Annotated in this window: 44 protein-coding genes and 1 pseudogene (1 of these 45 running past the window's edge); 25 read left to right on the top strand and 20 right to left on the bottom strand. The window is 60.1% G+C overall.

Annotation, left to right across the window (positions count from 1 at the left end; genetic code table 11):
- On the bottom strand, positions 1–2,243 hold the 5' portion of the coding sequence (locus tag AB1Z34_RS07755) for an ATP-dependent RNA helicase (protein ID WP_367158176.1). The gene continues 175 nt to the left of window position 1, outside the view; 2,243 of the gene's 2,418 nt are visible here — the first part of the coding sequence; its start codon is at positions 2,241–2,243; its stop codon lies off the left edge, out of view.
- 43 nt (positions 2,244–2,286) lie between these two features.
- On the opposite strand from AB1Z34_RS07755, the gene AB1Z34_RS07750 reads away from it, so the two are divergent.
- The 4 genes from AB1Z34_RS07750 (at position 2,287) to AB1Z34_RS07735 (ending at position 5,416) form a co-directional block, all read left to right on the top strand.
- A complete protein-coding gene (locus tag AB1Z34_RS07750; protein ID WP_150961295.1) occupies positions 2,287–3,180 on the top strand; it encodes a cation diffusion facilitator family transporter in 894 nt (297 codons plus the stop codon).
- A gap of 109 nt (positions 3,181–3,289) precedes the next feature.
- Complete coding sequence (locus AB1Z34_RS07745) at positions 3,290–4,237, top strand: alpha/beta fold hydrolase (RefSeq protein ID WP_049189819.1); 948 nt, start codon at positions 3,290–3,292, stop codon at positions 4,235–4,237.
- Between the two features lie 12 nt (positions 4,238–4,249).
- Entirely contained in the window at positions 4,250–4,750 is a 501-nt protein-coding gene (locus tag AB1Z34_RS07740; RefSeq protein ID WP_070767672.1) for a methylated-DNA--[protein]-cysteine S-methyltransferase, read from the top strand.
- 3 nt (positions 4,751–4,753) lie between these two features.
- Positions 4,754–5,416: a nitroreductase family protein gene (locus AB1Z34_RS07735; protein ID WP_367158174.1), complete on the top strand. Its 663-nt coding sequence runs from the start codon at positions 4,754–4,756 to the stop codon at positions 5,414–5,416.
- A gap of 12 nt (positions 5,417–5,428) precedes the next feature.
- On the opposite strand, the gene AB1Z34_RS07730 is transcribed toward AB1Z34_RS07735, so the two are convergent.
- The gene (locus AB1Z34_RS07730) at positions 5,429–7,489 is read right to left on the bottom strand and encodes an FAD-dependent oxidoreductase (RefSeq protein WP_367158173.1); all 2,061 of its coding nucleotides are present in this window, start codon (positions 7,487–7,489) and stop codon (positions 5,429–5,431) included.
- A gap of 183 nt (positions 7,490–7,672) precedes the next feature.
- On the opposite strand from AB1Z34_RS07730, the gene AB1Z34_RS07725 reads away from it, so the two are divergent.
- Entirely contained in the window at positions 7,673–8,434 is a 762-nt protein-coding gene (locus AB1Z34_RS07725; protein ID WP_070566485.1) for an SDR family oxidoreductase, read from the top strand.
- A gap of 24 nt (positions 8,435–8,458) precedes the next feature.
- Entirely contained in the window at positions 8,459–9,190 is a 732-nt protein-coding gene (locus AB1Z34_RS07720) for an SDR family oxidoreductase (protein ID WP_016421787.1), read from the top strand.
- 82 nt (positions 9,191–9,272) lie between these two features.
- On the opposite strand, the gene AB1Z34_RS07715 is transcribed toward AB1Z34_RS07720, so the two are convergent.
- Together AB1Z34_RS07715 and AB1Z34_RS07710 are read right to left on the bottom strand one after the other, a co-directional pair.
- Positions 9,273–10,970: an AMP-binding protein gene (locus AB1Z34_RS07715; RefSeq protein WP_016421788.1), complete on the bottom strand. Its 1,698-nt coding sequence runs from the start codon at positions 10,968–10,970 to the stop codon at positions 9,273–9,275.
- Positions 10,971–11,509: 539 nt separating this feature from the next.
- Positions 11,510–12,367: an HNH endonuclease family protein gene (locus AB1Z34_RS07710; protein ID WP_083295689.1), complete on the bottom strand. Its 858-nt coding sequence runs from the start codon at positions 12,365–12,367 to the stop codon at positions 11,510–11,512.
- A gap of 314 nt (positions 12,368–12,681) precedes the next feature.
- On the opposite strand from AB1Z34_RS07710, the gene gltB reads away from it, so the two are divergent.
- Positions 12,682–17,304 carry a glutamate synthase large subunit gene (gene gltB / locus AB1Z34_RS07705; RefSeq protein ID WP_367158193.1) on the top strand — a complete coding sequence of 1,541 codons (4,623 nt, stop codon included), beginning with the start codon at positions 12,682–12,684 and terminating at the stop codon, positions 17,302–17,304.
- A complete protein-coding gene (locus AB1Z34_RS07700; protein WP_367158172.1) occupies positions 17,297–18,838 on the top strand; it encodes a glutamate synthase subunit beta in 1,542 nt (513 codons plus the stop codon). Before gltB ends, AB1Z34_RS07700 begins: the two co-directional genes overlap by 8 nt.
- An 8-nt stretch (positions 18,839–18,846) precedes the next feature.
- Here the strand turns inward: AB1Z34_RS07700 and AB1Z34_RS07695 are convergent, their stop codons facing one another.
- Entirely contained in the window at positions 18,847–21,414 is a 2,568-nt protein-coding gene (locus AB1Z34_RS07695; RefSeq protein ID WP_367158171.1) for a multicopper oxidase domain-containing protein, read from the bottom strand.
- Positions 21,415–21,546: 132 nt separating this feature from the next.
- A complete protein-coding gene (locus AB1Z34_RS07690) occupies positions 21,547–21,699 on the bottom strand; it encodes a hypothetical protein (RefSeq protein ID WP_161798520.1) in 153 nt (50 codons plus the stop codon).
- Positions 21,700–22,065: 366 nt separating this feature from the next.
- Here AB1Z34_RS07690 and AB1Z34_RS07685 point away from each other — a divergent pair, with 366 nt between their 5' ends.
- Genes AB1Z34_RS07685 through AB1Z34_RS07660 form a run of 6 tightly spaced genes read left to right on the top strand, consistent with a single transcriptional unit; the run spans position 22,066 to position 29,798 of the window.
- A complete protein-coding gene (locus tag AB1Z34_RS07685; RefSeq protein ID WP_367158170.1) occupies positions 22,066–23,943 on the top strand; it encodes a polysaccharide biosynthesis protein in 1,878 nt (625 codons plus the stop codon).
- An 18-nt stretch (positions 23,944–23,961) separates the two neighbouring features.
- A complete protein-coding gene (locus AB1Z34_RS07680; protein ID WP_367158169.1) occupies positions 23,962–25,206 on the top strand; it encodes a lipopolysaccharide biosynthesis protein in 1,245 nt (414 codons plus the stop codon).
- A 3-nt stretch (positions 25,207–25,209) separates the two neighbouring features.
- Entirely contained in the window at positions 25,210–26,400 is a 1,191-nt protein-coding gene (locus AB1Z34_RS07675; protein ID WP_367158168.1) for a glycosyltransferase family 4 protein, read from the top strand.
- Complete coding sequence (locus AB1Z34_RS07670) at positions 26,400–27,578, top strand: DegT/DnrJ/EryC1/StrS family aminotransferase (protein ID WP_367158167.1); 1,179 nt, start codon at positions 26,400–26,402, stop codon at positions 27,576–27,578. Before AB1Z34_RS07675 ends, AB1Z34_RS07670 begins: the two co-directional genes overlap by 1 nt.
- On the top strand, positions 27,575–29,137 hold the full coding sequence (locus AB1Z34_RS07665; protein ID WP_367158166.1) for an O-antigen ligase family protein: 1,563 nt from the start codon (positions 27,575–27,577) through the stop codon (positions 29,135–29,137). The genes AB1Z34_RS07670 and AB1Z34_RS07665 overlap by 4 nt, the downstream gene beginning before the upstream one ends.
- Positions 29,138–29,147: 10 nt before the next feature.
- Positions 29,148–29,798, top strand: coding sequence for a sugar transferase (locus AB1Z34_RS07660; RefSeq protein ID WP_367158165.1), 651 nt, complete (start codon positions 29,148–29,150; stop codon positions 29,796–29,798).
- Here AB1Z34_RS07660 and AB1Z34_RS07655 read toward each other — a convergent pair.
- Positions 29,782–30,477: an acetyltransferase gene (locus tag AB1Z34_RS07655; protein WP_070601362.1), complete on the bottom strand. Its 696-nt coding sequence runs from the start codon at positions 30,475–30,477 to the stop codon at positions 29,782–29,784. The genes AB1Z34_RS07660 and AB1Z34_RS07655 overlap by 17 nt on opposite strands.
- Before the next feature lie 228 nt (positions 30,478–30,705).
- Between AB1Z34_RS07655 and AB1Z34_RS07650 the strand changes: the two genes are divergently transcribed.
- A complete protein-coding gene (locus AB1Z34_RS07650; protein WP_070601361.1) occupies positions 30,706–31,581 on the top strand; it encodes an abortive infection family protein in 876 nt (291 codons plus the stop codon).
- 366 nt (positions 31,582–31,947) lie between these two features.
- Here the strand turns inward: AB1Z34_RS07650 and AB1Z34_RS07645 are convergent, their stop codons facing one another.
- Entirely contained in the window at positions 31,948–32,475 is a 528-nt protein-coding gene (locus tag AB1Z34_RS07645; RefSeq protein WP_049189801.1) for an HPP family protein, read from the bottom strand.
- 163 nt (positions 32,476–32,638) lie between these two features.
- Here AB1Z34_RS07645 and AB1Z34_RS07640 point away from each other — a divergent pair, with 163 nt between their 5' ends.
- On the top strand, positions 32,639–32,932 hold the full coding sequence (locus AB1Z34_RS07640; protein WP_005510922.1) for an RNA-binding S4 domain-containing protein: 294 nt from the start codon (positions 32,639–32,641) through the stop codon (positions 32,930–32,932).
- A 3-nt stretch (positions 32,933–32,935) separates the two neighbouring features.
- The gene (locus AB1Z34_RS07635) at positions 32,936–33,817 is read left to right on the top strand and encodes a VOC family protein (protein ID WP_367158163.1); all 882 of its coding nucleotides are present in this window, start codon (positions 32,936–32,938) and stop codon (positions 33,815–33,817) included.
- A gap of 248 nt (positions 33,818–34,065) precedes the next feature.
- Here the strand turns inward: AB1Z34_RS07635 and AB1Z34_RS07630 are convergent, their stop codons facing one another.
- Positions 34,066–35,250, bottom strand: coding sequence for an isocitrate/isopropylmalate dehydrogenase family protein (locus tag AB1Z34_RS07630; protein WP_367158162.1), 1,185 nt, complete (start codon positions 35,248–35,250; stop codon positions 34,066–34,068).
- Positions 35,251–35,295: 45 nt separating this feature from the next.
- Positions 35,296–35,844, bottom strand: coding sequence for a neocarzinostatin apoprotein domain-containing protein (locus AB1Z34_RS07625; RefSeq protein WP_367158161.1), 549 nt, complete (start codon positions 35,842–35,844; stop codon positions 35,296–35,298).
- Positions 35,845–36,047: 203 nt separating this feature from the next.
- Here AB1Z34_RS07625 and AB1Z34_RS07620 point away from each other — a divergent pair, with 203 nt between their 5' ends.
- The 4 genes from AB1Z34_RS07620 to AB1Z34_RS07605 are packed head-to-tail and all read left to right on the top strand — an operon-like array spanning position 36,048 to position 39,715.
- Positions 36,048–37,121: a hemin ABC transporter substrate-binding protein gene (locus AB1Z34_RS07620; protein ID WP_367158159.1), complete on the top strand. Its 1,074-nt coding sequence runs from the start codon at positions 36,048–36,050 to the stop codon at positions 37,119–37,121.
- Positions 37,122–37,132: 11 nt separating this feature from the next.
- On the top strand, positions 37,133–38,212 hold the full coding sequence (locus AB1Z34_RS07615) for an iron ABC transporter permease (RefSeq protein WP_049172506.1): 1,080 nt from the start codon (positions 37,133–37,135) through the stop codon (positions 38,210–38,212).
- Positions 38,212–39,036 carry a heme ABC transporter ATP-binding protein gene (locus AB1Z34_RS07610; protein ID WP_048732012.1) on the top strand — a complete coding sequence of 275 codons (825 nt, stop codon included), beginning with the start codon at positions 38,212–38,214 and terminating at the stop codon, positions 39,034–39,036. Before AB1Z34_RS07615 ends, AB1Z34_RS07610 begins: the two co-directional genes overlap by 1 nt.
- Positions 39,029–39,715: a heme oxygenase (biliverdin-producing) gene (locus tag AB1Z34_RS07605; protein WP_367158158.1), complete on the top strand. Its 687-nt coding sequence runs from the start codon at positions 39,029–39,031 to the stop codon at positions 39,713–39,715. Before AB1Z34_RS07610 ends, AB1Z34_RS07605 begins: the two co-directional genes overlap by 8 nt.
- A gap of 44 nt (positions 39,716–39,759) precedes the next feature.
- Here the strand turns inward: AB1Z34_RS07605 and AB1Z34_RS07600 are convergent, their stop codons facing one another.
- The 4 genes from AB1Z34_RS07600 to AB1Z34_RS07585 form a co-directional block, all read right to left on the bottom strand.
- Entirely contained in the window at positions 39,760–40,449 is a 690-nt protein-coding gene (locus tag AB1Z34_RS07600; protein ID WP_367158157.1) for a hypothetical protein, read from the bottom strand.
- Between the two features lie 428 nt (positions 40,450–40,877).
- The gene (locus tag AB1Z34_RS07595; protein WP_367158156.1) at positions 40,878–42,641 is read right to left on the bottom strand and encodes a phospho-sugar mutase; all 1,764 of its coding nucleotides are present in this window, start codon (positions 42,639–42,641) and stop codon (positions 40,878–40,880) included.
- Positions 42,642–42,651: 10 nt separating this feature from the next.
- Entirely contained in the window at positions 42,652–43,302 is a 651-nt protein-coding gene (gene deoC / locus AB1Z34_RS07590) for a deoxyribose-phosphate aldolase (protein ID WP_070866447.1), read from the bottom strand.
- Between the two features lie 106 nt (positions 43,303–43,408).
- The gene (locus AB1Z34_RS07585; protein ID WP_367158155.1) at positions 43,409–44,695 is read right to left on the bottom strand and encodes a thymidine phosphorylase; all 1,287 of its coding nucleotides are present in this window, start codon (positions 44,693–44,695) and stop codon (positions 43,409–43,411) included.
- Positions 44,696–44,864: 169 nt separating this feature from the next.
- Between AB1Z34_RS07585 and AB1Z34_RS07580 the strand changes: the two genes are divergently transcribed.
- Both AB1Z34_RS07580 and AB1Z34_RS07575 read left to right on the top strand, forming a co-directional pair.
- Positions 44,865–45,284, top strand: a complete 420-nt coding sequence (locus AB1Z34_RS07580; protein WP_048732021.1) for a cytidine deaminase — start codon at positions 44,865–44,867, stop codon at positions 45,282–45,284.
- 45 nt (positions 45,285–45,329) lie between these two features.
- Positions 45,330–46,547 carry a NupC/NupG family nucleoside CNT transporter gene (locus tag AB1Z34_RS07575; protein ID WP_367158154.1) on the top strand — a complete coding sequence of 406 codons (1,218 nt, stop codon included), beginning with the start codon at positions 45,330–45,332 and terminating at the stop codon, positions 46,545–46,547.
- Positions 46,548–46,582: 35 nt separating this feature from the next.
- Here AB1Z34_RS07575 and AB1Z34_RS07570 read toward each other — a convergent pair whose 3' ends face one another.
- The 3 genes from AB1Z34_RS07570 to AB1Z34_RS07560 form a co-directional block, all read right to left on the bottom strand.
- Positions 46,583–47,776: a YihY/virulence factor BrkB family protein gene (locus AB1Z34_RS07570; RefSeq protein WP_257877185.1), complete on the bottom strand. Its 1,194-nt coding sequence runs from the start codon at positions 47,774–47,776 to the stop codon at positions 46,583–46,585.
- A gap of 154 nt (positions 47,777–47,930) precedes the next feature.
- The gene (locus tag AB1Z34_RS07565) at positions 47,931–48,932 is read right to left on the bottom strand and encodes a sugar-binding transcriptional regulator (protein ID WP_256886960.1); all 1,002 of its coding nucleotides are present in this window, start codon (positions 48,930–48,932) and stop codon (positions 47,931–47,933) included.
- Positions 48,933–49,172: 240 nt separating this feature from the next.
- Positions 49,173–51,206 carry a M13 family metallopeptidase gene (locus AB1Z34_RS07560; RefSeq protein ID WP_367158153.1) on the bottom strand — a complete coding sequence of 678 codons (2,034 nt, stop codon included), beginning with the start codon at positions 51,204–51,206 and terminating at the stop codon, positions 49,173–49,175.
- 106 nt (positions 51,207–51,312) lie between these two features.
- Here AB1Z34_RS07560 and AB1Z34_RS07555 point away from each other — a divergent pair, with 106 nt between their 5' ends.
- Positions 51,313–52,239: a glycoside hydrolase family 25 protein gene (locus AB1Z34_RS07555; RefSeq protein ID WP_070602239.1), complete on the top strand. Its 927-nt coding sequence runs from the start codon at positions 51,313–51,315 to the stop codon at positions 52,237–52,239.
- 26 nt (positions 52,240–52,265) lie between these two features.
- Here AB1Z34_RS07555 and AB1Z34_RS07550 read toward each other — a convergent pair whose 3' ends face one another.
- The 3 genes and pseudogenes from AB1Z34_RS07550 to AB1Z34_RS07540 all read right to left on the bottom strand — a co-directional run bounded on the left by AB1Z34_RS07550 (position 52,266) and on the right by AB1Z34_RS07540 (position 57,150).
- The gene (locus AB1Z34_RS07550) at positions 52,266–53,294 is read right to left on the bottom strand and encodes a TIGR00730 family Rossman fold protein (RefSeq protein WP_367158152.1); all 1,029 of its coding nucleotides are present in this window, start codon (positions 53,292–53,294) and stop codon (positions 52,266–52,268) included.
- A gap of 40 nt (positions 53,295–53,334) precedes the next feature.
- Positions 53,335–54,313 (bottom strand): annotated as a pseudogene (locus AB1Z34_RS07545) (IS481 family transposase).
- The gene (locus tag AB1Z34_RS07540; RefSeq protein ID WP_367158151.1) at positions 54,265–57,150 is read right to left on the bottom strand and encodes a Tn3 family transposase; all 2,886 of its coding nucleotides are present in this window, start codon (positions 57,148–57,150) and stop codon (positions 54,265–54,267) included. The pseudogene AB1Z34_RS07545 and the gene AB1Z34_RS07540 overlap by 49 nt, the downstream one beginning before the upstream one ends.
- A gap of 125 nt (positions 57,151–57,275) precedes the next feature.
- Between AB1Z34_RS07540 and AB1Z34_RS07535 the strand changes: the two genes are divergently transcribed.
- Positions 57,276–57,671 (top strand): recombinase family protein (locus tag AB1Z34_RS07535; RefSeq protein WP_367158150.1); only part of this gene is annotated, 396 nt, incomplete at its 3' end.

The raw sequence follows: 57,671 nt of genomic DNA, 5'->3' as shown, positions 1-57,671 counted from the left end.
ATTGTCACCGGCTTTTCCAATACCTGCGGGGTCTCCGCCAGGCCGAAGCACTCCTGCAACTTCACGGCGAGCACAATCTTTGCCTCAGGGTCCGTGGGGTCCTCCGGGTACTCCAGGCGAATCTTCGAACCGGAGGGGACCTCCAGGCGTTCGGGCACCAGCCGGTCGAAGTCCGTGGCCTCCGGCCAGGGCAGCAGGCGGCGGAGGTGCTCGGCATCTAGCTTGGGAGGGGTCGGGCGGTCCAGCTCGCCGGCAAAGAGGAGCTCGGCCTGGGCCGCTAGCCCTGCGGGGGAGACATCCGGCCATGGATTACCGCGATGAGTGTGGAGAAAGGCCATGCGACGGCGGAGTTGTTCGGTGTCGCGGTCGAGGTTGGGGGCGGCGTCGGCAAGCGCGTCGGCAAGCCAGGCGGAGTTGGCGGCGATGCACTGCTCAGGCGTCGGGGAGACCTGGCGGGAGGACAGCTCGATGGCACCGAGCAGGTCGCGCTCGCGGGCGCGAACGCGGCCCTGTTCGACGCGCGCCGTGGTTTCCGTGTGGGCGAGGTGGCCGGCGGCGAGCATGGCGATTTCCAGGTCAATCGCCTCGCCGTCTCGAATCAGCGCGCGCCCATAGGAGAGCCGCGAGATGTCGGCGGCCGCGATCCACTCGTGGCCGCGCAGGTCAGAACCACGGGCGAGTTCCGCTGCGGTGCCGCCGGTGAAGAGGTATTCGTCGGAGTTCGCACTGCGGCGTCGCCCGATGAAATCCGGCCACGCCAGGGCCGTGACCAGCGCGGGGATGTCCGAGGGCAGCAGGTTGGCGGGGGCCGCAGTATCCAGCTCAATGCGGCGCACCTGCTTGGCCAAGCCGCGGGCGTCGGTGAGTTTCTCCACCGCGCGTGCGACCGCGTCAGCGTGCTGCGGCATCGTGGCCGTGGCGGTCAGCAGCGCGCGTCCCATGCGCGGATGCACCGGCAGGGTAGCCAGGGTGCGGCCGAGTTCCGTGATGTCACCGGCCTCATCAACAGCGCCCAGGCCAGCGAGAATGCGGTTTGCAGCCTCGGCGTGGTGGGGTGGTGGGGCGTCGAGAAGCTTCAGTCCCTGCATCCCCGGCGTGCCCCACGCGGCGGCGTCGAGGAGCGCTTGGGTCAGGTCGGCGACCTCGATTTCCGGCGCGGGCCAGGCGGGAAAGGACGCGAATTCCGACTGGGAGACGCAGCGCACCACGATGCCCGGGCCCTCACGTCCCGCTCGGCCAGCGCGCTGGTTCGCGGAGGACTGCGCACACGAGCTGGTGACCAGGCCGGAGAAGCCACGCGCAATGTCGAGTCGCGGTCCGCGCGCGAGGCAGGCGTCGACAACGGCGCGCACGCCCGGCACAGTCACGGATGATTCCGCAATCGCGGTGGACACAATTACGCGTCTACCATCCGCTTGCCGACGGAACACGCGGTCCTGCTCCTCGGAGCTCTGCTGGCCGTGCAGCGTCAGCACCGCCACCTCCGAGGAATCCGCGATATAACCCGCGCAGCGTTCCACCTCGCGGATGCCGGGGAGGAAAACCAGCACATCACCGGCGGCTTCTTCCGTGAGTGTGCTGGCCTGGGCGGCAACGTGCTGCAGGAAGTCGTCGGTCACACCGCGTGCATCCAGCCGTTGCGGAAAGGGCGCGTAGCGGATGTCCAGCGGGAAGATCTCCGCCTCCGCCGCCACAATGGGGGCCGGGGTGGAGCCGCCGAGCAAGGCCGCGAACTTCGGCGCGTCCACCGTTGCCGACATAGCGGCAATGCGCAGGTCATCGCGGATATCCCGCAAGTCGCGCACCATCGCCAACACCAGGTCGGTGTCCAAGCCGCGCTCGTGCACCTCATCGATGAGCACCGCGCTGGCATCCACGTCGCCGTCGCGCAGCAGTCGGCGCAGCAGCACACCGGGAGTGACAAACTCCACGCGGGTGGCGCGGGAAACTTTTGCGTCGCCACGCACCGAGTAGCCAACTTCCTCACCGAGCTTGGTGCCCGACAGCTGCGCCAACCGCCGCGCCGCCGAGCGCACCGCCACGCGCCGGGGAGCCGTGACCACAATGCGGCCGCCCAGGGTGTTGGCCACCGCCGGTGGAACCAAAGTGGTCTTGCCGGTACCCGGTGGGGCCTGGACTACTACGTCGTGGTCGCGCACGGCGTCGGCAAGCGAGGCGAGCTGCGACGCGAACGGCAGGCCTGCAGAAATGTTCTGCAAATTGAACTGGAAATCGGTGCTCATAGAACTGGTAGTAACTCCGGAAAGGCGGGTAAAGTGCCTGCATATGCAGGACTTATCTCGTTTTGGTTGGCTTTCAGTGGGGGCGGCGGTCGTCACCATCGCGCTGAAGTTTTGGGGCTACACTCTGACCGGATCGGTGGGCCTGCTTTCCGACGCGACGGAGTCGATTGTCAATCTGGTTGCGGCAGTTGTCGCAATTATCGTGCTCAAGGTTATCGCGCGGCCCGCAGACCGCGACCATGAGTTCGGCCATTCCAAGGCAGAGTACTTCTCGGCCGGGCTGGAAGGTGCCATGATCTTCGTGGCGGCGGCGGCCATTATTTATGTCTCCATCGAGCGGTTGGTGAACCCGCAGCCGATTGAGCAGATTGGCCTGGGCCTCATCGTGACCGTGATTGCCTCGGTGATCAATGGTGCGGTGGCGCTGATTCTGCTTAAGGCCGGGCGCCAACACAACTCCCTGGCTCTGACCGCCGACGGCAAGCATCTTATGACCGACGTGTGGACCTCCGCCGGCGTTCTGGCGGGTGTGGCGCTGGTGTGGGCTACCGACCTGTGGTGGCTCGACCCGATTATCGCGCTGGCCGTGGCTGTAAACATCCTGGTCGCTGGCTACAAGCTGCTGCGCGATTCCGGTAACGGCCTGATGGACAAGGCCATGGAGGGCGACGACCGCGTGGCGGTGGATGAGATTTTGGCCTCGCACCGTGACCGGAGTCGTGGCATTGACGTCCACGAAATCCGCACTCGCGAGTCGGGGCATCAGAAGTTCATTGAGTTCCATGTGCTGGTGCCGGGCGCGTGGAGCGTGGAGCGCGGTCACGATGTGCTTACCGCGATGGAAGATGAGCTGCGGGAGCGTTTTCCAGGTGTGCATATCTCCTCGCATCTGGAGCCAATTGAGGACGAACGCGCCTATGGGGATGTGCAGTTGTAACGCGTGTGAGGCAAATTCCACGAAAGCGCTGAAAGTGATGAGCCTTACACTTTAAGATTGTGTATACAAAATCATGCACTGTTTAAGTCCACTCGAAGGAACTGCATAAATGACCTCCGAAGCCTCAACCACTTCCACTGGGGATAGCCGTTTTTCCGCGAAGAGCCCGAAGTTGCCGGAGCCGTGCCCTCGGCAGGACATCATTATTCCGGCAAATGACCGCGTCCTGCTGCGCGGAACCATGTTCCGCCCGAAGGAGAACCCAGAGAACATTCCCAACGGCATCATCACCGTTCACTCCGGTACCGGTGTGCCGCAGGGTTTCTACCACCGTTTCGCTGAGACCGTGGCAGAAAAGGGCTACGGCGTTATCACCTATGACTACCGCGGAATCGGCCAGTCCGCTCTGAAGACTGACCAGAACAATGAAGACATCCGGATGTCGGACTGGATCACCAAGGATATTCCGGGTGTGATCGAGTGGGCCAAGGAGACCTACCCGGACGTGCCGCACTTCGCTGTCGGCCACGCGGTTGGTGGTCACGGCATCGTCTACGCCGGCTCCGAGGGCACCTATGACGCAGCGGCGTTGGTCAACTGCCGCGGTATGCGTATTTCCAAGGTGCCGTCCGTGGCGGGCAAGGTCCGCGCATTCTTCATCTTCAATATTCTCGGCCCGATTAGCGGTTTCATCACTGGCCACATTCCGGCGTCGGCGTGGCGTCTAGCTGTTGAGCCGCCGAACGGTGTCATGCGTCAGTGGGCTCGTTGGGCTCGCAAGGAAGGCTACTTCTTCGACGATTCCGAGTTCGACTTCGCTAACCGCTTCTCCAAGGCTCCGCAGCCGTTCCTGTCCATCCGCGTTCCGGATGATTACTGGACTGAGGAGTCCTCGGCAGACCTGATCACCAATGTGATGAGCTCTGCTGAAAAGATTGAAAAGCGCCAGGCTCAGCCGGCTGGTGGCAAGGGCGTGGGCTACGGTGGTTACTTCCGCTCCGGTCACGAGAAGGAGTGGGACGAGCTGTTGGCCTGGTTCCAGGCCAACAAGGGCTAAGTAGGAGGTTTTATGGCGATTTCCCAGGTAGAAACGCCTTTCGGCGCGCTTGGAATCGCCACCTCCGCTCGCGGGGTCGTCGAAGTCAATCTCTTAGGTCCCGTGCTTGACGACGACCCCAGCGCCGCCGACCCCGAAGCGCAGGCGGTGGCGGAACAGGCAGCGCAGCAGTTCCGCGAGTACTTTGCCGGGCAGCGCCGCGAGTTTGCGCTGCCGCTGGACTGCGACATATTCACCCAGGATTCTTTCCGCGCTCGTGCGCTGACCGCACTGCGCGACGTGCCGTATGGCCAGGTTGTGACCTACGGTGAGCTCGCTGAAATGGCCGGCTCACCCCGTGCCGCCAGAGCTGCCGGCTCGGCCTGTGCCACCAATCCGCTGGGCATTCTGATTCCCTGTCACCGCGTGGTGCCCGCCAGTGGGGGAGCGGGGTCTTTCGGATCTTATGCCGGCGGCCGCGAAATGAAGCGCTGGCTGCTCGAACTCGAAGGTTGGCAAACAGTTATTCTTTAATGCATGACTTCGCATTCTCCGCGTGACCAGTTCGCCACCGAATTTGAGAACATCATCCGCAACCGCCGTGCCACGCGCGTCTATGCTGACGAACCGCTTGACGACGCTGACGTGCGCCGCCTCCTGGAGCTATCTCTGGAAGCTCCCAGTGCTTTTAACATTCAGTCTCGGGCTATCGTGCGCATCGAGGACCCTGAGGTGCGCCAGCAGGTAGTGGAAGCTGCCGGTGGTCAGAAGCAGGTTGCCAATGCGCCGCTGCTGCTCGCCTTCATTGGTGAGCCGACCGGCTGGAAGCGCGGTATTCCGCGCCTGGTTGAGGCCAACAAGGCGACTGGCCTGTGGGACGAAGTTGCCGCTGCCGAGCGGGAGGCCTCGATGACCTCCTTCCATGAGGCCCGCGAGGAAAAGGGTCTCTCCCGCGAGTTCGCGATCCGCGACGCCATGATTGCCGCTTCTTTCGCTATGGTCACTGCCAGCGCCTTTGGTTGGGCTAGCTCCCCGATGACGGGCTTTAGTGAGCAGAAGGTCAAGAAAGCTATCGGTGCCGGTGACACCGATGTGGCGGTAGCGCTGTTGCTGGCCATCGGTGTCCCGGGTGAGTTCCCGGCTCACCCGGGCCGTTTCGAGTTCGAGCAGCGCGCCTACACCGACCGCTACGAGGCGTAGTAGCCCCTAGCCCTACAGCGCGAGCGCTACCTCGACGGCCTGGCGGATGGCACGCTTAGCGTCCAGCTCAGCGGCCACGTCCGCGCCACCGATGATGGTGACATTGGAGTTATCGCCGGTGACGCTCTCGCGATCCTTTCCGCCCAGGCAGTCCAGATTGGATACCTGACCAGTACAGACAATCACGTTGTCAACCGCGATGACCTGTGGCTTTTCGTCGATGGTGATGTGCAGGCCCTCGTCATCGATACGGTTGTAGGTGACGCCGGTGTACTGCTTGACACCGGCCTTCTTGATTTCCGCACGGTGAACCCAACCAGTGGTCTTGCCCAGGCCCTTACCGATGCGGGAGGTCTTGCGCTGCAGCAGGTGCACCTCGCGCTCAACCTCAAACTCCTCAGCCGCGCCAGAGACCGTGCCCGGCTTGGTCAGACCCGCGCGGAACTCCGCAGGGTCACCGACGCCCCAGGCGTCCTTCCAGGCTTCGATGGTCTGGTTCGGCTTGCGAGTGAGGTATTCACACACGTCCACACCGATACCGCCAGCACCGATGACGGCCACCTTGTTGCCGGCCTGCTTCGCACCCGAGAGCAGCTCGTCGTAACGAATGACCTTCTCGTGGTCGATACCGTCAATGCCCGGGATACGCGGGGTGACACCCGTGGCCACAATCACGTGGTCAAACTTGGTCTTGAGCTCGTCGACGTCGGCACGCGTGTTCAGGTGAACCGGAACTTCGAGGACCTCCAGGCGACGGGAGAAGTACTTCAGCGTCTCGCCATAGTCCTCCTTGCCCGGAATCTTTGCGGCGAGGTTGAACTGGCCACCAATCTGGTCGGCGGCTTCGAAGATCTCCGGGTGGTGACCGCGCTGAGCTGCGGCTTCCGCGAAAGCGAGTCCAGCCACACCAGCGCCGATGACGGCGACGCGCTTGGCCTTGTCCTTCGCAACCGGCACGGATACCAACTCGGTTTCGTAAGCAGCCTTCGGGTTGACCAAACAGGTGGAGCGCTTGGCCGCGAAGGTGTGGTCCAGGCAGGCCTGGTTACAGGCGATACAGGTGTTGATCTGGTCAGCGCGACCATCGCCCGCCTTGATGGCGAAGTCAGGGTCAGCCAGCAGTGGGCGGGCCATGGAAATCAGGTCCGCATTGCCGTCAGCGAGGATCTTCTCCGCAACCTCGGGGCGGTTGATTCGGTTGGAGGCTGCCACCGGGACGTCGACAAGCGAACGGAGACGACCAGTCAGATCCGTGAATGCGGCGCGCGGCACGGACGTAACGATGGTGGGGACGCGTGCTTCGTGCCAGCCGATACCGGTGTTGAAGACATCGACGCCAGCCTCGACCAGACGCTGCGCGAGTTCAGTGGTCTCGGACCAGGTCTGGCCGTCTTCCACCAGGTCAAGCAGCGAAATGCGGTACTGCAGTAGGAAGTCCTCGCCCACCTCGGCGCGAATGCGGCGGACAATTTCGATGGGCAGGCGCATGCGAGCCTCGGCGCTGCCACCCCAGTTGTCCGAGCGGTGGTTGGTGCGCTCGGCCAGGAACTGGTTGAGCAGGTAACCCTCGGAACCCATAACCTCGATGCCGTCGTAACCGGCGCGCTTTGCGAGCTTCGCGGCGCGGACATAAGCGCCGATAGTGCGTGAGACATCAAAGCCGGTGAGGCGGTGAGCCTTAAACGGGCTAATCGGCGACTGACCGGTATTGGCGGAGCGAGCCAGCGGGCTGTAGCTGTAACGACCGGCGTGCAGCACCTGCAGCACGATGTGGCTGCCGTGGGAGTGCACGAGGTCAGTAACGCGGCGGTGATTGTCCGCCATGCGCTTCGACGCCATCATCGAACCGGCCGGAGTCAGCCAACCCTCGATGTTGGGAGCATAACCGCCGGTGACGATGAGCCCCACGCCACCTTCGGCGCGCCGACCCAGGTAGGCAGCCAGCTTGGGGATATCACGGGTGCGATCTTCCAGGCCGGAGTGCATTGATCCCATGATGATGCGATTGCGCAGAGTTAGAGGACCGACGTCGAGAGGGGAGAGAAGATGTGGGAAGTGAGGCTGGTCAGACATGCAACCAGTATCGCGGTTTTAGCGGCTGTGTATGAGGTGAATCGGAAAAATTCCGGCACAGTTTTATATACGTTTCACGTGGAACATCAGGTGTAAAGCACACGCAGTCTTCGGCGCAGGAGGGTGTCGTATGACTACAGTCGGGGATATTAGTAGACGCATGTAGCAAGGAGTTGAGCCCCCATGACCTCTGAAACTTCAACTAATGGCAAGAAAGTAGCTGTAGTTACCGGTGCTTCTTCTGGTATTGGTGCAGCCACTGCCAAGCAGTTCGCAGCTGAAGGTTTCCGCGTTGTGCTGGGAGCCCGCCGCGAGGACAAGCTCGAGGCTGTCGCGGAGGAGATTCGCGCTGCCGGTGGTGAAGCGACGGTCTACAAGGTTGACGTCACCTCCGACGCCGATGTGGCGGCGCTGGCTAAGGCCGAACCGCGCGTCGACGTGCTGGTTAACAACGCCGGTGGCGCCTGGGGCATGGAATCGGTTGAAGGCGCTGTCGAGGAAAAGTGGCGCTGGATGTACGAGGTCAACGTGCTGGGCACCCTGCGCGTCACTCGCGCACTGCTGTCCGCATTGAAGTCCATCAGCGGCATTGTGCTCACCGTCGGCTCGATTGCCGGCCGTCAGGTCTACACCGGCGGTGCCGGCTACAACGCGGCCAAGCACGCTGAGCGCGCGCTGGTGGAAGTCCTGCGTCAAGAGGTTGCTGCCGATGGCGTGCGCGTCACCGAAATCGATCCGGGGCGCGTCCACACCGACTTCTCACTCGTGCGTTTCGACGGCGACGAGACCAAGGCCGCAGCGGTCTACGATGGCGTTGAGTCGCTGACCGCCGATGATGTTGCCGACATCATCGTGTTCGCGGCCACCCGTCCGAAGCGCGTCAACATTGACTTCCTGCAGGTGACCCCCATCGACCAGGTGGGCGGCGCGAAGCCGAAGAAGTAAACCGACTACATAGAGGAGCCGTACATGAGCATCGATATTGCCGCTGACACCAAGATTGCCCTGGTCACGGGTGCAAGCCGTGGTATTGGCCTGGCGGTCGCCAAGGATCTCTCCCGTGACCACCATGTCATTGTGGGCGCTACCAGTGCTGAGTCTGCCGAGAAGGTGGCGTCGCAGTTGCCGTCGGCAAGCGTATTCGTTGCTGATCTGGGTGATACCGACGCCGTAAACGCGGAAGTGGCAAAGCTGTTGGAGGCGCTCGGTGGGCGCGGGCTGGATGTGCTCGTGCACTCGGCGGGCGTGTACGTCGATGGGGACGTGGCGGAGGTTTCGCGTGCGGACTGGTCGCGAATTATGGACATCAACGTCGTCGCCGTCGCCGACCTGACACGCCAGCTGTTGCCAGCGCTGCGCAAGGCGGAGGGCACGCTGGTGACAATCAACTCGGGCTCGGGATTTCGCGCTTCAGCTGGTACTTCGCCGTATGCGGCGTCGAAGTTCGCGCTGCGGGCCTTCACCGATGCGCTGCGCGAGGAAGAGCGTGGCGCGGTACGAGTCAGCTCCGTGCACCCCGGGCGCGTCGATACCGATATGCAGGTTCAGCTGCAGTCGAATTGGCACCGTGATGATGCGGATTGGCGTTACGACGGAACGAAGTTCATGCGGCCTGAATCGATCGCAGCCGCAGTACGTCTGGCCGTTGATACCGGAGCGGATGCCAACGTGGATGAAATCCAGGTGCGCCCGCGCGGATAGCCGCGCAAAAGGTAGCTGAGACAAGCAAAAAGTGTGCCCACCAGGCGGATAGCCGGTGGGCACACTTTCGTGTGCAGGCTTCTTACTGAGCGTCCAGATTCAGGCGCTCGTGCATTGCCTTGACCTCGCGCGGGACAACCTTGCCGATGGCGTTGCGCGGCAGGGAGTCGACGAAGAAGACGCGGTCCGGAGTGGAGTGCTCGGCCAGAGTTTCGCGGACGTACTCGCGCAGCATGTCCTCGGTGAGGTTCTTGCCGGCCTCATTGTCCTCGCGGACAACGTAGAGGAACAGGTCAGCGAAAATCTCGTCGTTTTCGTTGCTGCCGTGGCAGAAGACATCGGCGATGCCCGGCACCGGGCCCAGAATTTCTTCGACCTCGCGTGGGAAGACGTTCTCGCCGCCCTTGATCACCATGTCGTCGGAGCGACCACAGATGTACAGGTAGCCGTCCTGGTCGATACGGCCGAGGTCACCAATCTGGAACAGGCCATCGACGGTGGTGAACTTGTCCTTCTTGTTCAGGTAACCGATGAAGGAGAGCTCCTGAGCGGTGTGGATCATGCCAACCTCACCCGGCTCGACTTCCTTGCCGTCGTCACCCAGGATGCGAACCTTGGCGCCAATTGCCGGGCGACCTGCGGAGTCCGGGCGGGCTGCGAGGTCCGCGCCGGATGCGATGGAGCACAGGCCGGCCTCGGTGGAGCCGTAGAAGTTACAGATAACCGGACCGAAGCGGTGAGTCAGCGCGGAGACGAGCCAGCCCGGGATGGCGTTACCAGAGGAGACAATGAAGCGGAACGGGCCAATCTTGCGGTTCGGCTCCTCATCCAGAACATCCTTGATCTGGCGCAGGAAGAAGGCCGCGGAAATCATGCCGTTACAGCCGTACTGTTCACACTGGTCAACAGCCTTCTTCGGGTCGAAGACACGCATGGTGACAATGGTGGAGCCGGTAGCCATGCCAATCAGCACATTTGCCCAGCCCCAGGCGTGGAACATGGATGCGGACTGGTGAATGACCATGTTGCGGCGCCACGGAATACGATCGGCGATTGCACCCACGGTTGCCGGTGTCTTGGGCTCATTGCGCAGGACACCCTTCGGGATGCCGGTGGTGCCGGAGGACATGATGATGATGCGTCCCTGCTCCGGCTTCGGATCTAGCTTGGCGTTCGATGTACGACCTTCTTCAATGAGGTCTTCCATGAACACGAAGTTCTTGCCCGCGTTCTTGCGGGTCTCCGGCTTGGTCACGGAGGTAATAACGACGGTGACATCGTCGAGGTCTTCTGGCAGGTTGCCCAGGAACTCGTCATCGACGAACAGGAACTTGGCCTTATTCTGGTCAACGACACCGCGAATCTGAGTCGGGCCGGAGCCGATGTTCATCAGCATAATTTCGGAGCCGATGAAGCCCTTGATAGCCATCGGCAGAATAATGCCGCGGCCGTTACGTGCGATAACACCGAAGCTGGACTTCTGGGTCATGCCACGGTCCATCAAGGCGCGAGCCAGGGCGTGAGAGTTGTCAAGCAGCTGAGAATAGGTGAGTTCACCGTCATCGTCGACAAGGGCGAGGCGATCCGGGTAGCGCAGCGCACTCATGGAAATCAGGCTGGCGACGGAGAACTTCAGGCGACGCAGGTAATCGAGAATCTTCGGCGCCGTCTTCGGAGTCATGTACAGGGCACCAGTACGCAGGAGTGGTGGAATCGACTGGGCAAAAGCCTTGATTTGGAGCCCAAGTGGTACTTCCGGAGCCTTCATTTCAGCTGCCATGGGTGAGAATCCTCCAAGATGATGGACAAGCGATTAATAGCGCCAAGCGACTCTTTAGTCACACTGACACCATCAGTCACGGTAGTGCGATTTTGTAACAACCAGACTTTAACAAACCTGTGCCGCGTCAAAAAGTAGTTTCCACGAAGAAAAGTAAAAAATACGCAGTCGGCGTGCGCAATGCTTTACGACGGATACCTTTTCGCGTACGGGCTCGAGGATACAGTGTTATCAAACAGTTATAAACCGACGGGAAGCAGTGAATATAACGAAAGGATAACACTGCGGTAACGAATTCAATTCTGATATTGACGTATATAACTCTATGAACCCAGGGGTTTTCGGTTGGTTTGTTTGACGGGGCGGGCAGTAGCTGAATGGCGGTCGCCCCCAGAAATTAGGGGGCTAGGAATCTTCTGAAAAATAGAAATGTTCGAGACTAGGAGGGGCGGAGGTTGCGAGTGCGTAGCTGAATAGGTGGCATATTCGCTGGCTTGAGCCTCGGTGTGCGGCATCGGTGAGCGTCGGAGGAAGTTGCCCTAATTCAGGGTTAGGGCGGCAAGTGTGGGCTCATCCTCTGGTGTGCAGGTAGAGAGCCAACGGTCGATGGCATCGTACTCCGCCTGTGTGAGCCACAGGTGGTATTTCTGTTTTACTGCCACCTGGCGAGCGACATACTGGCAGCGAAATGGCTTATTGGCGGGTACCCAGGATGCGGCATCGCTATCCCGCTTCTGTTGATTGGCGGGGCCATCGACGGCCAAGAGGTTGAGGGGGTCATTGGCAAAGTCCTGCCGAACCTCGGGCGGGAGTTGCTGTGCCCCCTTTTGCCAGGCGTCGCTTAAGGCTACGACATGGTCGATTTGAACGGCAGAAGAGGTATCGCGGCCACGCTGGAACTCAATCATCGTGCCGGTATAGGGATCCAGTAATTGCCCTGAAAGCACGACGCAATCGTGGCTATTTGGTTTGTACTCCTTATTAATAAGGTCACGATTCAAAATATCGTTTCGCGTGTCACATCCGTTGTGCCCAAACTCGGCAGAGACGTCGTCGCTCCAACGTTGCCCGAACTCATCGCGCGCATAGCCGGTTTTCGGTGCGCGCCCTTTTACCTCCAGCTGGTTGAGGGCGCTACGGATGCCGTCGATAGGCGATGTGCCGGGCGCTGGGGTGTCCGGGGCGGCGGGGGCGTGGGGCACTTCGGGAATCTCGGGCGCGGGTTCCTCTGGCTCGGGCGTAAATGCGGGTGCCGGTGCCGGGCTGTATGACTGGCTCTCTGGAGTGGGGGCTGTGGGAGCCGTGCAGCCGCTGAGGATTGTCGCTGCGCCGATAAGGAGGGCGAGGCCCTGCAGTGGCGAGCGGAAACGACGGTTGGCGAGCATGGAGCTAACCATAGCGGTGGGGGCGGATTGGGTATGGAGAGAGGTGCGCTAAAGAATCGAACAATTGTGCGTAGTTAGCGGGGGTGGTAGCTCGATTAGGGGGTTATGGCGTTAAAGCGGGTAGTAAAAGCCCGGTTTTAGTCGAACGGGAAGGGTGTTCTAGCTCCTTCGGGGGTGGGTAAATATAGCTAGTTCCCTAAATACGTATTGCAATACGCCTAGGTGAAAGTGCATTGTTAAAACAGTTGGAAATATAGATAACCCGTGTCCCCCAATTGGCACATTGCACCTACAAGGGGAAAACAGCCATGACAGCTAAGACAGCCATGACTCTGACCGAAACAGCGACCACATTGCCTCGTGGTCCTCAGAGGGAAGGTCTCTACCACCCGTCGAACGAACATGATGCGTGTGGCGTGGCCTTTGTTGCCGACATTTACGGTCGCCAGACCCATGACATTGTGGAAAAGGGCATTCAGGCACTGGTCAACCTCGACCACCGCGGTGCCGCCGGCGCCGAGAAGACCATCGGCGACGGTGCCGGCATTCTCATTCAGGTTCCGGATGCCTACTACCGTGCTGAGCTGAGCAAGGAAGGCGTTATTTTGCCGCCGGCCGGAACCTACGCCACCGGTATTGCGTTCCTGCCGCAGTCGCGCATGGCCACCCTCGATGCCATCCGGGCTATTGAAGACATCTGCGCCGAAGAGGGCATCGAGATCTTGGCATGGCGCGATGTGCCGATTAACGCTGACGGGCTTGGTCAGATGGCTCGCCAGGCTATGCCGGTGCTGCGTCAGCTCTTCGTTACCGCGAAGAACTACGAGGGTCGCCAGCTCAGCGATATCGATCTCGACCGCAAGATGTTCTTCCTGCGTAAGCGCTGCGAGCGTGAGCTGGGTGAACAGGGCGCCGGCGAGGGCTCTGGTGGCGACACCGTGTATTTCCCGTCGCTGTCCAGCCGCACGATCGTCTACAAGGGCATGCTGACTACTCCGCAGCTGAAGGATTTCTACCTTGACCTGCAGCAGAAGGAAGTCACTTCCGCGCTCGCCATCGTGCACTCGCGCTTTTCCACGAACACTTTCCCGTCCTGGCCGCTGGCACATCCGTACCGCTACGTCGCTCACAATGGCGAAATCAACACCGTGCGCGGCAACGAGAACTGGATGCGCGCCCGCGAGTCGCTGATTCGCTCTGGCAAGCTGGGAAACATCGACCGCGCACTGCCGGTGTGCGACCCCAACGGTTCTGACACTGCGCGTTTCGACGAGGCCCTGGAGCTACTGCATCTCGGTGGTCGCAGTCTCCCGCACGCGGTCATGATGATGGTTCCGCAGGCCTGGGAGCACGACGACAATCTCAGCCCGCAGGTTCGCGCGTTCTACGAGTACCACGCCTGCCTGATGGAGCCGTGGGACGGCCCCGCTGCCATCTGCTTTACCGACGGCCAGGTCATCGGTGCCACCCTGGATCGCAATGGTCTGCGCCCGGGGCGCATCTGGGTGACCGACGAGGGCCTGGTGGTGATGGCCTCCGAAGCTGGTGTCCTGGATATCCCGCCGGAGCAGATTGTGCAGCGCACGCGCGTGCAGCCGGGGCGCATGTTCCTGGTGGACATGAAGGCCGGTCGCATTATTGAGGACAAGGAGATTAAGTCCACGCTGGCCGCCACCGGTCCATACGAGGAATGGATCAAAGCGGGCCTGGTCGACATCACCGACCTGCCACGAGAGCGCTACCAGTACATGCCGCATGTCCGCGCGGTGTTGCGGCAGCGCGTCTTCGGCATCACCGAGGAAGACGTTGACCTAATCATCCGCCCGATGGCACTCACCGGCGCGGAGGGCCTGGGTTCGATGGGCTCGGACACGCCAATCGCGGCACTGTCCAACCGCCCCCGCATGCTGTTCGACTTCTTCTCGCAGCGGTTCGCACAGGTGACCAACCCGCCGCTGGACTCGCTGCGCGAAAGGTCCATCACCAGCATGAATACGTTGCTGGGGGCAGAGACCAACATCCTGGAGCCCACTGCCGATGCCGCGCGTCGCATCCGGCTTGAGCATCCAATCCTGGACAACCACGACTTTGTCACCCTGTGCCAGGCGGGCAAGAACGAGGAGTACTCCGAGTTCCGTGCCGAGGTCATCTCCGGCCTGTACCCGGTCGCCCGCGGTGGCCGTGGCCTGCGCAACGCTATCCGTCGTGTTCGCCGTGAGGTCTCTGAGGCCATTGACCGTGGTGCCCGACTGATTGTGCTGTCTGACCGTGAGTCCAACGAGCGCTTTGCCCCTATCCCGTCGCTGCTGCTGACCTCCGCGGTTCACCACCACCTGGTGGAGGAGCGCACTCGCACGCGCGCCAGCCTCATCATTGAGGCTGGCGACGCCCGCGAGGTGCACCACATGGCCATGCTGCTGGGCTTTGGCGCCGATGCCATTAACCCGTACATGGCTTTCGAAACCATCGATGAGCTGCGCATGAAGGACCAGCTCGGAGCTCTGACGTTGGATCAGGCCTGCTCGAACTACTGCAAGGCTGCCTCCAAGGGCGTGCTGAAGGTCATGTCCAAGATGGGTATCGCCTCACTGCAGTCCTACCGTGGCGCTCAGCTGGCCGACACCGTCGGTCTGTCGCAGGAGTTCCTGGACGAGTACTTCACCGGCACTGTTTCTCCGCTGGAAGGTATTGGTCTCGACGAGGTCGCAGAAGATGTTGCCGCGCGCCACCGCAGCGCATTCCTGCCGCGCCCGGAAGAGCAGGCACACCGCGAGCTGGATCTCGGGGGCGAGTACAAGTGGCGTCGCGAAGGCGAGTACCACCTGTTCAACCCGGAGACCATCTACACGCTGCAGCATGCCACCCGCACTGGTCAGTACGCGGTCTTCCGCGACTACACCAACAAGGTCGATGCGCAGACCAAGCAGCTGGCAACTCTGCGCGGCATGCTCGAGTTCGCCTCGGACCGCGAGCCAATCGACATTGAAGAGGTCGAACCGGTCTCGAGCATCGTCAAGCGTTTCTCCACCGGCGCAATGAGCTATGGCTCCATCTCTGCGGAGGCACACGAGACGCTGGCCATCGCTATGAATCGCCTGGGTGCGATGTCCAACTCCGGCGAGGGCGGCGAGGACCCAGACCGTTTCGAAATGGAGGCCAACGGCGACTGGAAACGCTCTGCCATCAAGCAGGTCGCATCGGGCCGCTTCGGTGTGACCAGCCACTACCTGTCCAACTGCACCGACATCCAGATCAAGATGGCCCAGGGTGCAAAGCCCGGCGAGGGTGGCCAGTTGCCACCGAACAAGGTCTACCCGTGGATCGCGGAGGTCCGCATCACCACCCCGGGCGTGGGGCTAATCTCGCCGCCACCGCACCACGACATCTACTCAATCGAGGATCTGGCACAGCTCATCTACGACCTCAAGAACGCCAATCCGCGCGCCCGCATTCACGTCAAGCTCGTCTCCGAGCAGGGCGTGGGTACCGTCGCCGCTGGTGTCTCGAAGGCGCATGCCGACGTCGTGCTGATCTCCGGCCACGATGGCGGCACTGGTGCCTCGCCACTGACCAGTCTCAAGCATGCTGGCGGTCCGTGGGAGCTGGGGCTCGCTGAAACCCAGCAGACCCTGATGCTCAACGGGCTGCGCGACCGCATCCGCGTGCAGTGCGATGGCCAGCTCAAGACCGGTCGTGATGTCGTGGTCGCGATGTTGCTGGGCGCTGAGGAGTTTGGTTTTGCCACCGCTCCGCTGGTGGTTGAGGGCTGCATCATGATGCGCGTCTGCCACCTGGACACCTGCCCAGTCGGTATTGCCACCCAGAATCCGAAGTTGCGGAGCAAGTTCACCGGCCGTGCCGAGCACGTGGTCAACTTCTTCACCTTCATCGCCCAGCAGGTCCGTGAATACCTCGCTGAGCTGGGATTCCGTACCATCGATGAAGCGGTCGGACATGCCGAGTGCCTGCGTCTGCGCAAGGATCTGGGCAACCTTCCGCGCGTCGCAAAGCTTGACCTGGAGCGAATCCTGCACGTTGCCGAGAGCCCCTTCTTTGCGGACCAGGATTCCTACTGCACGAAGGCGCAGGACCACGGGCTCGAGGGTGCGTTGGACGAGCGCCTCATCGATGAAGCGCAGCCAGCGCTGCGTACGGCGCGCGCGAATGGGCTGGCGCCGACACCGGTATCGCTGCACCACGCCATCAGCAATGTGAACCGTTCCGTGGGCACGCGCCTGGGGTACGAAGTCACCAAGGTCGCAGGTAAGCAGGGGCTTGCCGACGACTCCATCGTCGTCAACCTGCTCGGTTCCGCCGGTAACTCGCTGGGCGCGTTCCTGCCGGCCGGTGTGACCATCAAGCTGGAGGGCGATGCCAACGACTTCGTCGGCAAGGGCCTATGCGGCGGCAAGATTGTGGTCCGGCCTTCACGTTCGGCCCCGCCGACCGCGGATGTGGCTACCGACACGATTGCCGGCAACGTCATTGGTTTCGGTGCCACTAGCGGTGAAATCTTCGTCCGCGGCACCGTCGGCGAGCGCTTCTGTGTGCGTAACTCCGGTGCCACGGCCGTGGTCGAGGGCATCGGTAACCACGGTTGCGAGTACATGACCGGTGGCCGCGTCGTAGTGGCGGGCCCGGTCGGTCACAACTTCGGCGCCGGTATGAGTGGCGGTATCGCCTACCTGCTGGATAACGAGGCGACGCGGGCGAACATCAACACCGAGTTGGTCGACATCGTGCCGCTGGGTGATGAGGACATCAGCTGGCTGGAGGCAACGCTGTCGAAGCACCGCAAGCTCACGGGTTCTAAGACTCGGTTCCCGGCTGCACAGTTCATCAAAATTATGCCGCGTGATTACGCCCGAATTCTCGACGTAGTCGCGAAGGCAAAGGACAACGACGCTGACATCAACGAGGCAATCATGGAGGCAGTAACCAATGGCTGATCCGAAGGGTTTCATGAAGTTCCAGCGCGAAGAGCCTGCTCATCGCCCGGTTCCGCTGCGTCTGATGGACTGGAAAGAGGTCTATGAGGAGGCTAGTCAGGAGCACCTGCAACAGCAGGCGACCCGCTGCATGGACTGCGGCGTGCCGTTTTGTCACTCGGCCTGCCCTCTGGGCAACATCATTCCGGAGTGGAATGACCTGGTTCGTCAGAACCGCTGGCAAGAGGCTTTCGAGCGCTTGCACGCCACCAATAACTTTCCCGAGTGGACCGGTCGCCTGTGTCCGGCTCCGTGCGAGGGCGGTTGTGTGCTCGGCATCAACGACGATGCGGTGACCATTAAGAATATTGAGCTGGCCATCGTTGAACGCGGCTTCGATGAGGGCTGGGTGCAGCCGATTGTGCCGACTTTCGACACCGGTCAGCACATCGCTGTCATCGGCTCCGGGCCGGCGGGCCTTGCTGCAGCACAGCAGCTGACTCGCGCCGGGCATGATGTCACGGTCTTCGAGCGTGACGACAAGATTGGTGGTCTGATGCGCTACGGTGTACCGGACTACAAGATGGAGCAGCACTTCCTTGACCGTCGCCTTGAGCAGATGGAAATCGAGGGCACTGAGTTCCGCACCAACATCTCACCGACAGCCGCTGACCTGGCCGATTTCGATGCAGTGGTCCTAGCTACCGGCGCCTCGCTGGCCCGCGACCTGCCCGTTGATGGCCGTGACCTCGAGGGCATTCACCAGGCTATGGAGTACCTGCCGGGTGCCAACCGCGTTGCCGTAGGCGAGCTCGACAGCCCGCCAATTGATGCCAAGGGCAAGAAGGTTGTCGTCATTGGCGGTGGCGACACCGGTATTGACTGCTTTGGTACCGCGCTGCGTCAAGGTGCTGCGTCCGTCACGCAGTTCGATATCCGTCCGCGGGCTCCGAAGTCCCGTGCGGCGTCGACTCCGTGGCCGATGTACCCGCTGGTCTGGCGCGTGGCGACTGCCCACGAAGAAGGTGAGTACACCATCACCGGTTCCGAGCCGCCAGAGGTTACCGAGGCGCTCGGCCTTAACGCTCGCGTCACCGGTGAGACGCTGGGCAAGCGCGTCTTCAACGTCAACACCGTCTCCTTCCACGGCGAGGACGGTCACGTGACCGGTCTGTCCGCCAACGAGGTCGAGGTCATCGATGGGAAGCGCGTGCCCATGGAGGACACGGATTTCGAGCTCGATGCCGACCTAGTTCTCATTGCTCTGGGCTTCTCCGGTCCGGAGCGCGGGGGCCTGCCGCATGAGCTGGGTATTCAGTTCAACGATCGCGGTGTGATGATGCGTGACGACGACTACCTCGCCGTGCGCCACGATATCGAGCAGAACTTCGACGGTCCGGTGTTCGTGGCCGGTGACAATGGCCGCGGTGCCAGTTTGATTGTGTGGGCTATCGCCGAAGGCCGCGCCTGCGCCGAGGCCGTGGATCAGTACCTGATGGGCGAGTCCAACCTGCCTCGCGCGGTGGAGCCAGAAGACGCTCCAATTAAGTTGTAAACCCTGGTTTAGTTCACCACTATGTCGCCGCGTGCCCCCATTTCGGCATGCACCATCTGGTGGTCAACAAAGTGGTACGTGCCTGGCTCCGGGAATTCGGCCTCAACATAACCACCCTGCGCGGCACCGAGGTCAAGGGCTTGGGCGCCGCCCACGCCGTCGTCAAGCAAAAGCGCGCCCTCCTTGTACACGCGGTGGAACTGCGTGCCGACGATGTGGAAGCTCGTGCCCTTGTTTGGACCTGCGGCAAGTACCCAGAAACGTACCGTCTCACCTGCGCGAATACGAATTGGGTGGGTGAGATACTGGTCGGGGTAGCCGTTGAACTTGTAGATATCGGGGTCCTCGGCCATGGTCTTGTCGGCATCGGGGCCGTCCTCGCCCCAGTAGCTTTCCGACTGCACCAGAAGAACTTCGTGGTCGACTTCGGTGAGATTCGGTGGGTCGATAATGACAGCACCGTGCATGCCGGCAGCGATGTGCATGGACATGGGCATGGTTGCGCAGTGGTACATCCAGATACCCGCCCGGTCAGCACGGAAGCGGTACTCAAGCTGTTCACCAGGGGCAATGTCGCGCATAGGTTCATCCGGTGCAACGATGCCGGCATGAAAGTCGATGGAGTGACTCATGGTGCCGTCATTAATGAGCGTGACGACGAACTCGTCGCCCACCTTGCCGCGCAGAGTTGGCCCCAGCGGTTTGCCGTTGTAAACCCAGTGCTGCTGCTCGACGCCAGGGGCAGCGTAGCCAGTGAATTCGCTGGCCCGCAGCGTGACGTGGTGAACCGTGGCGTCCTCGGCGGGTTCTAATAGCGGGTTGATGGTGGGGGAATCCGGGCCGGGTAGCTCGCCGACATTCCCGAGTGCGCCTGGCGTGGCATGGCCGGAGTGGCTGCCGTGCTCGGTGCGGTGTGAATGATTCGAACCACCTGCATTAACTGTGAGCGTCATGCCCATCTGGCGGTGGCCAGCAATGGTGCACCAACCGTCAATGTCGCCAGGGACGACCGGCACTTCGATGGTGGCGGAGTCGCCGGGGGAGACTCGGCCGGTGTCCTCGCCGGTGGCCAAGCGCAGATCGTGGACTTGGGAATCCGCGTTGACCATGGTGATGACCAGGCGGTCGCCGGGGTTCGCCTCAATGACGTTCGGGGTATAGGTCATATCGTTGGCAGTGACCGTGACCTCGACGGTTTCTCCGGTGGGCGCAACATCACCGGTGGTTTCCATGCTGCTCGTACCACCACCGCTACCGCTCAGCGCAACGCCGACGGATACTACCAGGCCTAATACAGCCAGAGCAGCGGTAGTTTGAGCACCGAGACGACGCGCGGTTGCTTGCAGCTCGACCGGCTTCGGCGATGCTTCCTTGTTAGCTCGTGCCTTCTGGCGTTCCTTCAGCGCACCAATCTGTGCCTTTGCGGCCCGGCCGACCAGCGGTAGGTAGGACACTAATGCGAGGGAGACCAGCGCGGAGACCGCCACCTTGGTCCACGACGGCAGTGGTAGCAGCCACAGTGCCAGACCAATATTGATGGTCGACCAGCGGAATGCGCCCGCACGGTCAAGTTCCTTCATACCTGCTGAGACTGGACCAGCACCTCCGCCGATGGTTGCGGGCAGGAGTTGGCTCATCATGCCGATAAGCAACTGAGCGCCGAAACCGATTACCAGCGGCAGCGTGAGGGTTGAGATTACGAAGCCGTCGTCAAGCGCCTTGACTGTGGCGACTGCGAGTGTGCCGATTAGCCATACGATGGCGGCCGCGACAGACAGCGCCGGGTAGCTGAGACGGTCGCGCGGGTCTTTAGCGACAGTCATGACGTTGTGTGCCCACGGGATGGCGGCTATGACCCAGCCGATAGTGATAATGCCAAGGCCGACCGAGGCGATCCAGTTGAAGCTGGTCAGTGCACCGATCGCGGTAACTGCGATACCTATGAGCTGTACTGCTAGTGCCAGCTTCGGGCGGGAATGCGGCGACATCTGGGTTCGCCACAGCGCTGGGAACATGGTGATGAGCGTGCCGCAGGCCGCGAGCCCGAGGAAGCCAATGAGGTTGACGGCTTCGTGTGCCAATAGGAGGTCGTCGTGAAGCGCTTTGCCCTTCGGAGATGCGAGGATGGCGCCGAGTGCAGCGCCGATGGGCAGTAGGCATGCCGACGCGACGTAGTGCGCAACGGAGATGGCGAATGGCCGATCGCGCTTCGCTACCAGGTCGCGTCCGAGGGAAATCGCATGCCATGCGACGGCGACGCCGATGACCGCCGCGCCGACGGTGGTCACTGGCCACCAGTCACCGAGCTTGCCGACGACCGTTGCGACAATACCTACGTTGAGCAGGTAAATATTTGCCAACTGAATCTTCCGATTGCCAACGGGCACGTCGATTTTCAGTAGCTTTTCGGTGAAGTGGCGGCCCCAGATGAGGATGGAGTTGGTGACGGCGCCGAGGGTAAAGAGATGCACCAACAGCCAACGGCCATCGGTGACGAAAGGGTGAATGAGTGCTGCCACAATGATGGAGGCGAACCACCAGCGCACTGGCATACCGGCCTTGCGATGCCAGGACATGCGGCGCTTCTTGCCAGGCTTAGTAGGCGGTTTGGTTGTGGGGGATTGGGGTTCTGGTGTGGCGTGCGACGACATATATCAATAATACGCATACTGGGTGCGCATTTAATATGGGCGCATGTAAGAGTGCTTTTATTTGGTCGGGTCTTCGCCGTTTTTGTGGGCCTGCCAGAACTGTGTGGTCTTCTGTGTCTGACCCATCCGGTTTTGAATCAGCATCAGGGCAGCAAGGAAGGGCTTCCGGGTGATGAAAGCGCGTGCCCGACGCATTGATGATGTGCTCACGGGGAAGTGTAACCCTTTTGTCAAAAACGATTGTTTGAGTATTCACGCAAATACTTCCTTGAATAAATATCTCAATAAAGAGGTGATTTTGCATTAATTGCAATCGTCAGGAAGTGGTTACGTTAGAAGCTAGTTTGTACAGCTAGTTAGATGAATGTAAACAGATTGAAGCTTCAGTAAACAGTTGGTGAAACGTTGTTTTACCAGGGAGAATGATGAGTGGTAAAGGTGGCTTTTTGGCTACCCGAACGATGGGGTAGCCCTTTGTAGTAGGGGGCTGTAAATGTAGTTCATATCGCATAGTATGCCAAGCCTGTGGAACGCATTGTGCGTAAGAAAATTTAACCAGCAGTAAAAGGCATAAGAATGTTTATCCGAGACTGGAAGCAGCTCGCCTGGTGCGTATTTGACGTACTCGCCTGGCTGATTGCGCTGTCCGCCGCTAACGGAATCGTCCGCGGTGAATTGGTATCTTTCTCTGAAATATCAGGCACTAATTTTTTGGTTGTCGCTGTCGCCGTGGCCGTCATCGTCCTGCTCGGCCTGCTGCTCGGGGAGTACACCAACCCACAACGCGTATGGCCCGGCAGTCGAACTGAAGATATTGTTCTGCTGAGCATCAGCATGGGCGGCGCTACCGCAGCCACTGGGTTAGCTCAAATCCTGAAGACCTTCCCGGAAATTGCGTGGTACGTTCCGTTCGCAGGCGGCTGTGTCGCAACTTTGGCAAGTATCTATACCCGAACTCTCGCTCGCTGGATTACCAACAACTTTGGCTCCCGTCAGACGGATGATCGCTTGATTGTTCTCGGTGCAGGCCGTCGAGCCAAATTCTTTATTAACAGCCTTACGGATTCCGGTATCTCCCGTGAGAACCGCTTCCACTTGGTTGGAATCGTCGATCCCAAAGAAAGCGGCGAGAACCATATTTCTCGTATCCATGGTCTCCGCGTGATTCGTGGAATTGATCAGCTGGGTGAGCTCGCATCGCGTACTTCGGCGCAGTCGGTCATCATTGCGACTGATGAGCCACTGTCCACTGAGTGCATCAACGTCCTCAACCACATTTGTGAGGAATCGTCGCTGCGCCTGCTCATTCTGCCGCCGGTGGAAGAGTACTCGCGCCACCGTGGTGCTGTCGCTACCTCGCAGGTGCGCGAAATTAACATCGCCGACCTCATTGGCCGTCAGCCTCTGCACCTGGATGAATCCAAGGTCGCTTCCATAATCCGCGGTAAGAAGGTGCTGGTCACCGGCGCTGGAGGTTCTATCGGTTCCGAAATCTGCCGACAGGTTCACCGCTTTGAGCCGGCAGAACTGATCATGCTGGATCGCGATGAGGGCGGCTTGCATGCCACGCAGCTGTCTCTGACGGGTTCGGCGCTTCTCGACGGCTCCGATACTGTCCTGGCTGATATCCGTGACGCGGAAATGCTGACGCAGATCTTCACCGAGCGCAAGCCCGATGTTGTCTACCATGCTGCAGCTCTCAAGCACCTGCCGCTGTTGGAGAGCTACCCTGCAGAAGCAGTTCAAACCAATGTCATCGGAACTCAGAACGTCCTGGATGCAGCGGCTGCGGCCAACGTTTCAACCGTTATTAATATTTCCACGGACAAGGCTGCGAACCCGGCCTCGATTCTGGGTGAATCCAAGCGCGCTGCGGAACGTCTGACTGCGCACATGGGGAAAACTCACGAAGGTGTCTGGGCATCTGTCCGCTTCGGTAACGTGTTTGGCTCGCGCGGTTCAGTCATTACGACTTTCCAGCGTCAGATTGAAGAGGGCGGCCCGGTGACGGTGACGCATCCTGACGTTCAGCGCTACTTCATGACCATTCCGGAGGCATCGCAGCTGGTGCTGCAGGCTACCGTTATTGCAGAGTCCGGTGAGACTCTGGTGCTGGAGATGGGTAAGCCGGTCAAGATTGCTGAGCTGGCGGAGAACCTCATTAGGCTCCATGACGCAGACGTAGAGATTGTCTACACGGGCCTTCGCGAAGGTGAGAAAATCTCCGAAGACTTGGTTGATGACCGCGAGGTTCCCAAGATCGGTGATCGTCATCCGCTAATCACTGAGGTACGTGTTGAGCCGGAACGGCTGAATTCGCGGATTCTTCCGTGCACACATGATCACGATGCGGCACGTCGTTGGCTTGCAGAGCACGGTGGGGCGCAAAGCAGTATTGAGGCGCATCCCACCGGTGCACAATCGCTTGCAACCGCTAGCTCGAAAGCAAAATAGTTAGGATGACTCCCCACCGTGACAACCACCAGCTCCTCTAACTCCGGGCAGCTGGCGCAAAGAGTTCGAACAGTTGCGACGATTTCGGCAGCTTCAGCGCTCGCCGCAGTCGTCGCCTTTGTGGTCAGTATTCTTTCCGCGCGAGTGCTGGGGCCCGCCGGTCGAGGCGAGGTCGCTACCGTTTTGCAGTTCGCCTATATTGTGGCGCCATTCGTCGGCTTTGGGGCCGATCGGCTTTTGCTGCGCCGCGATGATTACGACCACGGTCTCATTCCGAGTGGTTTCGCCATGACTGTAGTCGCTCTGATTGCCTGTGCCATTGCAGGTGTCGTCTACGGACCATGGACGGCGATGGCCGGCGTCGTCGCCTTGGTTACCGTGTCATTTTCCATGGTTCGTGCCATGGCTATCAGCCGCCATCGAGTGTCCTTCTTCGTCGTAGTATTCATCGGTTTCCAGGGCTCAGTACTGCTTATTAGCGCTGCGCTATATTTCGCCGGAGTCGAAGACTGGCGCTGGTGGGCTGCAGCCTATATCTTCCCGGCACTGCCACTGGCAATCTGGTCGCTAGCGAAGTCACGCAAACACACCGATTCCCGTGTTGGCGGAGTGGTAGAGACGGCTCGAACAAATGCCCCATTTATCGCATCGGGCCTGGGGCCGCTGACGACCACACGCTTGGGTCGCGTTTTGCTGCCGGCGCTGGCCTCACCGGCGTCGTTAGGTCTTTTCGTAGTCGTGGCGACGGCGACGGAACCGCTGTACTGGATCGCGCAGTCAGTCGCCGATCAGCGCACCAGCGACCAGAGGGGTCGCGAACTCACCCCATCTCGTGTGCTCCGACACCTTGGCATAGTCACTGCAGCGTACGGCGCACTTGGTGCACTCGGTGGTGTGGCACTCTACTTCCTTATCGTGCCGGTATTCGGCCATGAGTTTGAGCCTGCCCGGGAGTTGGTGCTGCCACTGACTATCGCGGCCGTGGTGCTCGGCTGCTACCGACACCTGTGCGGTGAAATTCTCGGCAGTGACAATCCCCGTCGAATTGGCCGAGTGGAGCTTATTTCCGCCGTTATCGCTGTCGTTTGTTACCCGATTGGCATTCTTCTCGGAGACGCCCTCGGTCTCGCGTGGACCAGCGCAGTTGTCTATTTTGCAGCAGCCGTGGTCGCGGTAGTGGCGCTGATGCGGCCAAGCGAAGGCCAGAAGAATCCATCAACTACCACCGAAGAACTCCCCGTCGACGTAATCGAGGAAGCCTAAACAATGCGAATCACTTATATCCACCAGCACTTTGTTCTCCCCGGTGAGCCGGGTGGTTCCCGACCGTACGAGTTCGCCCGCCGAATGGCCGCTGCAGGCCACGACGTGACAATGATCTGTGGTCGCGATGAGGCCATGGATAAAACGGTTGATGGCATCCACGTGCGTCGTCTAGCGATTCCGTACCGCAATGAAATGTCGAAGCGCGAGCGCATTGTCAGTTTCTTGAACTTCCTGGTGCGCGCCTCCGCGGTCGCTGCCCGTGTGCCTGCCGACGTTGTTTATGCGTCCTCGACCCCGCTGACTGTGGCGGTTCCGGGAATTGTGGCGAAGTTTACCCAGCGTGCGCCGTTGGTGGCGGAGATCCGTGACCTGTGGCCAGAGGTGCCGATCAAGTTGGGCTACCTCAATAATCCGGTGGCAATTTTCTTGGCCAAGCAGCTGGAGAAGGCATTTTATGCGGCATCGAGCGAGGTCGTGGCGCTGTCGCCGTCGATGGCCGATGGCGTCAAAGAGGTCGCTCGGAAGAAGCGTGTGACCGTCATTCCGAATGCGTCGGACTTTGAGCGCTTTGATGTCCCGGCCGAGCAGCGCGCAGCTTTCCGCAAGGATCAGGGCTGGGGCGATGACGTGGTGGCTGTCTATGCCGGTGGTTTTGGTATGTCCTACCAACTGGAGTGGCTTGTGGATCTGGCGGCGCAGCTGCGTCGTGATGGCGTGGAGAATGTGCGCTTTGTCCTGCTGGGGCAGGGAAGCGACTCGGACGCGTTGTACCAGCGCGCCAAGGACGCTGGCCTCGATGCCGATGCGATGTTCCTCGGCCGTCAGCCGAAGGAAGATGTCGCCAAGTACGTGTCTGCCGCCGATATCGCGCTATCGCCGCTGCGTGATGACCCCTGCCTGGAGGGAAACTCCCTGAACAAGGTCTTCGATGCCATGGCCGCATCGCGTCCGGTGGTGTTCAACCACGGTGGCTGGCTGGAGGAAGCCGCAACCGAGCACGATGCCGGTTGGCGTCTCTCGCGCGATATTCCGAACGCGGCCAAGCGATTCGCTGAGATCATCTCCGACCGCGATGAGATGCGCGCAGCGGGACAGCGAAACCGCGAACTGGGTGAGAAGCGTTTTGCCCGTGACAGCCTGTACTCCCAGCTCATCGAGGTACTCAACCGCGTCCGAAAGGTGCAGAAGTAATGACTAACGCCGACGCTAACAAGCCCAATGAGCGGATCTTTCTTTCGCTCGCGACAGTCACCGAAGCAGAAGAACAGGCCGTTGTTCGCGCTCTGCACTCGGGTTGGGTAGCTCCGCTGGGTCCCGAGGTAGACGCGTTTGAAGCGGAGATTGCCAAGCGCTGCGGTGTTGAGCACGCGCTCGCGCTGTCTTCCGGCACCGCTGGCCTGCACTTGGCGCTGCTCGCACTGGGCATTGGGGAAGGCGATTACATTCCGGTTTCCACCATGACCTTCGCGGCCACGACCAACGCCATCGCTTACGTCGGCGCTACGCCGGTGTTTGTCGATGCGGCAGAGGACGGAAACATCGACCCTGAGCTGCTGCTCCGCACCGTCGATGAGCTGCTCACCGAGGGCAAGAGCGTTCCCGCCGTGATGATTGTGGACCTCTTTGGCCGCTGCGCCGATTACCCGGCCTTCGCGCCACGCCTGGGAGAACTCGGCATCGCGCTCATCGAGGACGCCGCCGAGGCGCTCGGTGCCAGTGTCGATGGTCAGCCGGCCGGCAGTTTCGGCCATGCCGCCGCGCTGTCTTTCAACGGCAACAAGATTATGACCACATCCGGCGGTGGCATGCTGCTGTCCGATGATGCCGATCTCATCGCTCGCGCGCGCTACCTGTCCACCCAGGCGCGTCAGCCCGTCGCTTGGTACGAGCACACCGAAATCGGCTACAACTACCGGCTTTCCAATCTCCTTGCCGCACTGGGGCGGGCGCAGCACTCGCGTCTGGACGGCATGATTGCTCGCCGCCGCCAGATTCGCGATGCGTACATCGATCTGCTCGCCTCGCTTGACGACGATGCCCCTGGTAAAGGTACCCGCTTGCTCTCTGACTCCGACGAGCGTTTCACCGAAAACTGCTGGCTGACCTCAATTGTGCTGCCGCAGGAGGCCGTCGATAAGGGCGTGCTGACCCCGGACAGCGTGATTGCAGCACTTGGTGATGCCAACATTGAGGCTCGTCACCTGTGGAAGCCGATGCACCTGCAGCCGGTATACGAGGGCGCACGAGCCAGCATCAACGGCACTGCTGAGAATCTTTTCTCCCGTGGCATTACTCTTCCTAGTGGTCCGGCGCTGGACGATGACGACGTCGTGCGGGTGATAGGTGTTTTGAAGGAAGTGCTGGGATGACTTCTACAGAGGTAGCTGGAGAAACTGTAAAACAGCGAAAACCAATACTGCAGTCGCTGTTTATTGTGGTGGCCGCGGGAATGTTTGCTGGTGTTCTCTACGTTGGCGACACGACGATGAAGGACGTCTCTTCGGCGCTTCCTGATCTCTCTCTTGCATTGCCGATTTTGGTAATCGTTGCAATCCTTACAGCCATCGGCACCCCAGAAGCGCAGCGCCAGAGTTGGCTGAATGCGATGAAAGGCGCTGGCAATGTAAAGCAGTGGCCGATGGCCGTGTGGGCATTAGTGGCTTTCTATGCCTGGTTGTTCTGGATGATGCTGTCCGGACTGTGGGCCCCCGAAGCTGCCGAAGTTGCTCCTGTCGTTACTGCGTTGATAACGCTTGGGCTCATCGCCACGATGTCAGCAATACTGTTCTATTTGCATCCTCAGGCACTGGTATGGCTGTGGTTAGCAGTAGCCATTTGCTCGCTTATTTTTCTCTACGGTGGCATTACTGGTCCGAAATATGTCGGACGCATGACGGCGTTCGGCGGTGGCCCGAATGTCTTTGCCCGTTTCATGCTGTACGGCATCGCGGCAGCTGTGTTTTTTATGCTGTGGCGCAAGTTCATGTGGGCAGTTCTCTTGTTCGCTGCACCATTTGCTTACGGTCTCGTTGCGTCGGGAAGCCGCGGTGTACTGGTTGCTACCACCGTGGTAGTCCTCTTTACCGCTATAGCTGTGTTTTTTCACTGGGGTTGGAAGTGGGCGACTGTTTTTTACGTCGCAGTCGCCGCAGCGGTCGCGTATGGATACTCGCGGTTCATCGCAGGTACCGAGATTGAAGAGTACTTTAAGACGCGCTTTATCCAGTTGACCTTCGAAAAAGAGCATGATTCCGGACGCGGTTATCTCCATGATGAAGCTTTCCGAATCATGGGTGAACACCGCATCTTTGGTGGAGGCCTGCATAGCTTCGTTGTGCTGTCGACACCGAGGTCTTCACGTCCACTGGAGCATCCGCACAATATCTTCTACACAGTCGGGTCTGAAGCGGGTGTCATAGGAATCGGCCTGCTTGTGATTGTGCTGGTTGTGTTGGCAATCGCCTGTCGCCACCTATTCAAGTTTCTTCAAGCTGGTCTGACCGCAGCTGTGGCGTTAGCGGTTCTTGTGGCACAGGTTTTTTCCGGCTACTACTACGATTCCCGTTCGCTATGGCTATTTGGCTTTGCAGCAGCATTTGCGATGCTGAGCCTACGGCGCAAGGACGCAGCATCGGCAGAACCAGAGCTGGATGAGCAGCCGCAACCAGAACCCGCAGTCGAGCCCGAACCAGTCATGGTCACCGATACCGCGGAGCCGGTTGTGCCGGAGCTGGAGCCAGCGGTGGCCGTCGTCAAGCAAAGTGCGCCTGACAACCAGAATGACCACAAGAAACTGCGCGTTGCGGCAGCGTCGTTTGCCGCGGCCGGTGCAGTGGGTGCAATCGGATGGCTGGTCAGGAACCGTTCCAGTGCGGAAGTCGATGCGCGTGCCGCGGAGTTCTTGCGCGACGTGTTCAACGAAAAATAGGAGATAACCAATGGATTCACCGAGCATCCGCGCGCAACGGGTAATTAAGCGTGGCGTCGACATCGCGGCATCTGCAGCAGGCTTGATTGTGCTGTCGCCAGTTATGGGCGCTACAGCTCTGGCAGTGCGACTTTCCATGGGAAAGCCAGTCCTATTCCGCCAGGAACGCCCGGGCCAGGATGGTAAGCCGTTTAATATCCTCAAGTTCCGGACGATGCATCACGTCAATCCGGCAAAGGGGCTTGTCGACGATGCTTCCCGCCTCACGGAGGTAGGAAAATTCCTTCGGTCCACAAGCTTGGATGAGCTCCCGGAGCTCTTTAACGTTCTGCGTGGCGATATGAGCCTCGTTGGCCCGCGTCCGCTGCGAATGAAGTACCTAGAGCGCTATTCGCCGCGCCAAGCACGCCGCCATGAGGTGCCACCGGGAATTACGGGGCTTGCCCAGGTGTCGGGCCGCAATGGCATCACCTGGGAAGAGCGTTTCGAGTACGACGTGCAGTACGTGGATAATTGGTCGCTACTGCTCGATGCAAAGATTCTGCTCGACACGATCTTGGTGGTGCTCAAGCGTGAAGGGATCTCGGAAGAGGGGCAAGTGACCATGACCGAGTTCACCGGTTCGTCGGATAAGGACGTTTCGGCTAACGCAGGTTCTTAATTACGCCCGCGGGAACACCGGCGACAACGGTGTAGTCATCGACGTTTCTGGTAACTGCGGCTCCGGATCCGATGTAAGCTCCCTCGCCGACGGTGAGGCCGGGGTTGATTACGGAGTTGGCGCCTAGTGTGCAGGCCTCGCCAAGCGTGACAAAGCCCGACACGGCATTGAGCGGGAAGATTGTGCAGTAGTCCCGCAGCACTGCATCGTGGCCGATTGTGACATTCATATTGATTTGGGCGTGCTTGCCTACCTCAATATTGCAGGTCAAGCGTGCCCCGGGGCAGATGACCGTGCCCTCTCCGAGCGAGACCAGCGCGCCAATGCTGGTGTCTGGGTGGACCAGAGTCGCAGGCACGAGCCCTTCGGCATCTGCGCGTTGCGCAATCGAACGTCGAGCTGCGCCGCTACCGATTGCGACTGTGTAATAAACCCCCTCGGGCAAGTCCGCGAGGATTTCGGTTTTGCCCAAGAGTTGCACGCCCATTTTGTGGAAAAAGGTCATATCTGGGGTGCCATCATCAATAATGCCTAGGATTTCCCACTGCGGTGGTAGGCCGTTGGCTGCTGCGTAGTCGTTGATGTCCTTGATGAAGCTGACCACGTTTCGCCCAAAACCACCAGCGCCGACGATGACAATTTTTTCGGTCGTCGTGTTGTTAATCCACTGCTTTGGCATGAGGACAATTGTCCCATGCCGTATAGCGGCACCGCCAGGGCAAAAGCGTCGAAGTGAATTTGCACGCTAAGAGATTAGGGGGCGATTGTGTATGGGTGCCAACGTTCGAAGCACCATCGTTTAACGAGGCTGTTCATTCCGGCCTGCTAGTTAAGATGCTGATAAGAAGCAGATGGAGAAGGTCGCGTGAGGGTATGCGGTTAAGGACGAGAGGAGATAGAGAAGAAGATGGTTAAGAAAAATCCTGATTTAGTCAGCGTAAATATCCGTGGTGCAGCGATGGGTTTAACAGATTTCCTGACCCCGTATGAGACATATATGTGCTGGGCTCGATTCGAGTTCTTCCATCCCGATACTCCGAACCCTGAAGCTTTGAAGGATAACCCAAACCTTTATTCATCGCTTGAAATTGGGCAGAATTTTTCTAAACGAGTGGACTGGGGCAACCAAGAAGAAGCATCACGGGGACTTCGGGCTTTGAGTCAGATGCTTCGGAATAGTGACTATTCCGACTGGGAGGGTGAATTAAGGTATGAAGCCTTGATTCAAGATCTCAGCCGCGCTTGCCGTGAAGATGGTTTTAGGTTGTCTTTGGAGAGTCAGAGGATTGAGGAGCCGGAAGGGGTTCCTCTTGATCTTTTCGATTTGAGTAATCTGCCTTCAATCGATGGGGTTACGCGAAAAGTTAAGAAGCTAAACCGAGCTTTAACAATCGAGCATGACTACTTGGAAGTCGTAGGTTACGCGAAGGATGTAATTGAAGCAGTCGCTGCTGCAATTCTTTCCGCTATGGGAATGAAGGATTCGGAAATCATTGATCTCAGGGTGATGGAGAGGGCATCCAAAGTGCATAAAATGCTAGGAATTGGCGAATCAGGGGGAGCTTTGATGACAAGCGAAGCTTTCGAGTCGGTACGTAGAGGACTGAATAAGATGGTTCAGGGTGTAGCGGACCTAAGGTCTCGCCAAACTGACTCAGGACATGGAATGAATGAAGTTCCAGAACTCGATAAAGTAACTGCGGATTTAGCAGTGGACTCTGCTATTGCGTGGTGTCGTTATGTCCTCGGAGTCTATAACCAACGGCAGATATCTCCCTTTTAAGTATTGAAATTTTTTGGTCTTTTCTCTCATTACTAAAAAGTTATCTGTATCTAGTGATTCTTCAGCTGGATTTACTTGGTCTCTGTAGTAGGCTCTTGGCGGCCTATTTTTCCGTTAGAGAAATGGGGAAAGGTTCGAGCTATCTAAACGTTGGTGGATGTGTCTCGAAAAGCTCCATTAGAGTTTTTCTCGTTGCAGTTCGGAAAGGTAAAAGTTCATAACCTAGGAAAGCCTAGGTTGTGTTCGCCGTAAAGCGAGAAATCACTATAGAAAGTGCGACGGAACTATATTTGGGGCTGCAAAGATGCCTAGTAGTGAATCCATAGATTTCCCTGGCGCTGGTTCGAGGCTGAGCTCCGAATCCACCTACCACCAGTATGTGGGATAGCGGAGGCCGCGCAGTCGATTTGCGAGGATGCCAAGCATCACGATCATGATCGACGAAGCGAAAATGAAGCCTATGAAGCGGAAATCGTTGGCAAGCCCATGACCGTGTGGCATCAGCACAGTGACCATAGCGGTAGCGGTGGCAGGGGAGTGCGCCGCGCGAGCAAGAAGCATGAGCGCGAAGGCGACGCCGGCGGCAACCGCTGCAGCAATGATGGTCGAACCCAACATGTGCAGAATTGCGATGCCAGTCGTGCAGCCGATGAGGTGTCCGACCACGACATTTCGTGGCTGAGCCAGAGGCAAGTTGGGCGCACCGACAATAAGCGCCATGGCAGCGCCAATAGGAGGCAGAAATAGCAGGTCAGAGACAGAAGTTGAGATGAGTGCCAGGGTCATAAGCGGCAGGCTCACGGCTACCGAGGCGGCGATAACATGGCGTAGCGGAGGGCGAGGTGGCGCTTCGCTGGCGATCCGGGGCCACTTCGGAGACCGTGAATTAGACATGAGAACGATGTTAGGGTGTGCTGCCTCATCTGCGTCGCGGTTCGAGGTTTTTATTGAAATAGAAGTTTAAATGGGGTGGCTCCCAGGTCTCCCAAGCCTCCAAAGCCGAACCAGACCCGAACCAACCCCGACCATTTTCACCGGGTATGACACACTTAAGGACATGGAGCCTATCGATGTCGCAATCCGGGATGAGTCCATCCGTCTCGGGCAATTCCTGAAGTTGGCAAACCTGGTGGAAACGGGCGGTCTGGCCAAGGAACTCATTGCTGAGGGCCAGGTCAGCGTGAACGGTGAGGTCGACACTCGTCGTGGCAAGGTGCTGCGTCCAGGGGACGTCGTCTCTGTTGCCGGTATGTCGGCACGCGTGGCCACCGCCGATGAAGTCGATGATGACTACTTTGATGAGGCCACCGCCGATGATGACTTTGATCCTGAAAAGTGGAGGAACCTGTAACTCATGCCCGCATTTCCCGCCGAATTTGGCATGCCCCTGCGCGTAGATCTGCTCTCCGCTGCACCGCGTAAGACCGAGCGCTTCTACCGTGGTGTTCTCGGATGGGCTTACCGCAACACTGCGCCAATCCATGAGGATGCCCGCGAGGCATCCGCTGGTCGCCGCGTTGCCATGCTGTCCGGAATGCCGGTGTCGGTGCTGCTTGAGGCCGATAAGGACGCTGAGGATGCCTTCGTCAACCAGTGGCGCGTGAACTTCCATGTCGACTCCGCCGCTGGTGCCGTCGAGAAGGCGCGCGAGCTCGGCGCTGAGGTCTTCCAGGAACCGACTCCGCTTGTCGACGGATCCACGATGGCCGTCGTTTCCGACCCCGCCGGCGGCCTGATTGGGCTGCTGGAACAGCCGGGTGAGCAGGCCTTCATCGCAGCGGGCGAGCCCGGCACCCCGGTGTGGTTCGAGCTAGTCGCAGGCTCGGAGGAGACCTTTGAGCAGGTCGCGGACTTCTATCACAACTTCTTTGGCTGGGAAATCGCAGTGCGCAACAAGAACGAGCACGGCACTTTCGCAGTTGCGATGGAAGACGGGGCGCCGTTCGCAGGTTTGGTAGCCAGCTCGGTTGCTGCACAGACCGATGCGGCAGATAAGAGCTTCGTTGGCTGGCTGGCCTACCTTGGCGTGGAGAACATCGACACCGCTGTCGCCAAGGCTGAGGAACTGGGCGGTTCCGTGCTCGTTGCCCCGCAGGCTACCGAGTTCGGTCCGCTGGCAACCGTGCAGGATCCGTGTGGTGCGGCCGTGGTCCTCTGCGAGGTGCCGCTGCCACCGGAGGACGACATCCGCGAGTCCGACCCGCTGGAAGGCATTGACCTCAGCCAGTTCCAGTAGGAGCTAGAGCTCTTCTTCGTCGTCCTCAGGGTCCTGTTTTCCGGTGTAGTTAACGTGTAAAGGATCGTCTTCGTTAGTGATTTCACGTAAAGGCACAGCCTGCGCAGCGTTATACCTGTTTTTACTCATACTTCTTGACCCTCCCCCTATGAGTAATCCCAGTCATCGGCGCTCTCCTTATTGGCGGAGGGTCAACGGCTGGGATTGATAGCGACCACTTTAATTGCGCTTCTTAATTGAGTCAATGCCTACAACCCCAGCTCCGCCCGCACCGCAGCCACAAAGTCGCTGGTAGTTGCGGTGCCGCCGAGATCCAGCGTCGGCGCGGTGCGAGTCGCGGCGTAGACGGCCTGGCGCAGCTTGGCGGCCGGTGCGAGCTCTGAGGTCGGATGCCCAAGATGTTCCGCGCACATTGCCGCTGAGAGCAAAAACGCAGCCGGGTTAGCAACGCCGCGACCCGCAATGTCAGGTGCCGAACCGTGCACCGGCTCGAAAACCGCGAAGTTATCGCCCACATTCGCCGACGCCGCCAGCCCCAGCCCGCCAATCAGCCCAGCGCCGATGTCACTGAGAATGTCGCCGATAAGGTTCTCCGCGATGATGACATCAAAGCGCGCCGGGTCGGTCACCAGCTGCATTGCCACGGCATCCGCATTGGAAAAATCGAATGCGACCTGCGGATACTCCTCCGCAACCTGCTCAACCGCCCCGCGAATCACACGCGCAGAGTCCCGCAGGATATTCGGTTTGTCCGCCACCGTCACCGTCGGCGTGGCCTCCGAATCGGGGTTTGCCGCCTGGCGCGCGAGAGCCAACTTGGCCGCCTGTCGCGCAAGGCGGTGCCACGCAAAGGACGTCGTCACGCGCAAAGAAATCGCAACGTCGCCACGCTTATCGACGGCGCGAGCCACCGTCGAGTCCTCCACCACCTCTGCCCACAGGTGGTGGTGCGGAGAGTCGGCCGGGGCGTCGTGAGGCGGGAGGAGATAGTCGTGACTGTAGAGACCCTCGGTGTTTTCGCGGACAATGGTGAAGTCGACAGCCGCGCCGGGCAGGGTGACCGGGCGGATGTTGGCGAAGAGGTCGAGGCGCTGACGCAGCTGGAGAACAGGGGAGCGGTAAGTCAGGCCGGTACCACGCAGATGCGGTGCTAGTTCTTCCTCAGCCTCTCGAGCGGGCTTGGAGGTAATCGCCGCGAGCAGAGCGGCGTCGCTGCGTCCGAGTGTTTCCCAAGTTTCCTGCGGGACGGGATTGCCGTGCGCGCACCACTGGGACCAGCCAATTTGTGCCTCTGTCAGCTCCCAGTGTGGGAAGACATCGGCGATGAGTCCTCGGCAGGCATCGGTGATTTCAGGGCCGATGCCGTCGCCGGGCAGGAGTGTGATGCGGCGCGGTGCCGCTTCTAAAGCAGTCGCAGGCTGGTCGGTTTCCATGGCTCTTAGCCTAGGACTGCGACGCCTGCGCGTGTGTGGTTTGGCCTACTTAGCGAAAGTAACCGGGATCTCGGTGATGTCCTCGAAGCCCTCGCTGTGGTCACCGAAGAGCTTCAGCACGCAGTCCTGCTGGGTGCAGTCCACGGCCTCGCCGGTGGGCACAACGCTGAGCTCGAAGTGTGCGGTGTTGTCGTCGGCGATGGTGGTGGTGCCGCCGGACTTCTTGGTAATCCACTGCTGCGACTGGGTGCCGGCACTGCGGTCACCGGTGCAGTCCGGGACGGGGTTGCCTGGAGCCTTCTCGGCGGCGCAGAGTGCGGCGTAGTAGCCGTAGTCGGGGTCGAGACCAGACAGATCGACGGAGATGACATCGCCCTCGGACAGGTCGTTGACCGGCTCGGCCTCCATGGTTACTTCGCCGGCGCTGGCGTCGGTTTCTTGATCTGCAGCCGAGCTGGTGGTTTCCGAGGCGCTGGCAGCATCCTGCGCGGCATCGGACGCGTCATCTGCGCCACAGGCGGCGAGAAGTGGAAGTGCGGCGACGGCCGGAATAGCCAGGAAAGCCGCGCGACGCTGGAGTGTACGAGTAGTCATAGGAGGTAACGTCCTTCCGAAAAACTGTAGAAATTACTATCTTTATTTAAGGGTAGGCTAACCTAGAACTAAAAGATAGCCTAAGATTCTTTGGGTGAGTAGAGCAAAGTCCTTTCTAAGCTCTTTGTTACTAGTGTTAGTCGTTATTTAGTCATTCTTTTTGTCGTCTATCTCCGTGCAGCGTCAGCTTACAGAGGGGGAATATGTTCATCGTGCCTGCCTGTCGCGTTCGCAGTCTTGCCGGAACACTGCTGAGTGTTGTCCTAGTCGCAGGACTAGTCGCCTGTGGTTCCGATGATGCCGCGAGGGAGGGGGCATCGTCGTCAAGCGCTGGCGTGACGACGGTTCCGCGCGCCGACAACATTTCCGCTCACGGTGCCGCGCATGCGAACCTGCCTTCGGAAAACCCCGAAGTGCTGCTGAAAGACCCGAAACCGGCGGCGGACAAGGACTACCAGCGTATTCTCACGCTTGACCGGGCGGGAGCACTCAGTCGTGCGGTCTACACGCTTGGTCTCGGAGACCGTCTGGTGGGGCGCGACGCCACCTCCGATTTCCCGGCGGTAAAGGATCTGCCGAACCTCACCATTGGCGGACATGCAGTCAATGCTGAGTCGGTGATGAAGCTGAAGCCGGAGCTCATCATTACCGATGGCACGATTGGCCCTAGCCGTGTCTTCGACACGTTTGAAAAAGCGGGGATCACCGTCGTCCATGTGTCGGACGAGCGCACTCCCGAGACCATCAACACGCTTATCGACGAAGTTGCGGGCGCAGTCGGCCTGGCTGACCAAGTTGGCCCGGTGAAGGAGCACCTGGACAAGGAGCTGGCGGCTGCGACCGAGTACGCGCAGGCCAAGGCCGATGGCCGCAAGATGATGATCCTCTACGTGCGCGGAACCGGTGTGGCCATGATTGCGGGGCCGGATTCCGGTGGGCGTTCGCTGATCACTCGTCTCGGCGGTGTTGATGCCGGTGAGGGCGTGGGTATTGAGGGTGCGTTCACGCCGATTACGCCAGAGTCGCTCATCGCTGCGGCTCCAGACACCATCCTGGTTATGTCTGGTGGCCTGGAGTCCGTCGGCGGGATTGAAGGCTTGAAGGAAATCCCGGGCATCGCACAGACCCCGGCGGGCCAGAATGAGTCCGTTGTGGACGTGCCCGATTCGCAGCTGCTGTCCTTTGACTCGCAGTCGCCGCGTGCGATTCGCGCCATTGCGGATGCTCTCTACGGTGGCGGTGCTGGTGATGGCGCTGACAAGACTGCGGGGAAGTGACTGGCTGAGCAATGCAGACAACCGCGAACAAAACTAGTCCGTTCAGACAGGTGGCCGTTTTCATTGGACTCGCCCTAGCGCTGGTGCTGGCAATAGGTTGGTCGGCCTCCGTAGGGCAGTTCGGCGCCACCATCGGCGAATCACTGAGCTCAATGGTGAGGCTAGTGTTCAATGGCGGTCTCGGTGATGCGCCAGAGCCCATCGATACTGTGCTGTGGCAGGTGCGACTGCCGCGCATCGCGCTGGCCTGCCTCGTTGGTGCGGGGCTAGCCCTCGCGGGTGTGGCGCTGCAAGCGGTGTTCGGCAACCCACTTGCCGAACCCGGCCTCATAGGTGTTTCCTCCGGCGCCGCCGTTGGCGCTGCCACCGCCACAGTTTTGGGCACCGCCGCCGGGCTTTCCGGAGTGCTCGGCGGAGTGTTGAGTGTCTTCGCCAGCAGCTGGGCCATTGCGGTCTCAGCTTTTATTGGTGGCGCGGTGGCCACGGCTATTGTGGCCGCCAATGCGCACGGTGGTCGCGATATCGCCCGAATCATTCTGGTCGGTGTGGCTGTGAACTCCATCTGTGGTGGTCTGGTGTCGCTCCTGACATTCGTAGCCTCCACAGCTGCCCGCGACCGCATTGTGTTCTGGCAGATGGGCTCGTTTGCCAGCGCCACCTGGACGCAGGTTGTCATCATTACGCTGGTGACAGTTCCGGCCGTAATTGCCATGTGGGTCAGCTACCGCAAGCTGGACATTCTGAGTCTTGGTGAAGCGCAAGCCCGCCACCTGGGTATTAACGTCGTCACGCTGCGTCGCGCCATCATTTTTGGCACGTCCCTGGTCGTAGCGGCTGGAGTGGCATTTTCCGGCATCATCGTCTTCATCGGCCTGGTCGTGCCGCACGCTGCACGACTGCTGCTGGGACCAGCGCATCGCACGCTGATTCCCGCATGCATCCTCGGCGGCGCGCTGGCCACAACGCTGGCCGACCTCGCGGCCCGCACCATGATCACCGGTGCGGACCTGCCGCTGGGAATGCTCACCTCGATTGTCGGTGGCCCGCTGTTCTTCTGGCTGCTCCTGCGTTCGAAGAGGGCGGTGCACTAATGGAAATTCACTCTGGCCTGGGTATTTCTGCCGAAAATGTCAGCATCACCCTGGACGGTCACCGCATTCTCAACGATATTTCCGTGGTCGCCGAGCCCGGAAAAGTCACCGCGCTGGTCGGCCCGAATGGTGCTGGAAAGTCGACACTCCTTGCAGCGCTTTCCGGCGACCATGAGCTCAGTGGCGGCGACGTCCGGATCGGCGAGCACTCCATTACCGAGCTCTCCATCGCCGACCTGGCCCGCTACCGCGCCGTCCTGGTGCAGAGCCAAGAACTGTCCGTGCCATTCACCAGCCGCGAAGTCATCAACTTCGGACGCAACCCCTGGGGCTGCCCGAACGAAGAGCTGCTCGCGGAAGTCATCACTGAATGCGACGTCGCGCACCTCCTTGACCGGGAAGTCCCGACCCTCTCCGGCGGCGAGCGCGCCCGCGTCCACAGCGCGCGCGTGTTCTACCAGGACACTCCTGTCGTGCTTCTCGACGAACCGACCGCGGCCCTGGACCTCCACCACGCCGAAAAAATCATGGGAATGATGCGCGCCCGCGCGGCGGCGGGCAAAGCCGTGGTCGTGGTCCTGCACGATTTGTCCGCCGCAGCGGCGTATGCCGATCACGTTGTGGTGGTGGCGCAGGGGCGCGTCGTAAAGCAAGGCCCGCCTGCGGAAACCCTGGATGCACAGACCGTCAGCGAAGTCTACGGCATCGGTGTGGAAGTGCTTCAGGACTCCGCGGGCAACCCCGTGCTGGTGCCTCAGCGTGCGGGCCACAATCTCTCACCCCAGTCTCCGAACCTCGCAGAGAAAGAAGAAAATCATGGTTGAAAACACGATTAAAAAGGATGACAAGCTGGCTGCTCAGCCCTTGGCAGAGCGACTCAAAGTGGAGACTGCGGGTGTCCACAGTGAAGCGGAGAACTCCGACTTCATGTCGAGGCTGCTTGCGGGTGAACTGAATGCGCAGGCGGCCATCGATCTAACTGGTCAGCTCTACTTTGTGTACGAAGCGTTGGAGCAGGCAGTGCGATCCACTGCGGAATCGCCGCAGGTCAGCGCGGTCTACGATACGCAGCTGGAGCGCCTGGAGGCTCTGGCGGCCGACCTTGAGCATTTGGTGGGGCCTGACTGGCGGGAAAAGATCTCGCCAGTGGAGGCGACAAAGAACTACGTGGCCGAGCTTCGTGAAATCGAAAGCAACGGTAACGCCAACGCCGCATTGGCACACCATTACGTTCGCTACCTGGGCGATCTTTCTGGTGGCCAGGTGATTGCGTCCATGCTGGCCAAGCACTACGGCATCGGTGCGGAGGGAACCCGATTCTATGACTTCTCCGCGATCGGAAAAATTAAGCCCTACCGCGACGGCTACCGACAGAGTCTGTCTGAGCTGGGCATTTCGGATGCCGATAAAAATGCCGTGGTTGACGAGGCGAAAAAGGCATTTCGTCTCAACCGGGCCATTTTCCACGACCTAGCTGGCGGCCTAGACGACGCAGTGGCGTAGGTCGCGGACTGGAGTGCTGTGACCGTGGCGGGGGGCGGTATGCGTTAGCCGATGTACACCACTGCGTTACGGCCGCCCGTGCACTTGATGTTGCCGCCAGCAGGGCGGCACCACATGTTGTAGGTCAGGCCAGTCGTTGGGCTGTAGGCCGTGATGGTGCCGGATTCCGCACCAGTGGAATTGCGGTAGCGGACGTAGGCGCTGTGTACATTTCGAACGAACGGATCGCTCGTTGAGGACGTGCCCTTCCATGCGCTGGAGAGGTTGCCGCCAGCCAGGCCCGATGAGCGAGACGAGCCCGAATTACCGGATGAGCCACTCGAATCTTGAACAACCACGGTCTCAGTCTGTGTGACCGGTGGGTTGGGCTGGCTCGAAGCATCGGCAGCGGCCTGTGTAGTGGCAGCCGTCTGTGTGTCGGCCGCAGTTACCGAGTCATCTTTACTCAGGGTGACATAAAGTACCGCGCCAACCAGGCCCATCAGGACCACGACCAGCACTGAAATGAGCGCAATCATTGCGCCGGAAGTACCTGATCTTTGCTGCGGATACGCCGGGGCTGCGTAAGCGAAAGTTGGTGCCGGCTGCGCAGCGAATTGGGGCTGCGGCTGTGGTTGGGGTTGAGGTGCCTGGTTCGGGTACACGGGGCCGAAAGAACCGGTGGAAGGATTCGAATTGTAGTTGGGGTCTGAGCTGGGGAACTCGTTATGCGACATGCTGGACGTACCAATCACGAGGAGGAAGTGTTCCCCCTGTGATGAGCCCAACCCACGTAGCGAATGGTGCTCCATCCCTTGGGGACACGGTTAACGGCTTTTATTGTATTACTGGGAAAACTGTAAAGCATGTTAGGAGACGCATGTCGTCCGCAAAATGCGGCCAGAACGGGTTTAGCTAGACCCGAAATGAGGTGGTGAGCTTCAAATGAGGTTGTGACCATCGAGAAACTGCCTAAGTTTATGTCAGTTTCGGCACTAATTTCTGCTTGTTTTTGTCATAAACCTAGTCAGTAACTTGTGAGCCGGCCCAAGACTCCGGGCTGCACATGCGAAACTGGGGTGCGCGTGAAACCCCACGGCCATTTTTCGGCCGTTTTGTTCATGCGCACCCCAGTTTGTTGCCGGGTGTAGCTGGTAGCTGGTAGCTGGTAGCTGCTTAGTGGCTACATCCCCAGGATTTCCTTGAGCTCGGCCTTAATCTGGTCGAGCCGCTCGGCCGCGGCCACGTGCGGAATCGCGGCCGAAGCGACCGGCAGCACGACTTCCAGGTAGCACTTCAGCTTCGGTTCCGTGCCGGAAGGTCGGGCAATGACGCGGTCGTTGGCCTCGGTGAGGATGAGAATGCCGTCGGTAGGCGGGATGTGATAGCTCTCGCCCTTGGCGTCGACCATGTCTAGGCCATCATTCATGTCCGTGACCTGCGTGACCTTCGCTCCGGCCAGCTGTGCAGGCGGGTTGGCACGCAGAGTGTCCATGCCCTTGGTAATCAGCGAGCGGTCCTCGACACGGAAGGTCAACGGGGCGGTCTTGTAGAGGCCGTGGGCGCAGGCGACCTCATCCAGCAGGTCCTGAATGCCCAGCCCCTGGCCCTTCAGACGCGCCACCGCGTCGGCGACACGCACCGCCGCAGATACGCCGTCCTTGTCTCGCACGACTGCCGGATCGGTGCAGTAGCCAATGGCCTCCTCGTAGCCGAAGACGAGCCCGTCCACACCAGCAATCCACTTAAAGCCAGTCAGTGTAGCGCGATAATTCAGTCCGTGACCTGCGGCAATCTTGCCCAGCAGGCGTGAGGACACAATCGAGTTAGCCATTGTGGCCGGAAACTCTGCGCCCTCATCATTGGTCACGGTCGCAATCCCACGGGCCTCGGCATCCGCAGCGATGACTTCACCCAGAAACGCACCGATGTCATCGCCGGAGAGCTGTCGCCAGCCGCCGTCGACGCCGCTATCCGGAATAGCCACCGAGCAGCGGTCCGCATCCGGGTCAGCCGCGATGATGACATCCGCGTCTTCGGCACGCGCGAGCTCAAACGCAAGATCCAGCGCACCGGCTTCCTCCGGGTTCGGGAACGATACCGTCGGGAACTCCGGATCCGGCGCGAACTGCTTTTCGACCACGCTGACATTCGAGAAACCTGCCGCGTTCAGTGTGCGCACGATGGTCTCGCCACCGACACCATGCATCGGGGTGAGAACAATCTTCGCTGCTTGCTTCTCTTCGCTTGACGACGTCGTTGCGAGCGCTGCCGCCCGTTTCACATAAGCATCCAGCAGTTCAGGACCAACCTGCTCGACGGCATCGAAGTCACGCGGGACCTCATCAGCCGGTGGAGCAGCGGCGATGGCGTCCGCAATTTGCTTGTCATGGGGCGCGATGATTTGGACGCCTCGGCGGGAATCCGACTCCACCGCGCGGCCACCGAGGTAAACCTTGTAGCCGTTGTCCTTCGGTGGATTGTGGCTGGCCGTGACCATGATGCCGGCATCGGCATTGAGGTGGCGCACGGCAAAGGCGGTCACCGGTGTGGGCAGCTGCTGTGGCAGAGCCAGGGCCTTGCCACCGGCTGCGGCGACAACCGCGGCGGCATCGCGGTGAAAATCGGCGGAGCCGTGGCGGGCATCGCAACCAATGACCACGGTGAAGTCGTCGCCCACAATGTTCTTCAGATGCGCAACCAGGCCAGCGGTGGCACGGATGACCGTGGCACGGTTCATGCGGGACTGACCAGCTGCAACGACACCGCGAAGACCTGCAGTGCCGAATTCGAGTGGCCCGGCGAAACGGCTTTCCAGCTCGGCAATCGCATCGGGGTTGGCGGCCTTGGCTTCGTCGTAAAGCGAAGAGAGCTCGGCGGCGGTGGCCTCGTCCGGATCGTGGGCGATCCAATCGGTGATGGTGGCTTGTAGCTGTTCGGAGAGCATCGGGGTTCGCCTACTTCAGACCGTCGAGGACAGCGGCGGAGGAGGAAAGACCCAGGCGAGAGGCGCCAGCGGCGATCATTTCCTCAGCGGCAGCGGCATCGCGGATACCGCCAGAGGCCTTGACGCCAAGGCGGTCGCCCACGGTTTCGCGCATGAGCTTCACGGCGTGAGCGGAAGCGCCGCCGGCCGGGTGGAAGCCTGTGGAGGTCTTGACGAAGTCTGCGCCTGCGGACTCGGAGGCCTTGCAAGCTGCGATGATTTCCTCATCGGTCAGGGCGGCCGACTCGATGATGACCTTCAGGATCTTGCCCGGAATGGCGTCGCGAACAGCCTTGATTTCGGCCTCGAGGTCGTCGAAGCGGTGCTCCTTGGCGAAAGCGATGTTAATGACCATGTCGACTTCTTCAGCGCCATCGGCCACAGCGCGAGCGGCTTCAGCGGCCTTGATCTCGGCCTTCACCGCGCCGGAGGGGAAGCCGACGACAGTGGCGATGTGCAGGCCCTCAGGCACCTCGACTGGGAGCTGCGAGGGGGAGATGCAGATGGAGTAGGTGCCGAGCTTGGCGGCCTCGGCGATAAGAGCCTTGACCTGGTCAGAGGTGGCTTCTGGCTTGAGCAGGGTGTGGTCAATCATCTTGGCAACATCAGCGCGGGAAGTCATGGGAGAAATCAAGTCCTTTCGGAAATTTGGGAGAGAGCGTCAAGGTAGGGAGGTGGCGGGCTCGGGGCGGGGAAGTGGCGCCGACGCGAGCCCATCAGTAATTTTTCTAGGACACGCGATCGAGGATAATCTCGTGCTCGGCTGTCGGCGCGGTGTCGCCGATTTCAATGCCTGGCTCGATGGACTCGAGAGCGCGCTCGAACTTATCCGGAGTTTCAGTGTGCAGCGTGAGCAGCTTCTGGCCCTTGACCACCTTGTCTCCCGGCTTGGCGAAAATCTCAATACCGGCAGTGGCCTGCACCGGATCATCCTTACGAGCACGTCCCGCGCCCAAGCGCCAGGAACCAACGCCGAGAGCGAGTGCATCCAGCTTGGTCAGGTAACCGTCGGCCTGCGCAACCACATCGTGCGTGTGAGGTGCCACCGGCAACGCGGCATCCGGATCGCCGCCCTGAGCGCGGATCATCTTCTTCCACGAATCCATTGCGCGGCCGTCCTTCAGAGCCTGCTCCACGTCAGCATCGTGTACGCCGGCCAGCTCCAGCATGTTTCGGGCCAGTTCACAGGTCAGCTCCACGACGTCTGCGGGGCCGCCGCCGGCGAGAACCTCCACCGATTCGCGGACCTCGAGGGCGTTGCCGATGGTCAGGCCCAGCGGCGTGGACATGTCCGTCAGCAGCGCGCGGGTGTTCACGCCCGCGTCGTTGCCCAGGTCAACCATGGTGCGGGCCAGTTCGCGGGCCTGATTCAGATCCTTCATGAAGGCGCCCGAGCCGACCTTGACATCCAGCACCAAGCTGGAGGTGCCCTCCGCAATCTTCTTGGACATGATCGACGAGGCAATCAGCGGAATGCAGTCCACCGTCGAGGTGATGTCACGCAGCGCGTAAATCTTCTTATCCGCAGGTGCCAGGCCCGCACCGGCTGCTGCGACGACCGCGCCGGAATCCTCCAGGACCTGCATCAAGCGGTCATTCGGAACATCAGCCTGCCAGCCCGGAATGGATTCCAGCTTGTCCAGGGTGCCGCCGGTGTGGCCGAGGCCACGGCCAGACAGCTGCGGGACGGCCACGCCGTAGGAGGACACCAGTGGGCCCAGCGGCAGTGTGATCTTGTCGCCGACACCACCGGTGGAGTGCTTGTCCGTGGTGGGCTTGCTCAGCGATGCGAAGCTCATGGTCTCGCCCGAGTCAATCATCGCCTGAGTCCAATCCACAATCTCGCGACGGTTCATGCCGCGGATGAAGATGGCCATGTTCAGCGCCGCCATCTGTTCATCGCCCACGACACCGCGAGTGTAGGCATCAATGACCCAGGAAATCTCTTCCGGACTGAGCTCACCGCCATCACGCTTTACCTTGATGACGTCAACTACATCGAACTTTTCAGCCATTGTTCGCTCCTTTTATAGGCGATCGTGCTTAGCGATATTGGTCTTGTGAACTCTGCTGATTCCGATTATCATCAGCACTAGAACAAATGTCAATAGGCAACTTTCCATTTGTACCCACATAAGTATGTTTGCATAAACACCTCGAACAGGCTCGGGGAGGGAGAGCACAATGTCCTACATTTCAGACGAAGAACTACTGGCTAAGGCCTACGCAGCCACGGAAAACTCGTACGTCCCCTATTCAGGTTTTCCGGTCGGTGCCGCACTTCTGCTTGACGACGGCACGGTGGTCACAGGCTGCAACGTGGAAAATGCGTCCTATGGGTTGACCAACTGCGCAGAGCGTACAGCCGTGTTCCGCATGGTCGCGGAGCACGGCGGCAACCATAAGATTGCGGCCTGTGCCATTGTCGGGCGAAAGGCGGCACCGTGCCACCCCTGTGGTGCCTGTCGGCAGGTCCTGCACGAATTTGGGTGCAAGCGTGTCATTGTGGAATCCGAGCGCCCGGAAAATGGTGGTTTAGGCGCTCCGGCCAGCATCGACTTCGAAAAAATTCTCCCTTACGCCTTTGGTCCCGAGGACCTGTAGGCATCATCACCGCAGCCTCTTTTATCAAGAAAGAAGACCTTAGTCATGGATAGACTGCAAGGCTTACTGGGCATCATCCTCGTCATCGGATTTGCCATTGCTATCTCAAAGAACAGGAAAGCCATTAACTGGCGCACACTCGGCGTTGGCCTGCTGCTGCAAGCGGTGTTCGCGCTGGTAGTGCTGAAGTGGGAACCCGGCTTCCAGGCGTTGAAGAGCGTGGCCGGTGCCATTGAGAAGATGATCGACTTTACAAATGAGGGCACCTCGTTTGTCTTCGGTAATCTTTTCGACGGCACGGGTAAAAACTTCGTCTTCGTGCTCAACGTGCTGCCAGTGATCATCTTCCTGGGCGCGGTCCTCGGCGCCCTCTACTACCTGCGGGTAGTGCAGTACTTCGTTGAATATGTCGGGTCCGCACTGAAGTTCATTATGGGAACCTCGAAGGTGGAGTCCGTCTTCGCTTCCACGGTGATTTTCCTCGGGCAGTCGGAGGCTCCGCTCGTCGTTAAGCCGTATATTCCGAAACTGACCAAGTCGGAGCTGTTCGCATGTATGTCGGGCGGTTTTGCGTCGGTGGCCGGATCGACCTTGATCGGTTACTCCCTGCTCGGTGCGCCGTTGGAGTACCTGCTGGCGGCATCGGTAATGAACGCGCCGGGCTCGCTGCTGATTGCGAAGACTTTCTGGCCGGAGACGGAGGAATCCGATCTGGATGCGTCGGTGAAGGATGTCCGCGACACTGAGTCGAAGAACGTCATTGACGCGCTCGGGGCGGGTGCGTTGGCCGGCGGTCGTATCGCTGTGGTTGTGGCATGTCTGTTGATTGCGTTCATCGCTGTGATTGCGATGCTGTCGGCGATGATTGGCGGCATCGGCGGCTGGTTCGGTCAGGAAAACTGGTCGCTGGAGGGGCTGTTCGGTCTGATCTTCGCGCCGATTGCCTGGCTGATTGGTGTGCCGTGGGAGAACGCAGGGCTGGTCGGTAGCTTCATTGGTGAGAAGACGATTCTGAACGAGTTCGTCGGCTACACCTCGTTCTCGGAGCACGTCGACTCGCTGGATCCGAAGTCCATCATGTTGGCGACCTTCGCCCTGGCTGGCTTCGCCAACCTGTCTTCCATTGCAATTCAGATCGGTTCCTTCGGTGCGCTATCGCCGGAACGTCGCTGTGAGATTGCCAAGAACGGTCCGCTGGCGCTGATTGCGGGTCTGTGCACCAACCTGCTCAACGCTGCAATTGTGGGTGTGATTGCGCTATAGCTAGGTGCTTGCTGTGTGGTTAGTTACTGGCCCTGCTAGTCGATCTTCTGGAACGGATCGGTAGCAGGGTCAGTCTCAGCAGCGGGCTGCGAGGAAAAATCTTCAGTTGCTTCTGCTGGCATTTTATCCAGGCGGTCGGGTTCCTCAGTTCGGAATTCGGCCGCCTGCTTTTCTAGATTCTGATGGATCTTCTGCTCGCCCTCGGCGGCCGCGGTAGCTCGGGGTGGAAGCTGGATGTATCGCTCTGCGGGCAGGCCGGCGCGCAGTTGGCGCATCCTCTCAACCTCGGCATCCAGCTTAAAGCCGAAGACCACGACGACATTAATGCCCCAAAGTGCAGTCATGAGAGCAATGACGGCACCCATGGCGCCGTAGGGGTTTGAAGCCGCAAAGTTGAACAGGTAAAGCTGCAATGCCTTGCCAATAATCAGCGAGCTGATAATTGCCAGTGCCGAACCGGTACTGAGCCAGCGGAATTTGCGCATGCGCACGTTCGGTGTGAAGTAGTACAGCGAGCCAATCAGGATCATCGACATGACGATAATGACCGGCCAGCGCAGCCAACTCCAGACGGAGATGCAGAAGTCAATGACCTGTCGCGTGGTCGATTCAATGCCCAACGGGCGGGCAACCGGTTCGACGATGGTGATAACTAGCTGGTCATTGACAATAATCGCAATAAGCAGCACCACCGTGCCAATGAGCAGCAATAGCGTAATGGCGACCATGAGCAGGTGGTAGCGAATAAGCGTGCGACCTTCGGAAACGCCATAGATGGAGTTACCCGTGCGCGAAAATGCGCGTGTGTAGGCCGACGACGAAATCAGCGCAAGAACAATACCGATAGTCAGTGCGACAAGACCGCCCGTGGCGGAGCCGATAATCGTTGAGATGACATTGCGAATCGGTTCGGCATACTCAGCCGGGATGTAGCTGCGGATGAAATCCTCGGTCAGTCGGTTGAGGTCTTCTGTATAGCCGGCCAGCATCAGCGTGGCAATTGAGTAAATCGCCAGCAGTGCAGGCGCGAAGGTCAACACAGTGTAGTAGGTCAACTTCGCGGCAGCGTCGAAACCGAGCTCCAAGAAAAACTCGATACCCGCACGCTTGAGAGCGTAGAGCGCTCCTTTCCATCCCACGGATGGCAATTTCTTCGCGGACTGAGCAAAAGATGCATCTGCCGACTCGTAGGCCTGAAGTGTGTGCTTGATCTGCTGTGCTGGTGACACCTAAAGAATCGTCCTCTCCGACCTGACAGCGGCTGCGGTACGTGTGCGACATATGCGCTGACATGCAGGCTCGCTTAAGTCTATCGGTCGAAGAGGGCAGAGGCGCTTCTCAGGCCCGGGTGTCAGTTCTTTGTACTGATGCGTCCCGAGACAGCTAATCCGTGGCAGAGGGAGGGGTGGAGCTAGGGGGTGAGTCTGGCGAGCCCAGTGAGTCCGATGAGTCGAGCGAAAGTAGGCGCTCGGCGGTGGCATCGTCAATGACCAAGTGAGTGGCCAACTTTGTTCGAAGGGCCACATCGATAGCCTCGGCCTTGTGTGCGCCACCGGCCACAAGTACCCGAGTGGGGATCCGGCGCAGGTCAGAGAGGCTGATACCTACCGTGCGGGCATCGACCTCTGGCAGCGCAATGCCACCGTCCGGGCGGTAGAAGCGTGAGCAGGCATCGCCCACTGCGCGCTCCACGAGTAAGTCCTTTTCGGTTGCCGACAGCTGCCCCAAGTTCAAGGCCAGTGAATCATGGTCGACTGCGCCGACAGTGAAAACGGCAATGTCCACCGTCCGGCCAAGCGCCAATACGCTGGCGATGAACCGATCCTGTTCCACGATGCGCTTGGTCTCGACCGAATCGAAAATCACCGGCAGCGGCAATGTGCGGGCATAGGCATGGAAAGCGTGGCAGAACCCGCCAATAGTGCGGATGTCATTCGTCGACTTATCGGAATGACTCATTCCGCCCTTGAGCTGCACAATTTCCACGCCCGAGACATCCTTGGACTTCAGTTGCGTGGATACGGAGTACATGGTCTTGCCCCACGAAACACCGAGAAGGGTACCGTCGACCACCAGCTCGTCGAGAAGCTCGGCGCCCACACGCCCCAACTCGCGGAGCAAGACCGCGTTGCCAGCGCGTGCCGGTTGCGCCAGGCGCACATCGTTCAACTTGTAGCGATCCCGCATCTGCGTAGCGGTCTCTGAGGCTTCCTCTCGCGGATCGTGGATCTCAATGCGCACGTAACCACGCTCGCGGCCAAGGTTGAGCAGTTTAGAGACCGTTGGACGGGAAACCCCGAGTTCGGCTGCAACCTGAGACTGTGTGAGCCCCTCGCCGTAATAGAGTTTGACGGCGGTGAGTGCTTGGATGTCGCGAGTGTCCACAGCGGCCTCCTCCAGCAAGAGCACTTAGCAAGCGCACTTGTAACAGGAACCTCGCTTGATTGGGGCCCTGCCCGATTTGATCATCGGGAAAGCGTGCGCCTCACCTGTGATTTTAGTTCCACGTTTGCAAAAACAAAAAGTCAGCTTTTGCATTTGTAGTAAACGGTGAGGCGTTGGCTGTCCCCGGAGGCTGCGGAAGGCATCGGAGGGTAACGCAGCGCAGGTTGGGTTCCCGCAGAATTACCAGATATTCACGCGCTCATTCGGCTCACGCCACATGCCGTCCCCCGCTGAAGTGCCGAAGGCCTCATGGAACTCATCGATGTTGCTGGCAATGACGTTGCAGCGGAACTCCGCCGGCGAGTGCGGGTCAATGGCAAGCAGCTGACGTGCAAACTCCGGACGAATCTTGGAACGCCAGACCAGTGCCCACTGCTTGAACAGGTCACGGTAGGTCTCGGGGGTGTCCTCCAACCCGAGTTCCTTTCCGCGGGCAGCGAGGAAACGGCGGAAAGCGACGACAGCAATACCAAGCCCGCCCAAGTCACCGATGTTCTCGCCCAGGGTAAAGCGACCGTTGACACCAGGTAGGTCAGTGCCCTCCTCGGCCTGCTCGCGCAGAGCCTGCGGAACCAGGCCCTCGTACTGATCCACCAGTGCGGAGGTCAGCTTCTCAAAAGCTGCGCGATCCTCATCGGTCCACCACTGGTGAAGGTTGCCGTGACCGTCATACTGCGAGCCCTGGTCATCAAAACCATGCCCAATCTCGTGACCAATAACCGCACCGATGCCACCGAAGTTCTCCGCCGGGGAAGCGTCCGGTGAGAAGAACGGCGACTGCAAAATCGCAGCTGGGAACGTGATGTCATTGACCACCGGATTGTAGAAGGCATTGACCGTCTGCGGAGTGCCATGCCACTCATCGCGATTGGCCGGGGTGCCCAGTTTTGCCACCTCATAATCATGCGCAAAAGCGCTGGCAGCGCGAGCATTGTCCATCAGCGAATCCCCGAGCTCCATCGCCGAGTAATCACGCCAACGCTCCGGGTAGCCAATCTTGGCCTTAAACAGCGACAGCTTCTCCAGCGCCCGCTCCTGTGTCGCCTTCGTCATCCACGGCAGCTTCGAAATTCGCTCCCGGTACGCCGCCAGCAGGTAGTCCACCAGTTCCAGGACCTGCTCCTTGTACTCCGGAGGGAAGTGCTTTTCCGCATACAGCTTGCCGACGTCATGTCCAACCGCCCCATCCGCAAAGGCAACACCACGCTTCCAGCGTGCACGCTGCTCGGTCGAACCCTGCAGGGTGCGGCCGTAGAAGTTAAAGCTCTCCGCAGAGAAGTCATCCGACAGGTAGGCGGCGCGCTGGTGGAGGACGCGCCACAGTGCCCACAGGCGCAGATCTGCCAGGTCAGTGTCCTGCCACAACTTGCTCAAGTGCTCGAAGTACGACGGCATCATCACCACGATGGTGTCGATGGCAGTCTGGTTCGTCTCATTGACACCGGTGGCCGCGAGCCACTCCGCGACCGGGAAGCCGGTGGGGAGGTCAGAAATGGCCGTCTTGTTATAGGTCTTCAGTGCATCGCGGGTATCGACCACATTCCAGTGACCAGCGGCAATACGCTTTTCAAAAGCCACGATGCGCGCCGCCGCAGCGGCCGGGTCCACCAACTCGAATGCAGCAAGCGCGGTGGAGAGGTCCCCCGCGCCGTCGTCATGCGAGGAGAGAAGCTTCAACATAGCGGCAACATGCTGTTCATAGGCAGCGAGGGTGTCGGCGTGACCCGGCTCGCGGTAGTAAGCCTCATCCGGGAGGCCGAGGCCCGACTGCAACAGATAGAGAGCATCCAGGTCCGAGCCGGAATCCTTCTCTACCCAGTACCCGAGCGCACCACCGACACCGAGGCGGTCGAGGCGGCCGAGAGCCAACGCCAGCTCATGCGCGTTCTCGGCGGAGGCGATCATTTCTAAATCCTGCGCGAGAGGAGCTGCGCCGGCGTTATTAATAGCGGCTTCGTCCATAAAAGAGTTGTACAAGCGAGCGACGCGGGAATTCGGATCCGCATCGGCGGCAGTGGTGATGAGCTCGCGGACGTTTTCCTCCGCCTCATCCCGCAGCTTGTAAAAGGCGCCATCGATGGGGCGGTCAGCCGGGATGACGTGATTGCTAATCCACTCACCGTTGGTGGCCAAGTAGAGGTCATCCTGCGGGCGAGGAGTTGTTGAGAATTGGGACGTTGCGGACTGGGTCTCAGTATTAGTGCTATTTGTCATGCCGCCAGTCTAGGGGCAAGGGCGGATTGAAGCTGTGACTGGAGGGGTGGAATAAGTTTAGGCTTACGAATGGGGCTGAAGTGGTTTAGGGGGTAAGGTGCAAACCATGAAATTTCTTCCACTTTCCGCGAACGCGGTGCTGAAGCGGCGCCCGGGACGCGCCACTTTGGCAAGTATCGTGGCCGTTGCGCCGCTGACCTTGGGTGCTATTGCACCGGCAGACGCACAAACACAGGATGCATCTGCACACTCCAACCCGTCCGCTGCTGATTCCAAGGGCTCGCTCGACTTTTTGACTGTTCAGGAGTCGCAGGGCTCTGACGCCAACGGTTCGTCAACTGGTCCGGCTACCAGCGCATCGTCTAACTCGGCTCGCTCTGGCTTCAACATGGGGCCGACCGGCGTGGACGTCTCCAAGTGGCAGCGCCCAGGTGGCGTCGCACTGAAATGGGACGAGGTCGCAGCCAGCGGCCAGAAGTTCGCTTTCATCAAGGCCACCGACGGTGTCGAAGGTGACCAGAAGTACTTCCTCGAGGACTCCATCGCTGCAGCGAAGGCCGGTCTGTATGTGGGCAGCTACCACAAGGCACACCCGGATCGCTCTGCAATTGCGCAGGCTGACCAGTACGTAGAAGCACTGCAGCAGCGCGATGAGCAAATCTCCACAGACAAGACACTGCCGCCGGTGCTGGACATCGAGCTGGATAATGGCCTCAACCCGACCCAGCTGCAGAAGTGGACCAAGGACTTCCTCGAGCGCGTAGAGGAAAAGACCGGCGAAACCCCGATGATTTACACCTACCGTTGGTTCTGGCAGAACCCGATGGGTAACTCGACCGACTTCACTGACTACCCGCTGTGGCTCGCCGCCTACGAAGACAGCGCTCCGACCTCACTGCCGGGCGGTTGGGAGAGCATGGCCTTCTGGCAGCGTTCCTCCACCGGCCGCGTCGATGGCATCCCGACCAACGTGGACGAGGACGTCTTCAACGGCACCGACGCTGAGCTGCAACAGCTGGCTGCTGCTCACTAGCAGTATGTTGTGGGGTCTGGGGCAGGCTAAAACTTCGTCCGACCCGCACGCCACGCAATCAACGCAGGCAGGAGCTTGTCGACGTCGTCGACGACAATAAGCGCATCGAGAAGCTCCGGCCGCACAAAACCCGCATCCACAACGTTGCGGAGCAGAGCCAACAGCGGCTCCCAAAAGCCCGAAGGTCCCAGCAATGCCACTGGCTTGGCATGAATCCCCAGGTGCTGCTGGGTCCACACTTCGAAGAACTCCTCCAGCGTGCCCGCGCCGCCGGGGAGCGCAACAAAAGCATCGCCAAGCTCATACATGCGCGACTTGCGGTCGGGCATAGTCGCAACAGTTTCCAGGTGAGTCAGCCGCGGATGGGCAATTTCCTTCTTGACCAGGACCTCGGGGATGACACCGGTGACACTGCCGCCGTCGTCAAGCGCTGCGTTAGCAACCGTGCCCATAAGACCAATCGCCGCGCCACCGTAGACGAGCTCCACCCGATTTTTCGCGAGTGTCTGGCCGAGGCGTTCGGCGGTGACGCGCCAGGCGGGATCGTTGCCAAAGCCGGAGCCGCAGAAAACAGTTAGTGACGACAGTGCGCGCTGTGGCTGTTCACGGCCAGCGGCAAGCTGCGGCAGCTCTTCGCGGAGCTTCGGCAGAGTGGTCTCGGCCAGCATAGGGGCGATTTTCCCGGTCGGCAGCCAGGGGTCGAGCCAGCGGACCTCTTCAATCTCGGCATGGGGCTGAACGTTCGCCAGCTCATCGGTGAACTCTCCGACATAGCGCACATGGTGGCCGACGACCTCGAAGCCCGCCTCGTTGGCGGCGGCTGCGCGGGCGATATTCCACGGACGCAGTTGCGATAGCTCGATGTCCACGCCGAGCTCCTCGGAGACCTCGCGCGCGGCGGTGACCTCCGGGTTATCGACGGACTCACCCGGCTCGAACTTGCCGCCGGGCAGCATGAACGTATCCGTGCCCCGCTTACGAACGCACAAAACCCGCCCCACCGGGTCAGTCACAACCATTGCGGCGACAACGATGGAACGGGTTTGTGCAGTCACGCGGGCTCCTTAGGTGAAGGAAGCGCCGAGGCTCTTTCGCCTAGGTGTGATGTCCAGGGACGTTGTTGAGTCGGTCGAAGGGTACGCCGCCAATCGCAGAGTGGTGTCGGTGGTGGTTGTAGAAGTGGAGCCAGCCGGGCAGCGCCAGGCGTCGTTCGGCCTCTGAACCGTAAAACCTGGCATAGGCCCAGCCGTCCCCGAGCGTGCGGTGGAATCGCTCGATCTTCCCGTTCGTCTGCGGCCGGTAGGGGCGTGTCCGCTTGTGTCGGATGCCGAGCCGAGCGCAGAAGTCCCTCCATGCGTGGGATCTGTATGCCGACCCGTTGTCGGATAGGACTCGCTCGACGGTCACGCCTCGTTCGGCGAACCAGGCCACGGCGCGTTCGAGAACTCCCACCGCTGTGCTCGCCTGCTCATCCGACCAGATTTCTGCGTATGCGACGCGGGAGTGGTCGTCGATGACTGTGTGAACGAACGCCGTCCCGGTGCGCGGCTTGTGATCTTTTCCTCGTGGTAATCCCGGAGTCGCGAGCTTGTTCCGTGCGCCTTGCTGCCGACCTACGTAACGATGTCCACCGCCGTCGGGGATGTTGCCGAACTTCGTGACATCGACATGAATCAACGATCCCGGATGAGGATGCTCATATCGCCGCAATGGCTCGCCAGTGACACGATCGATATGCGAGAGGCGGTTCACGCGGCAACGGACGAGGACCGCGTGAACAGTCGACGTCGAGAGACCAAGTCGCGCAGCGATCTGGGCTGGCCCCAGTCGAAGCCGCCAGCGCAGGTTGATGATCTTCTTCTTGACATGCTCGGGCGTCCTGCCTGGGATCCGGTGCGGCTTGCTGGAGCGATCCTGCATCCCAAACTCACCCTCTTCCCGGTAGCGGCCTGCCCATTTCCGGGCAGTGATCGGGGAGACCATGAACATCTTGGGGTCGTTTGCGGGAGGGGGCGGAATCCTACGCTAAGGCTTTGGCCAGCGATATTCTCCGGTGAGATTGATGTGTTCCCATCCGAGCGGCGAAACATGGGCCAAGAGATCGGGCGATAGCAGCTTTCCATCGCGTTTCTGGTTTGCAACGACCTCGCCGAGCTTCATGGTGTTCCAGAAGATGATGATGGCGGCGAGCAGATTCATGCCGGCGATGCGGTAATGCTGGCCTTCGGCGGAACGGTCGCGGATTTCACCGCGGCGGTGGAAGCTGATTGCCCGCTTCAGCGCATGATGAGCTTCGCCTTTGTTGAGCCCGATCTGGGCACGCCGTTGGAGTTCGGCATCCAGAATCCAGTCGATCATGAACAGGGTGCGCTCGACGCGACCGACTTCCCGCAGGGCTGTCGCGAGCTCGTTCTGCCGCGGATAGGAGGCGAGTTTCCGCAGAATCTGGCTTGGCGCGACGGTCCCGGCAGCAATGGTGGCGGCGATGCGCAGGATGTCGGGCCAATTGCGCTCGATCATGGCTTGGTTGACCTTTCCGCCGATCAACGCTCGCAGGTGCGCCGGGGCGGCCGACGGATTGAACGCGTAGAGCCGTTTGGATGGCAGGTCGCGGATGCGCGGAGCGAACCGGTAGCCGAGAATGGCACATGCGGCAAAGACGTGATCGGTGAAGCCGCCCGTGTCGGTGAACTGCTCGCGGATATGGCGTCCAGAATCGTTCATCAGCAGGCCATCGAGGATGTAAGGCGCTTCGCTTGCCGTTGCAGGAATCACCTGGGTTGCGAACGGCGCATATTGGTCGGAGACGTGGCTATAGGCTTTCAGGCCCGGGGTATTGCCATATTTCGCGTTGACCAGGTTCATGGCCTCACCTTGCTCTGTAGCGACGAAGAACTGTCCGTCGCTCGAAGCCGACGTGCCCATGCCCCAGAACCGGGCCATGGCTAACGCTGCCTGTGCCTCGACCACCATGGCCAGCGCCCGGTCATAGGCTTCGCCCTCGACATGCCACCGTCCAATGCGGATCAATTCCCAGAAGGTGTGGGTGTTTGTCGCATCCGCCATTTTGCGCAAGCCGAGGTTGATCCCTTCCGCCAAGATAACGTTCATTAGCCCGATCCGGTCAGCGCAGGGTGCTCCTGTGCGCAGATGGGTGAACGCTTCGGTGAAGCCGGTCGCCGCATCCACCTCCAGCAGGAGATCGGTGATGCGCGTGGGCGGGATCTGCTTGTAGAGATCGAGCACCAGATCTTCGGCGCCTGTCGGCGCGGCGGCTTCGAGTTTCTCGATATGCAGAACGCCGTTTTCAATCGACCCGCCCGGGATCGTGCCTGCGCGAGCGGCACGGCCAAGCTCGCGCAACCGCATGTCGAGGCGAGCTTGCCGGTCTGCCAGCCATTCCTCCGGCCGCAATGGCACAGCGAGACGACCGCCTTCCGCGATGGCTTGTGCCGGAACGAGTGCGTGTTTCAGATCGCCATAGCGCCGGGACCTAGTAAGCCAGACATCTCCGGAGCGGAACGCATCGCGCAGATGGAACAGCACCGCGATCTCCCATAGGCGAGCGTCGCCAGCCCTCTGGGCCCGAAGGTGGCGATGCCATTTCGAGCTGGGCCGCAAGAAGCTGGTCATCGCGGCATCGTTCAAACCGGTACGAAGGGCCGTCACCGCTTCCAGAAGCGGCAGTGCAACGGGCGCAGCTCGCAGATCGAGCAGGCGCAACATGCGTGGAGCGTATCGGCGGAAGCGGTGATAACCGTCGAGCACATGATTGAGCGGATCGTCGGCCATGGTGGCGGTCAGCCTGGTTGCCATTGCAACAAGGGTTTTTAAGCCGTCCCACCCTGACCCACTCGCGATGACATCGCCCAGCGGCTGGCCATCATCCTGTGCATCGACCAGGGCGCCCCCGATCTCGGCGAAGGATTTCAGGGTGTCACGCACCACCCCCGCTTCGTCTGCGACCTTTGCATGGCAAATACGCTCCGAAGCACGGTAGAGACGGCCGACGATCCGGTCGTGGGTTTCGACCACTGCGTCGGCCAACATCGCCTGCCATTCCGAGACGCAAACAGCCAAGATCGCAAGCCGCCTGTCCTCCGGGAGATCGCGCATGCCGTCGGCATAATACCGTTCACCCTGCCTGCGCAGACGAGTCACCCGATGGGCAGGAACGCCGGCAAGCAGATCCTCGGGGAGATCGACGCGTTGCAGATATTCGAGCCGGTCGAGCAGCCGGTTGGCCGACGAAGAGTTCGAGCCAGGCTCGAACTGGCGCAGCCACACAAAACGGGTCACCCGATCATCAGCCGTCTCCTCGAGCAATGCCAGCAACTGTTCTCGGATCGACATAGGCAGCCGACTGGCGATCCTCGTCTCGATGCGTCGCTCGGCATCGACGAGAGCCGCGGCACAAAGCCGCTCGATCGTGGATGTCGCGGGAAGGACAGTGCGGGTGCGTCGGCACTCGGCTACGAAGCGACGGGCGATATCCTCGTTCGACACCGCCATCTCGGCTTCTCGGAACAACCATTCCTTCAGCTCGCTCGCACCACGTCCGGAGAAGGTGCGGAAGCCGTAGAGCCCCCGTAACTCGGCAAGATGCTCGTGCCGTGTTTCCTCGCGGGCAGCATAGTCTACGAGATCGTCGGCACCCAGGCCAAGCTGCGCTCCGATAAATTCGATGACCTCTGCAGGGATCAGTTCGCCTGGAGCCAGCACCCGGCCGGGATAGCGCAGGACACACAATTGCAGGGCGAAGCCGAACCTGTTGTGAGCGCGCCGACGCAGCCTGATATGCCCAAAGTCTTCATCACTCAGCGTATAGTGCTTGAGCAAATCCGTCTGTGAAGTCGGCAAGCGCAACAGCGCGTCTTTCTGCCGATCGGTTAGAGTGACGCGACGCGGCATACATGTTCCTTTTTCAAAATCTGATAGCGTTCAAGACGCTTTGTTTATGAAGCTGGTTGAGATACATTTCCAGAGGTCAATGCAATCGTGGCCGAAGCGCCGCCTCAAACCAACGTTTGTGATACATGCTGATCGGATATGCCCGCGTCTCCAAAGCCGATGGCTCGCAGTCTCTCGACCTGCAGCACGACGCCTTGCGCGCCGCAGGTGTCGAACGGGACAATATCTATGATGATCTTGCTTCCGGCGGTCGTGATGATCGCCCTGGCTTGACTGCCTGCCTCAAGTCATTGCGTGACGGCGATGTGCTGGTGGTCTGGAAGCTCGATCGCCTCGGACGATCGCTTGCCCATCTGGTCAACACGGTGAAGGAGCTGTCAGACCGCAAGATCGGCCTGCGGGTTCTGACTGGAAAGGGCGCTCAGAGGCACTGTTGCAAAGTTAGCGATGAGGCAGCCTTTTGTCTTATTCAAAGGCCTTACATTTCAAAAACTCTGCTTACCAGGCGCATTTCGCCCAGG

The sequence above is a fragment of the Corynebacterium sp. 045007 genome (assembly GCF_040743205.1).
Classification (GTDB): Bacteria; Actinomycetota; Actinomycetes; order Mycobacteriales; family Mycobacteriaceae; genus Corynebacterium; species Corynebacterium jeikeium_D.
This window is presented reverse-complemented; position numbering and strand designations above follow the sequence as displayed.

Excerpts from the sequence above, each read along its gene's own strand:
- AB1Z34_RS07615 (WP_049172506.1), top strand. The coding sequence starts at position 37,133 with ATGCAGACAACCGCGAACAAAACTAGTCCGTTCAGACAGGTGGCCGTT.
- AB1Z34_RS07670 (WP_367158167.1), top strand. The coding sequence starts at position 26,400 with ATGACTAACGCCGACGCTAACAAGCCCAATGAGCGGATCTTTCTTTCG.
- AB1Z34_RS07625 (WP_367158161.1), bottom strand. The coding sequence starts at position 35,844 with ATGACTACTCGTACACTCCAGCGTCGCGCGGCTTTCCTGGCTATTCCG.
- AB1Z34_RS07540 (WP_367158151.1), bottom strand. The coding sequence starts at position 57,150 with ATGCCGCGTCGCGTCACTCTAACCGATCGGCAGAAAGACGCGCTGTTG.
- AB1Z34_RS07645 (WP_049189801.1), bottom strand. The coding sequence starts at position 32,475 with ATGTCTAATTCACGGTCTCCGAAGTGGCCCCGGATCGCCAGCGAAGCG.
- AB1Z34_RS07655 (WP_070601362.1), bottom strand. The coding sequence starts at position 30,477 with ATGCCAAAGCAGTGGATTAACAACACGACGACCGAAAAAATTGTCATC.
- AB1Z34_RS07595 (WP_367158156.1), bottom strand. The coding sequence starts at position 42,641 with ATGCTCTCCGAACAGCTACAAGCCACCATCACCGATTGGATCGCCCAC.
- AB1Z34_RS07675 (WP_367158168.1), top strand. The coding sequence starts at position 25,210 with ATGCGAATCACTTATATCCACCAGCACTTTGTTCTCCCCGGTGAGCCG.
- AB1Z34_RS07750 (WP_150961295.1), top strand. The coding sequence starts at position 2,287 with ATGCAGGACTTATCTCGTTTTGGTTGGCTTTCAGTGGGGGCGGCGGTC.
- AB1Z34_RS07620 (WP_367158159.1), top strand. The coding sequence starts at position 36,048 with ATGTTCATCGTGCCTGCCTGTCGCGTTCGCAGTCTTGCCGGAACACTG.
- AB1Z34_RS07685 (WP_367158170.1), top strand. The coding sequence starts at position 22,066 with ATGTTTATCCGAGACTGGAAGCAGCTCGCCTGGTGCGTATTTGACGTA.
- deoC (WP_070866447.1), bottom strand. The coding sequence starts at position 43,302 with ATGACTTCCCGCGCTGATGTTGCCAAGATGATTGACCACACCCTGCTC.
- AB1Z34_RS07630 (WP_367158162.1), bottom strand. The coding sequence starts at position 35,250 with ATGGAAACCGACCAGCCTGCGACTGCTTTAGAAGCGGCACCGCGCCGC.
- AB1Z34_RS07715 (WP_016421788.1), bottom strand. The coding sequence starts at position 10,970 with ATGGCAGCTGAAATGAAGGCTCCGGAAGTACCACTTGGGCTCCAAATC.
- AB1Z34_RS07605 (WP_367158158.1), top strand. The coding sequence starts at position 39,029 with ATGGTTGAAAACACGATTAAAAAGGATGACAAGCTGGCTGCTCAGCCC.
- AB1Z34_RS07580 (WP_048732021.1), top strand. The coding sequence starts at position 44,865 with ATGTCCTACATTTCAGACGAAGAACTACTGGCTAAGGCCTACGCAGCC.
- AB1Z34_RS07740 (WP_070767672.1), top strand. The coding sequence starts at position 4,250 with ATGGCGATTTCCCAGGTAGAAACGCCTTTCGGCGCGCTTGGAATCGCC.
- AB1Z34_RS07555 (WP_070602239.1), top strand. The coding sequence starts at position 51,313 with ATGAAATTTCTTCCACTTTCCGCGAACGCGGTGCTGAAGCGGCGCCCG.
- AB1Z34_RS07700 (WP_367158172.1), top strand. The coding sequence starts at position 17,297 with ATGGCTGATCCGAAGGGTTTCATGAAGTTCCAGCGCGAAGAGCCTGCT.
- AB1Z34_RS07745 (WP_049189819.1), top strand. The coding sequence starts at position 3,290 with ATGACCTCCGAAGCCTCAACCACTTCCACTGGGGATAGCCGTTTTTCC.
- AB1Z34_RS07725 (WP_070566485.1), top strand. The coding sequence starts at position 7,673 with ATGACCTCTGAAACTTCAACTAATGGCAAGAAAGTAGCTGTAGTTACC.
- AB1Z34_RS07695 (WP_367158171.1), bottom strand. The coding sequence starts at position 21,414 with ATGTCCTGGCATCGCAAGGCCGGTATGCCAGTGCGCTGGTGGTTCGCC.
- AB1Z34_RS07720 (WP_016421787.1), top strand. The coding sequence starts at position 8,459 with ATGAGCATCGATATTGCCGCTGACACCAAGATTGCCCTGGTCACGGGT.
- AB1Z34_RS07735 (WP_367158174.1), top strand. The coding sequence starts at position 4,754 with ATGACTTCGCATTCTCCGCGTGACCAGTTCGCCACCGAATTTGAGAAC.
- AB1Z34_RS07560 (WP_367158153.1), bottom strand. The coding sequence starts at position 51,206 with ATGACAAATAGCACTAATACTGAGACCCAGTCCGCAACGTCCCAATTC.
- AB1Z34_RS07635 (WP_367158163.1), top strand. The coding sequence starts at position 32,936 with ATGCCCGCATTTCCCGCCGAATTTGGCATGCCCCTGCGCGTAGATCTG.
- AB1Z34_RS07660 (WP_367158165.1), top strand. The coding sequence starts at position 29,148 with ATGGATTCACCGAGCATCCGCGCGCAACGGGTAATTAAGCGTGGCGTC.
- AB1Z34_RS07585 (WP_367158155.1), bottom strand. The coding sequence starts at position 44,695 with ATGGCTGAAAAGTTCGATGTAGTTGACGTCATCAAGGTAAAGCGTGAT.
- AB1Z34_RS07665 (WP_367158166.1), top strand. The coding sequence starts at position 27,575 with ATGACTTCTACAGAGGTAGCTGGAGAAACTGTAAAACAGCGAAAACCA.
- gltB (WP_367158193.1), top strand. The coding sequence starts at position 12,682 with ATGACTCTGACCGAAACAGCGACCACATTGCCTCGTGGTCCTCAGAGG.
- AB1Z34_RS07730 (WP_367158173.1), bottom strand. The coding sequence starts at position 7,489 with ATGTCTGACCAGCCTCACTTCCCACATCTTCTCTCCCCTCTCGACGTC.
- AB1Z34_RS07650 (WP_070601361.1), top strand. The coding sequence starts at position 30,706 with ATGGTTAAGAAAAATCCTGATTTAGTCAGCGTAAATATCCGTGGTGCA.
- AB1Z34_RS07640 (WP_005510922.1), top strand. The coding sequence starts at position 32,639 with ATGGAGCCTATCGATGTCGCAATCCGGGATGAGTCCATCCGTCTCGGG.
- AB1Z34_RS07575 (WP_367158154.1), top strand. The coding sequence starts at position 45,330 with ATGGATAGACTGCAAGGCTTACTGGGCATCATCCTCGTCATCGGATTT.
- AB1Z34_RS07710 (WP_083295689.1), bottom strand. The coding sequence starts at position 12,367 with ATGGTTAGCTCCATGCTCGCCAACCGTCGTTTCCGCTCGCCACTGCAG.
- AB1Z34_RS07610 (WP_048732012.1), top strand. The coding sequence starts at position 38,212 with ATGGAAATTCACTCTGGCCTGGGTATTTCTGCCGAAAATGTCAGCATC.